Here is a 55861-nt window from a genome sequence, read left to right as displayed (position 1 = left end):
CAGCACCGCGGTGAGGTTGGACGTGCCGCCGTTGGTGAGCCACATCTTTGCGCCGTCGACGACGAACTCGTCGCCGTCCTGCACGGCCTTCGTCTTGATGGCCGCGACGTCGGAGCCCAGGTCGGGCTCGGACATCGAGAACGAGCCGCGCACCTCGCCCGTGGCCATCCGCGGCAGGTAGTGCTGCTTCTGCTCCGGCGTGCCGTGCTGCGTGATCATGTACGCCACGATGAAGTGCGTGTTGATCACACCCGAGACGCTCATCCAGCCACGCGCGATCTGCTCCACGACCAGCGCGTACGTCAGCAGCGACTCGCCGAGCCCTCCGAACTCCTCCGGGATGGTGAGCCCGAACAGGCCCATCTCCTTCATCCCGTCGACGATGTCATGCGGGTAGGCGTCCGCGTGTTCCAGCGCGGTGGCGTGCGGGAGGATCTCCTTGTCCACGAACGTGCGGACCGTCGCCAGGATCTCCTGCTGGATCTCAGTGAGACCGGCGGTCTGGGCGAGCTTGGCCATGGGTCCTCCCGACGCTGGGCGAGTTACCGGTCAGTATCACCCGGCGGCTCGGCTGCACGCTGTGAACGTCCGCACACGGGGTGCGCGATCCGCGTCACTGCTCCGGCGGGTTCCAGCGGTCCGTGCGCTGCATGCCGGCTGCCCGCCCCTTACCCGCGATGACCAGCGCCATCTTGCGGCTGGCCTCGTCGATCATCTCGTCGCCGATCATCGCCGCACCGCGCTTGCCGCCCGCCTCGGAGGTGTACCACTCGTACGCGTCGAGGATGTTCTCGGCGTGGTCGTAGTCCTCCTGCCGCGGTGAGAACGTCTCGTTCGCCGCGTCGATCTGGCCGGGGTGCAGCACCCACTTGCCGTCGAAGCCCAGCGCCGCCGAGCGCCCGGCCACCCTGCGGAACCCGTCGACGTCCTTGATCTGCAGGTACGGCCCGTCGATCGCCTGCTTGTCGTGGGCGCGAGCCGCCATCAGGATGCTCATCAGGATGTGGTGGTAGGCGTCACCCACGTCGTAGCCGGACGGCTGCTCCCCCACCACCAGCGACTTCATGTTGATCGACGCCATGAAGTCGGCCGGGCCGAAGATGATCGTCTCGACCCGCGGCGAGGCCGTGGCGATCGCGTTGACGTTGGTGAGCCCCAGCGCGTTCTCGATCTGCGCCTCGATGCCGATCTTCCCGACCTCGTAGCCCATCGCCTTCTCGATCTGCGTGATCAGCAGGTCGAGCGCCACGACCTGCTCGGCCGTCTGCACCTTGGGCAGCATGATCGCGTCGACGTTCGCGCCCGCACCCTCGACCACCTCGGTGACGTCGCGGTAGGTCCACTCCGTGGTCCAGTCGTTCACCCGGACCACGCGGATCTTCTCGCCCCAGCCGCCCTCGTTCAGCGCTTCGACGATCGTCTTGCGCGCCCCGGGCTTGGCCAGCGGCGCGCAGGCGTCCTCCAGGTCGAGGAACACCTGGTCGGCGTTCAGCGTGCGGGCCTTGTCGATGAACTTCTGGCTCGACCCCGGCACGGCGAGGCAGGATCGGCGGGCGCGGAGCTGGGTCGTGGTCACTTCGGCGACTCTCCTCGTCGAGTGTGGCGTCGAGTGGGCGTCGGATTGCGCCGATGCTGACACGCCCGACGTCGCACGCAAGCCCCAGGTGACTGGTCTCTCAGGTGATCTCCGGTCGGACGAACGGCACCCTCGCCCGACAGGTGCGCACGAACGGGCCGTTCGTCCAACCTGGAGCGACGGGCCGCGGAGCCTAGGCTTCCGGCCATGGGCATCGACCGGGTCTTCGTCGCGCGCCTGGTCGGCCTCACCGTGTTCGGGCCCGACGGGGAGCGGATCGGCAAGGTCCGCGACCTCGTCGCGACGCTGCGCGTCGACACGCACCCGCCGCGGGTGCTCGGCGTCGTGGTGGATCTCGCCACCCGGCGCCGCATCTTCGTGCCCATGTTGCGGGTCACCGCGATCGACCCGGGCGCCGTCACCCTCGCCACGGGCTCGGTCAGCCTGCGCGGCTTCGCGCAGCGCCCGAACGAGGCGCTGCTGGTCGGCCAGATGCTCGACGCGCGCGTCCGGCTCGTCGAGGGCGGCGAGGAGGCCGTGGTCGTCGACGCCGCGATCGAGCCGACCCGCTCCCGGGACTGGGTGGTCGCGCGCCTCGCCGTGCGCGTCCGCCGCCACCGGCTCGGCAGGCGCGAGCCGGTGCAGGTGCTGCCGTGGCGCGCCGTCACGGGGCTCTCGCTGACCGACCGCCAGGGCACCGAGGGCCTGCTCGCGGTGTTCGAGTCGATGCGCCCCGCCGACGTCGCGGCCGCGCTGTCGGAGCTGCCGGAGAAGCGCCAGCACGAGGTGGTCGACGGGCTCGACGACGAGCGGCTCGCCGACGTCTTCGAGGAGCTGTCCGAGTCCGACCAACGCGCGTTGCTCGCGCACCTGTCCCCCGAGCGCGCGGCGGACGTCCTCGAGGCCATGTCGCCGGACGACGCGGCCGACCTGCTGCACGAGCTACCCGACGCCGAGTCCGACGCGCTGCTCGCGCTGATGCAGCCCGAGGAGTCGGAGCCGGTGCGGCGCCTGATGAGCTACTCGCCACACACCGCGGGCGGCCTCATGACCCCCGAGCCGATCATCCTGCGGCCGGACGCCACCGTCGCCGAGGCGCTCGCCCGCATCCGCAACCCGGACATCCCGCCCGCGCTGGCGAGCATGGTGTTCGTCTGCCGGCCGCCCACCGAGACCCCGACGGGGCGCTACCTCGGGTGCGCACACGCCCAGCGGCTGCTGCGGGCGGCGCCGTTCGAGCTGGTGGCCGGCGTCGTCGACGCCGAGCTGGCGCGACTGTCGCCGGACGCCACGCTCGGCGAGGTCACCCGCTACTTCGCCGCGTACAACCTGGTGGCCGGCCCCGTCGTGGACGCGGAGGACCACCTCATCGGTGCGGTCACGGTGGACGACGTGCTCGACCACCTGCTCCCCCCGGACTGGCGCGACCGCCTGACGGAGCCCGATCCGGTCGAGGCCGACAGATGAGGCCGACCAGGAGCGTCACACACCAACATCGGCGCTCGCACACCAACTGCAGTTCGTGTGCGAGCACCGGGGTTGGTGCGCGACGGCACCACAGCGGAAGCCGGGCGGCGACGGCCTGGGCCTGCCGCCCGGGCGGAGCGGAGGCGATGAGCAATGCCTGAGATCACCACGAACCGTCGGCTGGACCAGCCGCTCCTCGGGCGTGCCCGGTTCGAGATCGACCCCGACTGGTTCGCCCGGCTCTCGGAACGGATCGCCAGGTTCCTGGGCACCGGGCGGTTCCTCGCCGTGCAGACCGTGGTGGTCGCGGTGTGGATCGCGCTGAACCTCGTGGCGTGGTCGGGCCGCTGGGACCCCTACCCGTTCATCCTGCTCAACCTGGCCTTCTCCACCCAGGCCGCCTATGCGGCGCCGCTGATCCTGCTCGCCCAGAACCGGCAGGACGACCGCGACCGGGTGTCGCTCGAGGAGGACCGGGCCCGCGCGGAGCGCACCAAGGCCGACACCGAGTACCTCGCCCGGGAGCTCGCCGCGCTGCGCATCGCGCTCGGCGAGGTCGCCACCCGGGACTACCTGCGCGGGGAGCTCGACAAGCTCTGCGACCGGCTCGGCGGCGACCAGACGCCGGTGGCCACCGACCGGGTGAAGACCGCGGGTGTCAGTCGCCGGCGAGGCGGCGGCTGATCCGTTCCAGCACCCGCAGGTCGGCCTCGTCGAGCCGGTTGACGAAGTGGTGTGCGACGCCGCGCAGGTGGGTGCGCGACGCGGTGCGCAGCCGGTCGAGCCCGGCGTCGGTGAGGCGGGCGGCGACCCCGCGCCCGTCGTTCTCGACGGGGCAGCGGGCCACCAGCCCACCCTTCTCCAGCCGGTCGACCAGCCGGGTGACGCCCGAACGGGACAGCAGCACGGCGTCGGCGAGCTCGGTCATCCGCAGCCGCCGGTCGGGCGCCTCGGCCAGCTGCACGAGCACGTCGTAGGAGGCGAGCGGGAGGTCCTGTTCGGCGAGGAGCTCGACCTCCAGCGCCCGCGTGATGGACGCGTGGGCCCGCAGGAACGCGCGCCATGCCGCCAGCTGGTCACGGGTGGGGCTCGACCGCGGTCCGCCGTTCCTCTGGCTGTGCGTTCTGGCCGCGGGGTCCGTCACGGCCAATGATGCTACGGAGCCGGACCGACGAGGGCACGGACGTACAGTGGACGAAAGGGGCGCGGATTCCGCGCCCAGCAGCGTCGCGCCGTCGATGGAAGGTCCAGCGGAACCCCTGATGTCCACCACCGAGAGCACCAGCACCCTCGAGCAGGCCGTGCGGGCCGCGCTCGCCACCGTCGACGACCCCGAGATCCACAAGCCGATCACCGACCTGGGCATGGTGAAGGGCGTCGACATCACGCCGGAGGGCCGGACGTGCGTCGGCGTGTACCTCACGGTCGCCGGTTGCCCGATGCGCGAGACGATCACCTCCCGGGTCACCGAGGCCGTCTCGAAGGTCTCGGGCGTCACCGCGGTCGAGGTCCAGCTCGACGTCATGAGCGACGAGCAGCGCCACGAGCTGCGCCGAAGCCTCCGGGGCGACTCGGCCGACCCGGTCATCCCGTTCGCCCAGCCGGGCTCGCTCACCCGCGTCTACTGCGTGGCCTCGGGCAAGGGTGGGGTCGGCAAGTCGTCGGTCACCGTCAACCTCGCCGCGGCGATGGCGGCCAAGGGCCTGAAGGTCGGCGTGGTGGATGCCGACATCTACGGCCACTCGGTGCCGCGCATGCTCGGCACGGCCGACCGGCCCACCAAGGTCGACGACATGATCATGCCGCCGCAGGCGCACGGCGTGAAGGTCATCTCGATCGGCATGTTCACGCCGGGCAACGACGCCGTCGTCTGGCGCGGACCGATGCTGCACCGGGCGCTGCAGCAGTTCCTCGCCGACGTCTTCTGGGGCGACCTCGACGTCCTGCTGCTCGACCTGCCCCCCGGCACCGGTGACATCGCGATCTCCACCGCGCAGCTCGTGCCGAACGCCGAGCTGCTGGTCGTCACCACCCCCCAGACGGCCGCCGCCGAGGTCGCCGAACGGGCCGGCTCGATCGCCCTCCAGACGCGCCAGCGCCTCGCCGGCGTCGTGGAGAACATGTCCTGGATGGAGCTTCCCGACGGCACCCGCATGGAGGTGTTCGGTGCCGGCGGCGGGCAGACGGTGTCCGACTCCCTCACCAGGGCGGTCGGCGCGCCCGTGCCGCTGCTCGGCCAGGTGCCGCTGGAGCCCCGGCTGCGCGAGTGCGGCGACGCCGGCACCCCGATCGTCCTGTCGGAGCCGGAGAGCCCGGCGGCCACGGCCCTGCGCGCCGTGGCCGAGAAGCTCACGGTGCGCTCCCGCGGGCTCGCGGGGATGAGCCTGAACATCTCCCCGGTGCGCAAGTAGCGGCCCAGGCGCTATGCCGCGACGCGGTAGGTGCTGCCGCTGCTGCCGGGGAGCCATGCGTCCGGCAGCGCGGCGGCGAGCGCGTGCTGCGCGCGCCAGCCGGTGCAGTGGGCCGGCACAACCATCGTCGGGGCCAGCTCGGTGAGCGCCGAGACGGTCGGCGGGATCACGGGCTCGAACGCCGGGCCGGACAGGTGCAGCCCACCCAGCAGCGCGCACAACCGGTCGACACCGGTCAGCCGCTGGGCGTGGCGCACGATGTTGATCGCGCCGGCGTGCCCGCAGCCGGTGAGCACGACGAGCCCGCGGCCCCGGACATGGACGACGAGCGCCTGGTCGTCCTGCACGAGCGGGTCGTGCTCCCACCCGGAGCCGGTCCAGGCCTGGTGCGGCGGCGGCATCCCGCGCTCGAACTCGGTGGTGCGGTCGACCTCACCGGTGATCAGCACGCTGCCGTCCACCAGCAGCGACGGCTCGCGCCGCTCGATCACCTCGAACCCCTCGCCCTCCAGAGCGCGCTTGGAGAGCGTCGGGAGCTCGAACACCTCGCGCCTCGGCAGGGCGAGCCGCCTGCGCGTCCAGGCCACCGGGTGCAGCACCATCGGCATGGCCCGGTGGCGCCGGTCGGCCAACCCCGCCAGGCCGCCTGCGTGGTCGAAGTGCCCGTGGCTGAGCACGACGCCCTGTACGTCGGACAGGTCGACGCCCAGCCGGTCGGCGTTGACGACCATGCCGTCGGGCGTGAGGCCGGTGTCGAACAGCAACGTGGTCGTGCTCGCGCCCCGGCGGACGGTGACGAGCGCGGCGAACCCGTGCTCGGCGCGCAGCCCGGCGTCGGTGCTCCCGCCCTCGAACTGCGCCGCGGTGACCCGCGCGTTCCCGAAGTCTGCCCGGCTGACGCGGTCGTCGCCGGTGAGCAGCCCGTCGAAGACGTTGTCGACGAGCGTGGTGACCCGCACCTCGTCGACGGGTTCCAGCGCGATCGGGTCGACCGCGGCCCCTTCCGCGCTCCGCGGAACGCTCGCGAAGGCCTCCGCCCCACCGCCACCGTCGCACATGCGGATGACGCTAGCCCGTGTCCCGCGGACACCGCCTGGCCGCACCCCTCGGCTCAGGAGCGGACGGCCTCGGCCCAGATCGCGACCGCCTCGTCCACCTGCTCGGCCGTGACGATCAGCGGCGGGATCATCCGCACCACGTTGCCGTGCGGGCCGCAGGTGAGCAGGAGCAGGCCCTTCTCCGCCGCAGCCGCGTGGGCCCGGGTGGCCGCCGCGGCGTCGGGCGCGCCGTCGGCCGTGCAGAACTCGTTGCCCACCATCAGGCCGATCCCGCGGACGTCGGCGATCGCCGGGTGGTCGGCGGCCACCTTCTGCAGGCCGTCGCGCAGGCGCAGGCCCTGCTCAGCTGCGTTGGCGACGAGTCCCTCCCCATCGATGACGTCGAGGGTGGCGAGCGCGGCCGCGCAGGCCACCGCGTTGCCGCCGTAGGTGCCGCCCTGCGACCCCGGCCACGCCTTGGTCATCAGCTCCTCACTGGCTGCGATGCCCGACAGCGGGAACCCGCTCGCGAGGCCCTTCGCCGTGATCAGGATGTCCGGGGTGGCGCCGTCGGCGTGCTGGTGGCCCCAGAACTTCCCGGTGCGCCCGAACCCGGTCTGCACCTCGTCGGCGATCAGCAGGATGCCGTGGGCGTCGGCCCGCTCGCGGAGCCCGGCGAGGAACGCGGGCGGGGTGGGCACGTACCCGCCCTCGCCCAGCACCGGCTCGATGACGAACGCGGCGACGTCGGCGGCGGGTGCCGCCGTGACGAGCAGCCGGTCCAGCTCACGCAGGCAGAACGCGACGGTCTCGTCCTCGCTCCAGCCGTAGCGGAACGCGTACGGGAACGGTGCGAACGCGACGCCGCCCATCAGCGGCCCGATGCCGGCCCGGATCTTCGCGCCGGACGTGGTGAGCGCCGCGGCGCCCATCGTGCGGCCGTGGAAGCCGCCGTCGAACGCGACGACCAGCGGACGGCCGGTGGCCTGGCGGGCGAGCCGCACCGACGCCTCGACGGCCTCGCTCCCGGAGTTCATGAAGAACACGCTGTCCAGGCCCGTGGGCAGCACGTCGCCCAGCCGCTCGGCCAGCCGCAGCAGTGGCTGGTGCATGACGGTCGTGTACTGGCCGTGGATGAGCGTGGCCACCTGCTCCTGGGCGGCCGCGACGACCCGGGGGTGGCAGTGCCCGGTGCTCGTGACACCGATCCCGGCGGTGAAGTCGAGGTAGCGGCGACCGTCGAGGTCGTACACGTGCACACCCTCGCCGCGGGCGACCTGCACGGGCGTCGCCTGCTTGAGCGCCGGGGACAAACGGGCCATGCCAACTCCTTGAGCGTTGTCTGATTGTCGACAATCCTGCTCGATGGAAGCATGCGGGGCGGGTCCGGGGCAAGGGCTGGGAACGCGCTACTCGAGCCACTCCGTCACGACCTCGTCGTTCGCGTGGATGTTCGTCATCACCAGGCGGTCGGTACCGGTGTTCACGAACTTGTGCGGGGTCCACGGCGGCACCACGACGACCTGGCCGGCCCGGGCGGTCAACCGCTCGCCCGCGACCGTGAACTCAGCCTCGCCGCCGTGCATCACGAAGGTCTCGTCGTACGGGTGCTGGTGCAGGCGCGGGCCGGCGCCGGGGCGGTCGGTGTCGACGAGGATCACGGAGACGCCCGCCCCGTGGTCGCGGCCGGAGAACTGGCCGGTCATGGCCCCGTCGACGAGGAAACTGAGCACGGTCGGAGCGGTCATACCCACAGATCGTGCCCTCCCGGATCGCCCGCGGCGAGCCTCAGGCGGGCACGGCGGGTGCGGGTGACGTGCCGGGGACGAGGATCCGCTCCACCGCGTCGGCCATGTGCGCCTCGAGCACGGCGGCCATCCGCTCGGCGTCGCCGTCGCGCACCGCGTCACGCAGCTCGCGGTGCTCGGCGATCAGCGCGGCGGCAGGTGGGAGGGTCTCCTGCAGTGCGGCGAGGCACATCCGGGTCTCGACGAGCAACGTCTCGGCCATCCGGCGCAACCGCGGGCTGCCCGACGCGGCCACGAACTCCGCGTGGAACGCGTGGTCGGCGTCGGCGAGCGCGACGGGGTCGTCGGCGGCGGCCTCCATCCGGGCCAGCGCGGCGGTCAGGCGCTCGGCCGCGGCCGACCGGTCGCCCGCGAGCAGCAGCAGGCCGGCCGCGCGCTCGATCGCGGTACGGGCGGTGTAGACGTCGCGCACGTCGGCCGCACCCAGCTCGCGCACGAACAGCCCGCGGTGGCGCTCGCTGCGCAACAACCCCTCGGCCACGAGGTGTTGCATGGCCTCCCGCAGCGGGCCACGGCTCACCCCGAGGGCGCTGGCGAGCTCGACCTCGCCGAGCTGGGTGCCGGGCGGGAACGTGCCTCGCATGATCGCCGTGCGGATCCGGTCGGCGACGATCGCGGCCGTGGATCGTCGCTCGACCGGCTCCATCTCGCTGAGGTCCACGTGATCTCCTCGATCAACCGGCGAACAGCGCGCCGAAGCCGGCACGCGGGGTGTCCGCGCCCGCGAGGCGCAGCCCCTGCCAGATGCTCACCTGGTTGGCCGTGAGCACCGGCTTGCCGACGCGGGCGTCCAGCTCGTCGAGCAGGCCGATCGTGTGCAGCGCGGTGTCGGGCAGCAGCACCGCCTGCGCGTCGGCGTGGTCGGCCGCCGCAGCGAACTCCAGCACGGCGTCGGCCGGCAGGGTGCCGACCTCGGCGGCGGTGATGATCCCCTTCGCCGAGAGCGACAGCACCTCGATCCCGGCGGTGCCGAGGAAGGCGACGAACCGCTCGGCGACGTCGTCGGGGTACGTCGCACCCACCGCGACCCGGGTGACGCCCAGCCGCGCGCAGGCGTCGACGAACGCGAACGACGTGCTCGACGCCGGCACGCCCGCCACCGCGCCCAGCGCCTCGACCTGGGCCGTTGCGCCGTCCCAGCCGAAGACGAAGCTCCCGCTCGTGCAGGCCCAGACCACGGAGTCCAGCGAGGGGCCGAGTGTGCGGACGCCGTCGGCCAGCACGTCGTCGCCGCCGATGTCGAGCAGCGCGTCGACGCGGTGCGCGTCCTCGCGCATGAGGGTGTGCACCAGCGGCAGCCGCGGGCCGCCGAGCAGCGATTCGGCGAGCGGGTAGTCGTCCTCCGCGGAGTAGCCGGGGTAGAGGATTCCGACGGTGGGGGTGGTCATGCGGCTCCCGGGGCGAGGCGGTCGTGACTGGCGAGCAGGCTCCCCCCGCCGACCGCATCGCGGCCCATGGCGCGGAGAGCGGCCCACATGGTGACCTGGTTGGCGGTGAGCACCGGCTTGCCGAGCGCCTGCTCGAGCGGCTCGATGAGGTCGTAGGTGGGGACGTTCGTGCAGCTGATGAACAGGGCTTCTGCGGCGGGGTTGTCGGCGGCGCGGACGATCTCCACGACCTCCGAGTACGTGACCCGCCAGATGTTGCCGAGCAGGCCGAGGCCCTCGCTCGACACCGTGCTGACACCGTGTTCGGCGAGGTAGGCGACCAGGCGGCGGGTGACCGGTTCGACGTACGGCGTGGCGATCGCCAGCCGCGAGACGCCGAGCACGCGCAGCGCGGCGATCAACGCGCCCGACGTGGTGCACGCGACCGGGGCGCCCGCGTCCTCCATCGTGCGGCGCAGCACCTCCTCGCCGGTGGCGCCCTCCACGAAGCTCCCCGACGTGCACGCGTAGATGACCACGCCGGGTTGGGGGGTGAGCACGTCCCGGGTGGCACGGCGGACGGCGCGGCGGTCGCCGCAGGCCACCGCCATCTCGACGGTGACCGGCGTGGTGAAGAACGGCAGCCGCGTGAGGTAGAGCGACACGTCCTCGGGCGCCCATCGCCACAGCTCGCGGTCGAGGGCGAAGTCGAACGGGGCGACGACCCCGATCCCCTGCTGGTGGTCCGGTTCGGTGAGACCGACCGAGAGCTCGGTGGGCACGGCAGCTAACCGAGCCGCTCGTACACCAGGCGCTCGCCGACGCTGCCGGATCGCCAGACGTCGTGGCAGGCCTCGGCCATGACGTCGAGGCCCTCCGTGATCGAGGCGTAGACGTTGCCCGGCACCCAGCCGACGTCCCCGTTGATCAGCAGGTTGTTGCGGCCGTAGAAGATCGCGAGGTCGATCCCACCCGCGTCCGCGTCGATCCCCTGGTCGGCCTTGAAGGCGGTGTCGAGCATGCCGCCCCCGAAGTCGAACAGCACGACGTCCCCGGGGATCGGCGTGACCGTGGGGTTCTCGCGGCCGATCTCCGCGAAGCGGGGCACGATCGTGTACACCTCGTTGCGGGCGTACTTGGCGTGCTGCGCGTCGCCTTCCAGGGGGCCGCGCTCGAGGGCACGCCACACCGCCGCGGTGGTGCGCGGTGCCTCCTTCTCCAGCAGCTCAGCCACACAGGACACGCCGCGGCGGGCGAGGCTGATGCGGAGGAACTTCGACATGAGGCCGCTCCCGGCGTCAGAGGGGTTACCGCGGCGCCGCGGATTGTTGACAATAGTACGAGGGCTTCCTAGCGTGTCAATCCTCGCCCCCTGTTCGGGAAGGTCCCTCCGAATTGCCCGTTTCCGCTGGTCAGCGGCCCGTCCCGACGATCGCGGTGCTGCACGGTGACGATCGACCGCCCGGCCTCGCACTCGACGGCATGCGGTTCGCGTCCGATGCCTCCTCGCTCGCCGAGGCGCTGCCCGGCGCCGAGGTGCTGCTCGTCTGGGACTTCCTCTCCGACGCCGTGCGCGACGCATGGCCCGCCGCCGACTCCCTGCGCTGGGTGCACACCGCGAGCGCGGGCGTCGACCGGCTCACCTTCCCGGGGCTGCTCGAGTCCGACGTCACGCTGACCAACTCCCGCGGCGTGTTCGACCGGCCCATGGCCGAGTACGTGCTCGGGCTGGTGCTCGCGATGGCCAAGGACCTCCCCGGCACGGTCGCCGCCCAAGCGCGCCGCGAGTGGCACCATCGCGAGACCGAGCCGATCGCCGGGCGCCGCGCCGTCGTCGTGGGCGGGGGCCCGATCGGGCGCGCGATCGCGGGGCTCCTGGGCGCCGTCGGGATGGCCGTGCAACTGGTCGGGCGCCGCGACTTCGACGGCCTGCCCGCACTGCTGCCCGGCGCCGACTGGCTCGTCCTCGCCGCGCCGCTCACCGACGCCACCCGCGGAATGCTCGACGCCACCGCGCTCGCCCGGCTCCGCCCGTCGGCCCGGGTGATCAACGTGGGCCGGGGAGCGCTCGTCGTCGAGCCCGATCTCGTCGACGCGCTGCGCGACGGGCGGATCGCGGGCGCGGCCCTGGACGTCTTCGCCCACGAACCCCTTCCCGCCGACTCGCCGCTGTGGACCCAGCCCGGCGTGATCGTCTCGCCGCACATGTCCGGTGACCTGATCGGCTGGCGGCAGGCATTGGTGGAGGTGTTCAGCGACAACCTCGCCCGCTACCGGGCGGGCGAGGAACTGCACAACGTCGTGGACAAGACGTTGGGCTACGTGACGACCGGAGGTGGGGCGTGACCGCCGACCTGGCTGCCGCAGAACTGACGGCGACCCAACTGCTCGCGGGCTACCGCACCGGCGAGCTGTCGCCCATCGAGGCCACGGAGGCGGCGCTGCAGCGGATCCGCCGCCACGACCCCGAGGTCAACGCGTTCTGCCTGGTGGACGCGGACGCTGCGCTCGGCGCCGCCAAGGAGTCCGAGGAACGCTGGCGGCGGGGTGAGCCGGCCGGGGTGCTGGACGGCGTGCCCATGTCCATCAAGGACATCCTGCTCACCCGCGGCTGGCCCACCCTCCGCGGCTCGCGCACCGTGGACCCGAGCGGGTCGTGGGACGTCGACGGCCCGCACGTCGCGCGCGTGCGCGAGCAGGGCGCCGTGCTGCTCGGCAAGACCACCACGCCGGAGCTGGGCTGGAAGGGGGTCACGGACAACCCGCTCACCGGCGTCACGCGCAACCCGTGGGACCCCACGCGCACGGCAGGCGGCTCGTCCGGCGGCAGCGCGGCGGCCGTGCTCCTCGGGATGGGGCCGCTGAGCCTCGGTACCGACGGCGGCGGTTCCGTGCGCATCCCGGCGGCCTTCACCGGCACCACCGCGCTCAAGCCCACCTACGGGCGCGTGCCGCACTACCCGCCCAGCCCGTTCGGCCCGCTCGCCCACGTCGGCCCGATGACGCGTACCGCCGCCGACGCCGCGCTGCTGCTCGACGTGCTGTCCGGCGCCGATCCCCGCGACCCGTGGGCGCTCGCCCCCACCGCCGGCGCGGTCGCCGCGCTCGGCACCGGTGTGGCCGGGCTGCGGATCGCGGTCAGCCCCACGCTCGGCTACGTCGACGTGCACCCCGACGTCGCCGCTGCGTTCGCGGCGGCGGTGCGGGTGTTCGGCGAGCTCGGCGCCCACATCGAGGAGGCGGACCCGGGCTTCACCGACCCGATCGAGGCGTTCGAGACGCTGTGGTTCAGCGGCGCGGCGAAGTCGATCGAGCACCTCGGGCCAGAGCAGCGCGCGCTGATGGACCCGGGGCTCGTCGCCGTCAGCGAGCAGGGCGCGCGGGCGTCCGCGCTGGACTACCTCACGGCGATGGCCGTGCGCAACGATCTCGGCACCCGAATGGGCGAGTTCCACACCCGCTTCGACCTGCTGCTCACCCCGACACTGCCGATCCCGGCCTTCGAGGCCGGGGTCGAGGTGCCCAGCGGCTGGCCGCACGAGCGGTGGACGACGTGGACGCCGTTCACCTACCCGTTCAACATGACCCAGCAGCCCGCCGTGAGCGTGCCGTGCGGGTTCGCGGCCGCGCGGAGCGACGGCGCACGCCTGCCGGTGGGGCTGCAGATCGTCGGCCCGCGCCACGCCGACAACGCGGTGCTGGCCGCGGCCCACGCGTTCCAGCAGGCGACGGACTGGCACACCCGCCGCCCCGCCAGGGCCTGAGTGGGCCGGCGCAGGTTACGTGGCGTCCGGGTCGACCGGGGGGATCTCGTTCCTCGCCAGCCGCTCCGGCGCGGGCGGCGCCGCCGGTGGGTTCGGCTTGGGGGCGTAGCCGTTCGGCTTGGGCGGGTCGTCGTCGAAGAGGGTGCGCGTGACGGCCGTGCGCGGGTTGAAGCTGCGCAGGCCGCGCAGCTCCTCGAGCGGCTTGCGCAGCTCGTCGAACTCCGGGCCGAGCTCGCCGCGCAGCTGCTCGCGGGCTCCGGTGGCGTACTCGCGGACCTGCCTGATGGCCTTGCCGGCCCATGCCGCCGCCGACGGCAGCCGCTCGGGGCCGAGGATGAACAAGCCGGCCACGATCAACACGAGGATCTCGCCCCAGCCGACGCTGTCGAACACGGTGCCAGCCTACGTCGAAGCGGCGGCTAATCCGAGCCCAGTACGACCGACACCGTGAGCGGACGGCCCTCGCGGATCAGCTGGACCTCCACGGTGTCACCGGGGTTGTGCTCCCGGTAGGCGACGACGAGCTCGTCGGCACCCGCGATCGGCCTCCCGGCCAGGCGGGTGATCACGTCGCCCTCGAGGATGCCCGCCGCCTCCGCGGCCCCACCCTGCTGGACGTTCTGCACCTGGGCGCCGTCGGTGGTGCCGTCGCTGACGGAGCGGGCGTTGACGCCGATCTCGGCGTGGGTGACGGTGCCGGTGCGGATCAGCTCCTCCGCGATGCCGCGGGCGTCGTCGATGGGGATGGCGAAGCCGAGGCCGATCGAGCCGCCCTCGCCCATCCCGATGCTGCGGATCGCGGTGTTGATCCCGACCACGGCGCCCGTGGAGTCGACGAGCGGGCCGCCGGAGTTGCCCGGATTGATCGCCGCGTCGGTCTGGATCGCGTCGATCACCGCGTTGGTGTCGGTGCCGGACCCGTCGAGGCGCACCGGGCGGTCGACCGCGCTGACGATGCCCTCGGTGACGGTGCCGACCAGGCCCAGCGGTGAGCCGATGGCGATCACCCCGTCGCCGACGACGAGCCCTGCCGATGACCCGAACGTGGCGACCACCGGGTTGGCGACCTCCACCTTCACGACGGCGAGGTCGGTCTTCGGGTCGCGGCCCACGATCTGCGCCGCGGCGCGCGTGCCGTCGTGGAAGATCGCCTCGATCTGGGCGCCGGTGACCTCGGCAGCGGGCGCCACCACGTGGTTGTTCGTGAGCACGTAGCCGGACGGGTCGATGACCACGCCGGAACCGGTGCCGCCCTCGTCGCCCACCCGGACCTCGAACGAGACGACGGCGGGCACGGTGCGAGCCGCGATGTCGGCGACCGAGCCGGGCGGCCGTTCCCGGCCCGGCACCGTCTGGGTGATCGTGGGGTCCGGATCGGTGAGGCCCGCGGCGCCCTCCGCCGTGAAGCGGCCGACCATGCCCCCGGCAGCCCCGACGAGCAGCGCGACCACGGCGAGCAGCGCGAGCGCGCGCGGCTCGACCCGGCGCCCGAAGAGCACTTCGCGCAGGCTGAGCCGGGCGCCTTCGCCGCGCACGGGCTCGCTGGTGCGTCCCGCGGAGCCCGCGGGCGGGCCCAGCGCGGCGGGGCTCTCCGGGTCGCGCCACGGGTCGCGCTCCGCGCCCTCGTTCCAGAACGCATCCTCCGGCGCCGCGCCGGTGCCGGAGCCGTTCTCCTGCGGGCGCTGCAGCGACGGGGCCGACGGGTCGGGGCGGCCGAACGCGCTGGCGAGAGCGGCAGGCGGCGGGGCGACGAGCGTGGTGGACTGCGCAGCGCCGCCGGGCTTGGCGGCGCCGTTGCGCTGGGCGGCGAACCCACCCTCGACACCACCTGGCCGGCCGAAGACCGCGGCGGCAGCGGGATCGACGGTGGGCCGCTCCAGTGGCCGCGGCCCCAGGCGCGGCGGCTCGGCGTCGGACTGCTGTGGGAGCTCGACCGTGCGGTCCTCGCCAGGGCCCTCGGTGCCGTCTCCTCGCTCCGCCGAGCTCGGCTCGGCGGGGGTGTTGGGATCGCTCATCCCTCGGCGGACTCCTGGGCTCTGCGGACCGGACCCCCTCAGCCTGCCTCAGCGGCGGTGAAGTTCGGGTAACTCAGCGGGGCTGGTGGCCGTCGACCGGCGGGACCGAGGTGGGCGCTGCCGACGGCGGCACGCTGGTGGCCGCCGCGGGCTGCGGGGCGGGGGCGAGCCGCAGGCGCGCGTCGACCGGGGTGGCCGCGCCGCCGAGGATCGGACGGCCGGGCATCTCCGGCTCTCCCGGGACCGGTGCGGCCGAGCCGGACACGGCCGCGGGCGCGGCGAAGGCGATGGCGCCGGCGGCGAGGCCGGACACGGCGACACCGGTGCCGAGCCACATCCTGCGGTGCGTGCGGTCCTGCGGCGCGCGCGCGTCGGCGTCGGCGCGCGTGCCTCCCCGACGGGGGCGCTCGGGACGCAGCACCGAGACGAACTGGCCGTCGGGCGTGACCGCGAGCCCGGCGGGCGGCGCCGGGAGGTCGGTGTGCTGGGGGATCGAGCGCAGGCTCGACAGCAGGGAGGACGGCAGGCTGGGACAGTCCGCCGTGCGCAGCGCGGAACGGGCCTGCCCCTGGGCGACGACCTGGGCGGCGCATTCCGGGCACTGCGCGAGGTGCTGGGTGGCCCGCAGGTGCGGGCCGGCGGCGAGCTCGTCGTCGACGTACGCGACGATGGCGTCGGACGACAGGTGATCGTGGCCCCAGTCCGGGGTGGTCACCGAGATGCGCCAACGCCCTGAACTCACCCGTGTACCTCCTCGAGCTCCGCCCCGCGGACCTCCGCTGCCCGGCGACGCTCCAGCGCGCTGCGCAGGGCGGCCCGGCCGCGGTGGATCCTGCTCCTCACCGTACCCAGCTTCACGCCGAGCGTCGCGCCGATCTCCTCGTAGGACAGACCCTCGACGTCGCACAGCACGACCGCGGCCCGGAACTCCGGCGGCAGCTCGTCGAGCGCGGCCTGCAGCTGGGGGTCGAGGTGGGTGTCGGAGAACACCTGCTCGGGCTGCGGCCCGCTGCCGGGGAGCCGGTCGGTGTCCTCGGGGAGCGCCTCCATGCGGATGCGGGAGCGCCTGCGCACCATGTCCAGGAACAGGTTCGTGGTGATGCGGTGCAGCCAGCCCTCGAACGTGCCGGGCTTGTAGGAGGCGAGGGAGCGGAACACCCGGACGAACGTCTCCTGGGTGAGGTCCTCGGCGTCGTGCGGGTTGCCGGTGAGCCGGTAGGCGAGGCGGTACACGCGGTCCGCGTGTTCGCGCACCACGTCGTCCCAGCTCGGTGGGGTCCAGCCGGCCTCCTCACCGGGCAGCAACGTGCTGCTCGGCAGTGTGGCTGAGCCTTCGCTCATCGTCGGGTCGCACCTCCTGCGGCGGGTCGTGCCTCTGGCCAACGGAGCGCCGGACCTCTGTGTTCCCGATGCTCCCACGGCCGACGACCCCGACCGCCTGACACATACGGTGCCCGATGCCCGTGAAACAGTGGTGAGAACCGGCTGAGAGGAGCCTGATAGAACGGGCCAAGTAGCCTTCCGCCTCATGTGGGTGCCGGACGTCGCCACCGATCTGTGGGCGCTGCGCGACCACGTCGGATCCTACCTCGCCGAGGACGACGTGCTCGCTTCCGCACGGGCGGGCGCCGAACGCTCCGGCTGTGTCCCCGTCGAGCCGGATGCGGGCGCCGGCCTGCGGTTCCTCGCCGCCACGATCGGGGCGCGCGCCGTGGTGGAGATCGGCACCGGAACCGGCGTCAGCGGGCTGTGGCTGCTGCGCGGCATGGCGCCCGACGGCACCCTCACCTCGATCGACATCGACCCCGAGCTCCAGCGCGCCGCCCGCGGCGTGTTCCTCGCCGCAGGCTACGGACCGGCCAACCTGCGTCTCATCAACGGGATGGCCCTCGAGGTGCTGCCCCGCCTCACCGACGCGGTCTACGACATGGTGTTCGTCGACGCCGGCCCGGCCGACTACCCGCGCTACCTCGAGGAGGCCGTGCGCCTCCTGCGCGACGGCGGGATCGTGGTCTTCGCCGGTGCGCTCGGCGCGGGCGTGGTGGACCCGGACGCGTCGGACCCGAGCACGGCGGGCCTGCGCGAGGTGAGCCGGATGGTCCGCGAGGACGACCGCCTGGTGCCGGTCCTGCTCCCGCTGGGCGACGGCCTGCTGGCCGCGCTGAAGGCGGGTTCAGCCCGCCCGGCTCCATGATCAGCGAAAGCGTGACCTGAGCCGCACCCAGAGCGGTGTTGCCGGATCGGGGTCGCAGCAGCGCAGCCGATCGTCACCCCGTGATCGCCCGGCCGCAGCGGCGGTTCGGCAAGCCCCAGGTCGCTCAGAGCGCCGTGGCGCCCTTCCCCAGCACCACCACGCCACCCTGGCTGACCGTGTAGCGCGCGCGGTCGAGGCCCAGGTCGACGCCGACCAGCGCGCCGTCGGGGATCACCACGTTCTTGTCGAGGATCGCGCCGCGGACGATCGCGCCGCGGCCCACCCTGGTGCCGGGCAGCACCACGGAGTCGGACACCTCGGCCCCGGCTTCGACGCGCACGTTCGGGCTGATCACCGATCGGCGCACGATGGCGCCGGAGATGATCGTGCCGGCGCCGACGATCGAGTCCTGGGCGATGCCGCCCTCCACGAACTTGGCGGGCGGCAGCGGGGCCATCGCGGTGCGGATGGGCCAGCGCTGGTTGTACAGGTTGAAGATCGGGTGCACGGACACGAGATCCGTGTGGGCCTCGTAGTACGCGTCGATCGTGCCGACGTCGCGCCAGTAGCCCGCGTCGCGGTCGGTGGCGCCGGGCACGACGTTGTCGGCGAAGTCGTACACGGCCGCGTCGCCCTGCGCGACGAGCCGCGGGATGATGTCGCCGCCCATGTCGTGGTCGGAGTCGCCGTCCTCGGCGTCGGCCCGCAACGCCTCGAGCAGCACCTCGGTGGTGAAGACGTAGTTGCCCATCGAGGCGAAGGTGACGTCCGGGTCGTCGGGCACCGACGGCGGGTCGGACGGCTTCTCCAGGAAGTCGATGATCCTGCCGCCCGGCTCGGAGTTGATCACACCGAACGCCTTGGCCTCGGTGCGCGGCACCCGGATGCCGGCCACGGTGACGCCCGCGCCGCTCTCGATGTGCCGGGCGATCATCTGGCCCGGGTCCATCCGGTAGACGTGGTCGGCGCCGAACACGGCGATGTAGTCGGGCCCCTCGTCGTAGACGAGGTTGAGGCTCTGGAAGATCGCGTCCGCGCTGCCGGTGTACCAGCGCCTGCCGAGCCGCTGCTGGGCCGGGACCGTGGTGATGTACTGCCCCAACACGTTGGACAGCCGCCATGTGGTGGAGATGTGCCGGTCCAGCGAGTGGGACTTGTACTGCGTGAGCACGCAGATGCGGTGCATCCCGGCGTTGACCAGGTTGGACAGCACGAAGTCGACGAGGCGGTAGTTCCCGCCGAACGGCACGGCCGGCTTCGCGCGGTCGGCCGTGAGCGGCCAGAGCCGCTTGCCCTCACCGCCTGCGAGCACCACCCCGAGGACGTTCGCCCCCAGCGCCAGCGGTGATGCGGGCGACATCCGCGCCCCTGTCATGGCGTCGCCCCGATCCGGGCCGGACCTACCGGCAGCGTCGTCACGAACCGAACACTAGTGCCCCAAAACCGTGCCGGGCCAGGGGAACGCCGGGTTACGCCTGGATCCGCACCCCCCGCGGGGCGGCGGCCGATGCCTTACCGTTCGCGCGTGCGCATCGGCCTGCTCACCCGCGAGTATCCCCCGGACGTCTACGGCGGGGCCGGTGTGCACGTCGAACACCTGGCGCCCGCGCTGCGCGAGCTCGTGGACGTCGACGTGCACTGCTTCGGCGAGCCGCGGTCGGCGCCCGACACCTACGCCCACCAGCCGCCGATGTCGCTCGACCACGCGAACCCGGCGCTGCAGACGCTCGGCGCGGACCTGTCGATGGTGGCCGCGCTCGGCGGCGTCGACATCGCCCACTCCCACACCTGGTACGCCAACATGGCGGGCCACCTCGCGAAGGTCCTGCACGGGGTGCCGCACGTCGTCACCGCGCACTCGCTCGAACCGCGCAGGCCGTGGAAGGCCGAGCAGCTCGGCGGCGGGTACCGGCTGTCGTCGTGGGTGGAGCGCACCGCGTACGAGGCGGCCGACGCCGTGATCGCGGTGAGCGCGGGCATGCGGCAGGACGTCCTGGAGTGCTACCCCGCCCTGGACGCCGACCGCGTCCACGTCGTGCACAACGGGATCGACACCGCCTTCTACCACCCGGATCCCGCCCGCGACGCCGCGCAGGCCGCTGGCGTCGACCCGGACCGGCCGAGCGTGGTGTTCGTCGGCCGGATCACCCGGCAGAAGGGGCTCTCGCACCTGATCGCGGCCGCCCACCACATCGACCACCACGCGCAGATCGTCCTGTGCGCCGGTGCACCGGACACGCCGGAGATCGCCGCTGAGACCGAGGCCGCCGTCGCCGAGCTCGACGCCGCCCGGTCCGGGGTGGTGTGGGTGCGCGGCATGCTGCCCACCACGGCCGTGCGCCAGATCCTGTCCGCCGCCACCGTGTTCGTCTGCCCGTCGGTCTACGAGCCGCTCGGCATCGTCAACCTCGAGGCGATGGCCTGCGGCACCGCCGTGGTGGCCTCCGACGTGGGCGGGATCCCGGAGGTCGTCGCCGACGGCGAGACCGGCCTCCTCGCCCACTTCGACGAGCACGAGGTGGACGCCTTCCGCTCCGCTCTCGCCGCCGCCGTGAACGCGCTGCTCGCCGACCCCGGGCGCGCCGCCGCCATGGGTGCGGCCGGCCGGGAGCGGGCGGAGCGGGAGTTCAGCTGGCGGCGGGCGGCCGCCCGGACCGTGGAGATCTACCGGGCGCTGGCAGCGGCTTGAGCCCTGGCCTTGACGCGCGCCCGGTGGGCGGCCACCGCGGAGCGGTTCGCGCAGGCGGACGAGCAGTAGCGGCGTGCTGCGTTGCGGGAGGTGTCGGCGAACACCTTGGCGCAGCCGTCGGCCGCGCAGCGGCCGTGACGGCTGACGCCGTACTCGGACACGAGCATGGCCAGCGCGAACGCGGTGGTGGCCCGGATGCGGTCGACGAGGCCGGCCTCCGGCGGCGTGTAGTGCAGGTGCCAGCCCTCGCCGGCGTGGTTCGTGACGTGCGGCTCGATCCGCACGTCCACGAGCAGGGCGTTGACCGCGGCGGCGGCGTCGGCGTCGCTCGTGGCGTCGAAGACGGTGCGCAGCCTGCGGCTCCACGCCCGCAGCGCGGGCTCGATGCTGTCCGGGGCGTCGAGCGCGCGGTACGAGTGCGCGACCAACACCCCTCGAAGCTGGTCGGGCACCCGGCCCTCCGGGTCCTCGATCACCGCGTTCACCAGGTCGACCGCGGCGCCGAGGGCGTCGCTGCGGTAACCGATGAAGTCCATTGGGCTATTACTACCACAGGCTCGCCGTGTAAGCTCCCAAACAGCGACGGTTATTACGGAGGGAGGGCGCGGGCATGCTGTGCACGCGGTGCGGGTGGCCCAGTGACGAGGCCAGGGTGCTGTCCACGCACCACACCTCACAGGGATGGGTGCGGTACCGCCGCTGCGTGTGCGGGAACGTGGCGATCGAGCTCGTGACGCTCGGCCCGGCGGCCGGAACGCAGGTCGAGCCGCTGCGCGAGCCTGCGGAGAGCGCTCTCTAGCTCGATCGGCCGGCGCGGGTCTCCGGAACTGCGAACGGCACCGACGGAGGGCGGGTGCCCTCCGCCGGTGCCGTTCGCCGGAACCGGGAGCCCCGGATGCGGGGCGCGTGCGCTCAGCCGGAGGCGGCCTTGAGAGCGTCGCCGAGGTCGCTGGCTTCCTCCGCCGACATCTCGACGACCAGGCGGCCGCCACCCTCGAGGGGGACGCGCATCACGATGCCCCGACCCTCCTTGGTCACCTCCAGGGGACCATCACCGGTCCGGGGCTTCATCGCCGCCATCTCCTGCCTCCTCCGTCGTCGTTAGTGGCCAGAGCCGTTGGCATCGCGGGGTTCGTTGCCGCTGCGCGGGCGTAGCGCGCGGCGAGGATGCTGGGAACATCTTTCCTCATCCGACGGATGGGGGTGCAACCGGAGCGATCAACCAGCAGGGTCGATCACGTTCCGCAATCACGGCGTTGCTGCCCGCCAGCAGTCGGCGACGTGATCGTCCACCAGCCCCGCGGCCTGCATCAGCGCGTAGCAGGTGGTGGGCCCGACGAACCGCATCCCCTGCCGCTTGAGCGCGCGGGCCATCGCCACCGACTCCGGGCTGGTGGCCGGGACGTCGGCGAGCGTGGCGGGCCGCGTGCGCGTGGCAGGGTCGGGAGCGAACGACCAGAGCAGCTCGTCAAGCGGCTGCTCGAGCGCGAGCACCCGGCCCGCGTTGTGGATCGTGGCCTCGATCTTCGCCCGGTTGCGGACGATCCCGGCGTCGCCGAGCAGCCGCTCCACGTCGGAGTGGTCGAAGGCGGCCACCGCGGCCGGGTCGAACCCGGCGAACGCGGCGCGGAACGCCGGGCGCTTGCGCAGGATGACCAGCCAGGACAGCCCGGACTGGAAGGCTTCGAGGCTCAGGCGCTCGAACATCGCCGTGACGCCGCGCAGCGGGCGTCCCCACTCCTCGTCGTGGTACGCGACGTACTCGGGCGCGGAGCCGGCCCAGCCGCAGCGGGCTCGACCATCGGTGATGGGGTTAGGCACCGGATCGGTATACCGCCTCGCACCGACGCTCCAGCCGGCGCAGTGAGATCACGAGCCCGGCCCGGACGGCAGGCCGCAGCAGCGGCCAGCCGAGCGCCCCCAGCGGGCCGAGCGGGAGGTCGAGCAGCTCCGACCACACGAACCGGGCGCGCTGCGGGCCGAGCGGCAGCACCTCGAACACGCCCTCGCCGCGTACCAGCCGCCCGACGTGCCGCACCACGCAGCGGCGCGGCGGCGTCCACTCGACGATCTCCATGCGGTCGGTCACGACGAGCGGGCCGACGCCGGTGACCGCCTCCAGGGTGGCCCCGAGCCGCCTCCCGTCGCCTCCGCTCGTCGGCCGGACCCGGGTGCCGAGCATCCACTCCCCCTGACCCGCCCAGTCGGTGACCCGCTGCCAGACCACCTCGGCGGGCGCCGCGACCTCCACCGGCACCGTGATCTCGACGCGCGTCATCGCTCGCCTTCTGCCGGCACCCCGGCACCGCCGGTGGTCGACGCGAGCGCCGACTCCAGCTCCGCCACCCTGGCGAGCAGCCCGTCGCGCTGCGCGCCCGTCCGGTCCAGCTGGTCGGCGAGCCGGGCGAGCACCCAGTCCACCTCGTCCATCCGATAGCCGCGCAGGGCCTGCTGGAAGCGCAGCTCGCGCACGTCGTCGCCGTCGACCTCGCCCGCAGGCAGACGGGTCGGCGTGGCGCCCGGCGGCAGTGGCGCCAGCTCCTCACCCCGCCCGAACACGAGGGCGGCGAGCCCGAACAGCGCGGCCCCGACCGCCACGACGACCAGGAGGTAGATCAGCGCGGTCCCCACCTCGCCGATCCCATCACGTACGGCCGGTCAGCGCACGGATCGGGGGTCGATCAGGGCCGTCCAGCGTGGTGGCCGACGGCAGCCACTCCCCGTCCACCTGCACGAACTGCGTGAGCGCTACCCCCGAATCGGGCACGTCGCAGCGGGCGAGCGCCGCCGAGAGGATCTGCCGGGCCATCACCCCCAGCTGCAGCAGCGACCGGTTGCGGTGCTTGCGCACGCCGAGGTTCACCTGGGCGAGCCCGTCGAGGCCGAGCCGGGTGTGCGTGTCGAGCAACAGCCCGATCTCCACCCCGTACCCCGGCGCGAACGGGACGGACTCCAGCAGGTCCCGGGTGCCGGCGTACTCACCGCCGAGCGGCTGCACGATCCCGGAGAGCTGGGGCCGCAACGCGGCGAGCAGCGGCCGCACGAGCAACTCGGTGACCCGGCCGCCCCCGGAGTCGGCCTCCGCGGTCTCCAGGCGCAGCGGACGCCGGTAGAAGCCCTTCACCAGTGCCACGCCGGGTTCGGTGAGCAGCGGGCCGAGCAGCGCCGGCACGAAGCCGGGATCGAAGTCGACCAGGTCGGAGTCGAGGTAGCAGACGACGTCGCCCGTCGTGGCCGCCAGCGAGCGCCACAGCACCTCGCCCTTGCCCGGCCGGGGCGGGAGCTCGGGCAGGACGTCGGTGCGCAGCACGACCCGCGCACCGGCGGTGGCGGCGACCTCGACCGTGCGGTCGGTCGATCCGGAGTCGACGACCACGAGCTCGTCGACCAGCGGGGCGGGCCCGCGGGCCAGCGGCAGGATCGCGGCGACGATCACACCGACCGTGGCCTCCTCGTCCAGTGCCGGCAACACCACCGCCACCCGACGGCCCGACTTGGCGGCCACCAGCTCCTCGACGCTCCAGCGGGGGTCCTGCCACGTCCGCCGGGCGAACCAGTCCTCGATCACCGGGTCCACGGGCTTCTCCTCCCGGGCGGTCGGGGACGGGGCGGGACCGCCGTCCGGCCCCTCGGGTACCCGGACGCGCGTGCGAGCCGCGGGTCAGGGGTCCACGGGCTTGGCGCACGCGTCGAGGGCCTCGGAGACGTCGGTGGCGACCACGAGCCGCGCGATCGCCTCCGGGCGCACGAACCCCCGCTCGCCCAGCCCACGCACCCAGTCCAGCAGCCCCGCGTAGTGCCCGTCCGCGTCGAGCAGCACCACCGGCTTGCTGTGCATGCGCAGGTAGCCCGCGGTCCACACCTCGAACAGCTCCTCGCAGGTGCCCACCCCGCCGGGCAGGGCGAGGAACGCGTCGGCGTGGGCCTCCATGAGCGCCTTGCGCTCGCGCATCGTCTCGACGACGAGCAGCTCGTCGGACTCGTGGTCGGCCCACTCCAGGTCGACGAGCGCCTGCGGGATCACCCCGGTGGTGCGCGCACCGCCCGCCCGGGCCGCCCGGCCCACCATCCCCATCATCGCCGCGCGACCGCCGCCGGATACGAGCTGCCACCCGCGCGCCGCGATCTCGGTGCCCACGTCGGTCGCGAGCCGCAGGTAGCTCTCGGGCAGCCCCTCGATGGAACCGCAGTACACGCAGACCGCCAGCGGTCGGCTCAATGTGCCTCCTCCCAGGCCCGCCAGGCCTCCTGCACGATCTTCACCGCGTCGTCGACGTCGTCGGTGAGGTGCAGCAGCGCGAGGTCCTTCTCGCCGATCTTGCCGGCGCCGAGCACGGTGTTCGCGATCCAGTCGTAGAGCCCGCCCCAGTAGTCCCGGCCCAGCAGCACCACCGGAAACTTGGTGACCTTCTTCGTCTGCACCAGGGTGAGCGCCTCGAACAGCTCGTCGAGCGTGCCGAAGCCGCCGGGCAGGCAGACGAACGCCTGCGAGTACTTCACGAACATGGTCTTGCGGGCGAAGAAGTAGCGGAAGTTGATGCCCAGGTCGACCCAGTCGTTGAGGCCCTGCTCGAACGGCAGCTCGATTCCCAGGCCCACGGAGAGCCCACCCGCGTCGGAGCATCCCATGTTGGCGGCCTCCATCGCGCCGGGGCCGCCGCCGGTGATCACCGCGAACCCGGCCTCGGCCAGCGCGGTGCCCAGCGCCCGGCCCTGCGCGTACTCCACGTGGTCGCGCCGCGTACGCGCCGAGCCGAACACGGTGACGGCGCGGGGCAGCTCCGCGAGCATCCCGAAGCCCTCGACGAACTCGGCCTGGATGCGCATCACCCGCCACGGGTCGGTGTGCACCCAGTCGCTCGGGCCGCGCGAGTCGAGCAGCCGCTGGTCGGTGGTGGTGGGTTCGTTGCGCCGCTCGCGGCGCAGCACCACCGGGCCGCGCTGCTTCTCCTCGGGGCGTCGAACCCCGTCCGTGCTCATGGCGGTCAGGGTAATGAGGCCTCGTGTCAGGCAAGGAAACGGCGGAGGACGTCCACCGCCTCGGTGATCAGGCGCGGGTCGACGTGCTCGTCCCGGGTGTGGGCGAGGTTCGGGTCGCCCGGGCCGTAGTTCAACGCCGGGATGCCGAGTGCGGCGAACCGCGCCACGTCGGTCCAGCCCAGCTTGGCGGTGGGTTCGGCGCCGGTCGCGGCGAGGAACTCCTGCGCCGCGGGCTCGCCGAGACCGGGCAGCGCACCCGGCGAGAGGTCGGTCAGCGTGACCTCGAAACCGTCGAACACCTCGCGCACGTGCTTCTCGGCCGCCGCCGCGTCCCGGTCGGGCGCGAACCGGAAGTTGACGGTGACCACGCACTCGTCGGGCACCACGTTGCCGGCCACCCCGCCCGCGATCCGCACGGCCTGCAGGCCCTCCCGGTAACGGCAGCCGTCGATCTCGACTTCCCGCGCCGCGTAGGTGGCGAGCCGGCGCAGCACCGCCTCGGCCTTGTGCACGGCGTTGTCCCCCAGCCACGAGCGCGCGGAGTGGGCCCGCCGCCCGCGGACCGCGACGTCCACGCGCAGCGTGCCCTGGCAGCCTGCCTCGACCGCGCCGTTCGTCGGCTCGCCGAGGATCGCGAGGTCGGCGGCGAGCCAGTCGCGGTGCTCGCGCTCGATCCGGCCGAGCCCGTTGCGCACCGCCTCCACCTCCTCGCAGTCGTAGAAGACGAACGTGAGGTCGTGGCGCGGGTCGTCCAACGCGGCCGCCAGGTGGGCGAACACCGCGTCGCCCGCCTTCATGTCCGAGCTGCCGCACCCGTGGAGCAGGCCCCCGTCGCGGCGGCTCGGGACGTTGCCCGCGATCGGCACGGTGTCGATGTGCCCGGCGAGCAGCACCCGCTTGTCCCGGCCCAGCTCGGTGCGGGCCAGCACCGCGTGGCCGGACCGCTGCACCCGCAGGTGCGGGGCCTGCGCGCGCAGGGCGGCCTCGAGCGCGGAGGCGAGCTCGCCCTCCTCCCCCGAGACGCTGGGCACGTCGACGAGCGCGGCGCAGAGGTCGACGGGGTCGGCGAGGAGGTCGAGGTGCGGCACGACCCCGACGCTACTGGCACAGCACACATCGGATGGGGACGGCACAACACGCCGGGCGTGTGTGCCGCCCTGACCCGGTGTGTGCGGCGCCCCGGGGCCCCTCACCGGGCGCGCGTGCAGCCTCGTTAGCGTGGGGTCGTGAGCAGCGCACTTCGCATCGCGGGGGCCTCCGGCACCGGGCTGGCCACCATCGCCGCCGATGGCACCGTCCTGGACACCTGGTACCCCGCCCCGGCTCTCGGACCCGACGCACCGGACGTCACGGCGGACCTGGAGCCGCTGGTGTCCACCGACGAGGCCCGCGGCGTGCGCACCACCGTCGTGCGCACCGCGATCGCGTCCCTCGCCGACCCGCCCGCCGACGCCCAGGACGCCTACCTGCGCCTGCACCTGCTGAGCCACCGCCTGGTCGCCCCGCGCGAGGCGAACCTGAACGGCATCTTCGGCGTGCTCGCCAACGTCGTGTGGACCAGCCAGGGGCCCTGCCCCGTGCCGGGCTTCGAGCTCACCCGCGCCCGGCTGCGCACCCGCGGCCCGCTGGCCGTGTACGGCGTCGACAAGTTCCCCCGGATGGTCGACTACGTGCTGCCCGAGGGCGTCCGCATCGCCGACGCGGACCGCGTCCGGCTCGGCGCCCACCTGGCCGCCGGCACCACGGTGATGCACGAGGGCTTCGTGAACTACAACGCCGGCACGCTCGGCGCGTCGATGGTCGAGGGGCGCATCTCCGCGGGCGTCGTCGTCGGGGACGGGTCCGACGTCGGCGGCGGCGCGTCGATCATGGGGACGCTCTCCGGCGGCGGCAAGGAGGTGATCACCGTGGGCGAGCGGTGCCTGATCGGCGCCAACGCCGGCATCGGGATATCCCTCGGCGACGACTGCGTGGTGGAGGCGGGCCTCTACGTCACCGCGGGCACCAAGGTGACGTTGCCGGACGGGAACACGACGCCGGCCCGCGTCCTCTCCGGCCGCAACGGCCTGCTGCTGCGCCGCAACTCGGTCACGGGGGCGGTGGAGGCCCTTCCCCGCGCGGGAGGGGGCATCGCGCTGAACGAGGCGCTGCACGCGAACTGAGGGGTGCCAGCAAAGTGGCTTTGCTGACGCCTGGCGTCATGAAAGTGGCTTTCCTGACGCCCGGGGGGCGTCAGGACTTCAGGCGCTCCACAGCCGCCTCGATCCGCTCGTCCGTGGCCGTGAGCGCCACCCGGACGTGCTGGGCACCCGCCGGGCCGTAGAAGTCGCCCGGCGCCACCAGGATCCCGGCCCCGGCGAGCCGCCGGACCGTCACCCGGCAGGGCTCGCTCGCGGTGGCCCAGAGGTAGAGGCCGGCCTCGGAGTGGTCGATCCGGTAGCCGGCCGCCTCCATCGCGGCGCGCAGCCGGGCCCGGCGGCGGGCGTAGACGCGGGACTGCTCGGCGACGTGCGCGTCGTCGGAGGCGGCCGCCTCCATCGCCGCCTGCACCGGGCGGGGCACCATCATCCCGGCGTGCTTGCGCACCTCCAGGAGATCGGCGACGAGCCGCGGGTCGCCCGTGACGAACCCGGCGCGGTAGCCGGCGAGGCTGGAGGACTTCGACATCGAGTGGACGGCGAGCAGGCCGTCGTGGGAACCGCCGCAGACGTCCGGGTGCAGCACCGAGCGGGCACCGTCGGACAGCGGGAGGTAGCACTCGTCCGACGCGATGATCGCGCCGCGCTCACGGGCCCAGTCGACGACCTTGCGCAGGTGCTCGACCGGCAACACCCGCCCGGTCGGGTTCGACGGCGAGTTCAGCCACACCAGCGCCACGCGGCGCGGGCCGAGCGCGGTGGTGGAGTCGGAGCGGACGAACTGCGCGCCGGCGAGCCGCACCCCGACCTCGTAGGTGGGGTAGGCCAGCTCGGGGATCACCACAGTGTGCTCGGCGCCGAGCCCGAGGAGCGTGGGCAGCCAGGCGACGAGCTCCTTCGACCCGATGGTCGGCAGCACCGGGACCGGGTCGACCCTGACGCCGTACCGCCGGGCCAGCGAGGCGGCGATCGCCTCCCGCAGCGACGACGGCCCGTGCGTCGTCGGGTAGCCGGGGACGTCGGCCGCCGGGCCGGCGAGCGCCGCCCGCACCACGGCCGGGACCGGATCGACGGGGGTGCCGACCGAGAGGTCCACGATCCCGCCGGGATGCGCCGCGGCGAGCGCCTTGTCCTCGGCGAGGCTGTCCCAGGGGAAGTCGGGGAGCGCGGTTCTCACTCGTCGTGCTGCTGGGGCGGCAGGCTCAGGGCCGGCTCGACGTCCCGGTTGACCTTGCCGACCTTCGACGCGCCACCGGGCGAGCCCAGCTCGTCGAAGAAGTCGACGTTGGCCTTGGTGTAGGCGGCCCACTGCTCGGGCACGTCGTCCTCGTAGTAGATCGCCTCGACGGGGCAGACCGGCTCGCACGCGCCGCAGTCGACGCACTCGTCCGGGTGGATGTAGAGCATCCGGCCGCCCTCGTAGATGCAGTCCACCGGACATTCCTCGATGCACGCCTTGTCGAGCAGGTCGACGCAGGGCTCGGCGATCACATACGTCACGGGTGGTCCTCCACGCGGGCGAGCAGGTACGTCGCACAGTATGTCTCGCGCTCCACCCGTCCCGGGAGCCGGGGCGGGTGTGAATCCCGTCGTAGGCGGGCGGACGATGGTGTCGTGGAGATCCCCGACGAGCTGGTCGGCGCCAGGGTGGCGCTGCGGCACCGCGTCGGCACCCGCGACGGGCGGCCGCTCCTCACCGACGCCGTCGGTGAGCTCGCCGCCGACGGCGCGGGTGTCGTGGTCGTGCGGACGCGGCGCGGGCCGGTCCGCGTCGAACGCTCTGCCGTCGTCGCGGTGCGGGCCGTGCCGCCCGCGCCACCGCGCCGCGCCCCGCTCGCCGCGGTCGTCCGGCTGGAAGGGCTGTGCGCCGACGCCTGGCCTGCCCAGGTGGAACGGCCCCTCGGGCAGTGGCGACTGCGCGCCGCGAGCGGTTACACGGGACGGGCCAATGCGGCGCTCGCGATCGGCGACCCGGGCCTGCCGATCGCCGCCGCCCTGCACGAGGTGTGCCGCTTCGCCCGCGAACACGACGCCCCGGCCCGGGTCCAGGTGCCCGTCGGCTCGCCGTGGGACCGGGCCGTGGCCGCCGAGGGCTGGGTGCTGAACGCCGCACACGCGAAGGGTGCGGAGGTGTCTGTGCTGGTGGCGCCGGTTGCGGACGCCGATCTCCCACCGCGCCTGCGCATCGAGCTGCCGCCCCGCCCGTCCGCCGAGTGGTGGCGGCTCGCCGTCGGCGGCCCACCCACGCCGGCCCAGGATCGGGTCCTCGCCGGCGCCCCCGACACCGCCTTCGGCCTGCTGCGCGACGAGGACGGGGCCGTGCTCGGACAGGTGCGGGCCGCGCTGGTGGCCGACCACGTGCACATCTCGACGCTCGAGGTCGTGCCCGCCGCCCGCCGCCGCGGCCACGCCACCACCCTGCTCGCCGCCGCCGGGGCCTGGGGACGCGAGCGCGGCGCCCGGTGGGCGGTGCTGCAGGTGGCCCTGCAGAACGGCGGGGCCCGGGCGCTCTACGACCGCCTCGGCTACGTCGAGCACCACCGCTACCGCTACCTGGTGCCTCCCACCTGACGTGCCCACGCACCCCACCTGCGCCGGCGCCCCCGTCTCCGCCGACGCACACCGTCGACGGGGCGTGGGCCGACCCGCACAATGCGCGGCGCCACCGGAGGCCCGGTGGGCCCACCCTGGTCGAAGGCAGGCGCTGACGCCCCCCTTCTCGGCCCACGCGACCCGTCGACGGGGCGCGAGCGCCTCACAACCGGTGCGCCGGCCGAAACGCCACGCGTCACCGACCGGGAACTGCGAGGCGTTTCTCCGCCTCCCGCGCCGCCCTCTTCAGGCCTGACCATTCGCCGAGGTACTTCCCGACCGCCCCGACCACGGGGAGCATGCCGAGGCCCTCGTGCAGGAAGTTGCCGTGCGGGCGCTTGTCGAGCTCGTCCTCGACGGCGAGGAGCACGCGGCCCAGCCGCCACACCGCCCGCGCCACCCGGCCGAGGGTGGGGGCGGTCGCCGGCTTCGCCAGGTCGCCGGTGAGCTCGGCCGCCCGGGCGTCGGCGGCCGCGTCCTCGGAGCCGGTGGCGGCCGACACGGCGAGCTCCCGCCGGAAGAGGACCGAGCCGAGCAGGTTGACCAGCTCGTCCTCGTCCCGGACACCGTGCTCGCCCGCGATGGCCACCAGCAGCAGGCCCTGCCCGGCGGCACCGACGGCCTTCGAGACGGGCAGCCGGTTGGCGAGCGCCCCGCCCAGCCCGGGCACGGCGGCGATCAGCGTGGTGAACCGGCCGACCCGGCGCACCCACCAGCGCGTACGGGCCGGCACGTCCATCGCCGCCCACCTGGCCGTGCCGGGCACCTCGACGGCGGCGAGCGCGTCCAGCACCTTGTCCCGCAACCCGTGTTCCTCGCCGGGTGCCTCCTCGTGCGATGCGGCCCGGGAGCGGAGGCCGAACGGGTCGGACTCGCGCAGCCCGTCGAGCACGGGGCGGGTGGCCCGGACGAACGGGCGGAGGATCGCGACGATCACCCGGTCCGGGATGGCCTCAGCCACCCGACCGCTCCTGGTATGCCCGCTCCATCACCGCGCGCAGCCCCCACAGGCCCGCGCCGATCCCGCCGACCGCCAGGGCGAGGGACTGCCAGTTGGCCAGCAGCATGGAGTCGCCGCCCGGCCCGAACAGCCCCAGCACGGCGACGGCCACCACCCATGCCGTGAGCGGCGCACCCGCGACGGCGGGCCGCGGGTCGATCTCTCCGGCCTGGCGCACCAGCCACGGCAGCACCAGCACCGACAGCACGACGCCCATCGGCACGGGGATGCCGTTCGTGTAGAGCGGGGTGAACATCAGCCCGAACGCCCCGAGCAGCAGGCCGTCGACGACGAGGAGCACGAGCAGCACGAGGTCCGGCACGAGCGGCCGCTGCTCGTCCGGGGCCAGGACGTTCTCGGCGGTGTCGTCCGCGGTCTTCTCAGGCATCCCCGGTCTCCCCGAACAGGTCCTCCGACGGCGCGCCGTCGCCGAGCGGTACGTACTCCTCGACGTCGAGGAGCGGCTGTGCGACGAGGTTGCTCACCGCGAACGCCGTGACCTCGCCGTCCGGCCACACCGCCACCTGGGTGGCGTGCGCGCGCATCGCCGCGATCCTCGCCTCCCGCTGCGCCGCGACGTCGACCCGCACGCGGATCGCGTCGTCCGGCACGCTGGGCAGCTCGTCCGGCTCGGGCATCCGGAACGGCAGGCCGTCGCGGCCGGCCAGCTTCGCGAGCCCGGCGTCGAGCGTGGACCGGCCGACCACCGTGCAGAACATCCGGGCGGGTACCCGCCGCACGGCTGCGGCAGTGATCGCGTGGGCCCGCACGTGGTCGGGGTGCCCGTAGCCGCCGTCGGCGCCGTAGCTGACGACGACCTGCGGGCGGACCTCCTCCAGCACGGCCACGAGCTGCTCGACCTGCTCGTCGAACGCCTCCGGCCGGGCGAGGGCCCGCGGGTGCAGCCGCTGCGGCATGGCCGCCCGCACGCCGTGCCCGGCCAGTGCCATCCCCGAGTCGCGCCAACGGCCGATCCCGCCCAGGTAGCGGTGGTCGGTGACGCCCAGCGCCGCGCACGCGGCGGCGAGCTCGCCCGCGCGGTAGCCGCCGAGCTGGTCCCCCCGCTCGGGCGCGAGCTCGGCGAGCTCCGCGGGGATCACCTCGCCCTGCTCCCCGAGCGTGCAGGTGACGAGCGTGACGGCCGTGTCGGGCTCGGCCGCGTAGCGCGCGATCGTGCCGCCCGTCGAGAGCGTCTCGTCGTCGGGATGGGCGTGCACGAGCAGCAGCCTCCGCCGGGCAGGGGGTGGCATCACGATCGCACTCTACGTGCGCGCGGCGTGGGCCGGCGGGCCGCCGCCGAACGTGACGAACCGTGGGTGCGCAACCCATTTGTGACCTGACGGTGGTCAACAGACACGATTCGGACAGCTACTGTCCGGCTCCAACATCACCCGGAACTACGGCGGGCGCCCCACCTGCGTACGCCGTTCGGCGGATATGGGGGGCCATGCGCGCACGACGAGCAGCTGCCTGGGCGGCGGCACCGCTGTCCATCGTCCTGATCACCACCGCCTGCGGTGGCGGGGGTGAGCCGGGGGGCGGCTCCGCGGGCGCGAGCGGCGTCACGATCAGCGTGAACGGCACCGAGCCGGAGAACCCGCTCGTGCCCGGGAACACGAACGAGACCGGCGGCGGGAAGATCATCGACGCGCTGTTCAGCCCGCTGGTCGAGTACGACCCCACGACCGCGCAGCCCGCCAACATGGTGGCCGAGTCGATCGAGACCACGGACTCGCAGGTCTACACGATCAGGCTGAAGGACGGCTGGACGTTCCACGACGGCACCCCCGTCACCGCGCAGAGCTTCGTCCGGGCCTGGAACTACACCGCGTACTCCCCCAACGGGCAGCAGAACGGCTCCTTCTTCTCCCACATCCAGGGCTTCGACCAGGTGCACACCGAGGACCCGGACGGCACCGCGGGCCCGCAGACGGCGCCGCAGCCCGCCGCGCCGGAGATGTCGGGCCTGCGGGTGGTGGACGACCGGACCTTCGAGGTCACGCTGTCCGCGCCGTTCGCGGTGTTCCCGACGATGCTGGGCTACCGCGCGTTCGCGCCGCTCCCGGACCTGTTCTTCACCGACAAGGCCGCGTTCGAGGCCCACCCGATCGGCAACGGGCCGTTCCGCTTCGTCTCCCGGCAGCCGGGCGCGAACATCATGGTCGAGCGCTACGAGCAGTGGCCCGGCGCGCCGAAGCCGAGCGTCAGCGGGATCGAGTTCCGCTTCTACGAGTCCGCCGAGGCGGCCTACGCCGACGTGGTGGCGAACAACCTCGACTTCATCGAGGTCATCCCGCCGTCCGGCCTCGCGGGCAACCTCTACCGGACCGACCTCGCCGACCGCAGCGTGTCGCGGACCTACCTCGGCGTCCAGCGCCTCGGCTTCCCGCTCTACGACCCGCGGTACCAGAACCCGGAGCTGCGGAAGGCCATCTCGATGGCCATCGACCGGGAAGCGGTCAACCAGCAGATCTTCGGCGGCACCCGGCCTCCCGCGGACGGTCTCGTCGCGCCCGACGTGCCCGGCCGGGTGGCGGGCCAGTGCGGTGACCTGTGCACGTACCAGCCGGATCGCGCGCGGAAGATGTTCGAGGCCACCGGGTTCCAGGGCCCGATCGAGCTGACCTCGAACGCCGACTCCGGCAACGCCGAGTGGATCCAGGCCACCTGCGTGAGCATCAGCAACGCCCTCGGCGTGCAGTGCACGTTCGTGCCGGTGCCCACGTTCGGCGAGATCCGCTCGGCGATCAACGCCAGGCAGATGAAGCAGATCTACCGCAGCAGCTGGGTGGCCGACTACCCGTCGATCGAGAACTTCCTGAACCCGCTGTACCGCACGGGCGGGTCGACCAACGACGGCGAGTACACCAACCCCGCGGTCGACGCGCTGCTCGCCCGCGCTGACGCCGCCCCGTCGGCGGAGGAGGGCAACGCCCTCTACCAGGAGGCCGAGCGCCTGATCATCCAGGACATGCCGGCGATCCCGGTGTACTTCCAGTCGTTCCAGGCCGGCTGGTCGGAGCGGCTGCAGAACGTCACGGTGACCCCGTTCCGCGAGCTCGACCTGGAGAGCGTCACCGTCTCGGAGCAGTAGCCGAGTGTCGCGCTACATCCTCCGCCGGCTCCTCCAGCTCGTCCCGGTGTTCGTCGGCACGACGTTCCTGATCTACCTGCTCGTCTGGGCCCTGCCGGGCGACCCGTTCGCCGGCAAGTGCGGCGAGCGGGCCTGCCCGGACGCCTACGTCACGCGCATGCGGGAGGAGTTCCACCTCGACGAGAACGTGGTGGTCCAGTACCTCCGCTACCTCGGCAACCTGCTGCAGGGGGACTTCGGGCAGACGTTCTCGGGCACGTCGGTCGGCGAGCTGATCGCGGCCGCCTACCCGGTCACGCTGCGGCTGGCCATCGTCGCGCTGCTGATCGAGGCCGCCATCGGGGTGCTCGCCGGGGTCCTCACCGGCCTGCGCTCCGGCGGCTTCCTCGACAACCTCGTGCTGGTCTCGACGCTCTTCCTGATCTCGATCCCGGTGTTCGTCACCGGGTACGTGCTGCAGACCGTGCTCGGCCTGCGGCTCGGGATCATCTCGCCGACGGTCTCGGCCGATGCCGGGTTCGGCGAGCTGCTCGTGCCCGGTTTCGTGCTGGCCAGCCTGTCGATGGCGTACGTGGCCCGGCTCACCCGCACCTCCATCGCGGAGAACCGGCGGTCCGACTACGTCCGGACCGCGGTCGCGAAGGGCCTCGAGCCGCGCCGGGTGGTCGGCGTGCACCTCCTGCGCAACTCGTTGATCCCGGTCGTCACGTTCCTCGGCGTCGACCTGGGATCGCTCATGAGCGGCGCGATCGTGACGGAGGGCATCTTCAACATCCGCGGCATCGGCGGTCTGATCTTCCGCTCCATCGCACTGCGCGAGGGCGCCACCGTCACCGGGGTGGTCGTCCTGCTCGTGATCGTCTACCTGCTGATGAACCTGCTGGTGGACGTGGTCTACGCCGTTCTCGACCCGAGGATCCGCTATGTCTGACCCCAGCGTGCTGGGCACCGCGGTGGCGGAGCCCGGCTCGTCGGGCGCCGGCGGCGGCGCCCCCGACCGGGCGCGCAGCCTCGCCTCCGACGCCTGGCACGACCTGCGCAGGCGCCCGCTCTTCCTGATCTCGGTGACGCTGATCGCGTTCCTGCTGGTGCTCGCGGCATTCCCGCAGCTGTTCACGTCCGTCGACCCGAGCGCGGGTGACCTCGCCCGCAGCCGGCAACCGCCGTCGGCGCAGGCGTGGTTCGGCTACGACCTGCTCGGCCGGGACGTGTACGCCCGGACGATCCACGGCACCCGGGTGTCGATCGTCGTCGGGGTGCTCGCCACGGCGTTCACCGTGCTCCTCGGCGGCACGCTCGGCATGATCGCCGGCTACCACGGGGGCTGGGTCGACACGCTGGTGTCCCGGCTCACGGACGTCGTCTTCGGCCTGCCGTTCGTGCTCGGCGCGATCGTGATCCTCTCGTCCTTCCGCGAGGCCGTCGGCGGGGGCGCCGTCGGGATCACCGCGCTCGTGGTGCTGACGATGGCCGCCCTGTCGTGGCCGGTCTCGATGCGGATCACGCGTTCGGCCGCCATCGCCGCCCGCGACCAGGACTACGTCCGCGCCGCCCGCGCGCTCGGCGCAGGCCCGGCGCGCGTGATCTGGCGGCACATGCTGCCCAACTGCCTCGCCCCCGTGCTGGTCTACGCCACGATCGCGCTCGGCGCCTTCATCGGCGTCGAGGCCACGCTGTCGTTCCTCGGCATCGGCCTGCGCGACCCCGTCGTCTCGTGGGGCGTGATGATCAGCGAGGCGCGCGACTACATCCGCGTCGCTCCACACCTGCTCCTGTTCCCGGCCGCGTTCCTCGCCGTCACGGTGCTCGCCTTCGTGATGCTGGGCGACGCGGTGCGCGACGCGTTCGACCCCAAGGGGCGCTGATGTCCGACCCGTTGCTCGAGGTGGAGGGCCTGCGCGTCGAGTTCCGCACCCGCGACGGCGTGGCGCACGTGCTCAACGGCGTCGACTACCACGTGGACGCCGGGGAGACGCTCGCCGTGCTCGGCGAATCCGGCTCCGGCAAGAGCGTCACGGCCAACACGGTCATGGGGATCCTGGAGAGCCCGCCTGGCGTCGTCACGGGTGGCGCGGTGCGCTACCGCGGCGAGGAGCTGCTCACCGCCACCCCGGCCCGGCGCAGGGAACTGCGCGGCGAGCACATCGCGATGATCTTCCAGGACGCGCTGTCGGCGCTGAACCCCGTGTTCACGGTCGGGTTCCAGATCGGCGAGCAGCTGCGGACCAGGCGCGGGACGAGCCGGCGGGACGCCGAGAAGCGCGCCGTCGAGCTGCTGGACATGGTCGGCATCCCGGGTGCGCGGCAGCGGGTGCGCGACCACCCGCACCAGTTCTCCGGGGGCATGCGGCAGCGCGTCATGATCGCGATGTCGCTCGCGCTCGACCCCGACGTCCTCATCGCCGACGAGCCGACCACCGCCCTCGACGTCACCGTGCAGGCCCAGATCATGGACCTGCTCGCCGAGATCCAGGCCGAGCGGCACATGGGCCTGATCCTGATCACGCACGACCTGGGCGTGGTCGCGGAGGTGGCCGACCGGATCGCCGTGATGTACGCGGGCCGGATCGTCGAGAGCGCGGACGTGCACTCCCTCTACGCCAACCCGTGCCACCCCTACACCCGGTCGCTGCTGGAGTCGATCCCGCGCGTCGACACGAAGGGCACCACCCTGAAGGCCATCCGCGGGCTGCCGCCGAGCCTCACCCGGATCCCGCCCGGCTGCCCGTTCCACCCGCGCTGCCCGATGGCCGTCGAGCGCTGCGCGGACGAGCTGCCGCCGCTCGCGGTGCTGCCGTCCGGCCGGTCGTCGGCGTGCCTGTTCGCCGAGGAGCTGGTGGCTCGATGAACGAGCGACAGCGAGCGAACCACCAGCACGGCGCTCCGATCCTGGAGGTCGAGGACCTCGTCAAGCACTTCCCGGTGCAGGTCGGCATCGTCGTCAAGCGCACGGTGGGGCACGTGCGGGCCGTCGACGGCGTGTCGTTCGCGCTGCACGGGGGCGAGACGCTCGGCGTGGTCGGCGAGTCCGGCTGCGGCAAGTCGACACTGGCGCAGGTGCTGATGCGGCTGGAGCCGCCCACCTCGGGCCGGGTCCGGTTCCACGGGGAGGACGTCTTCGCCAAGCGGGGCCGGGAGCTGCAGGCGCTGCGCCGGTCGGTCCAGATCGTGCTGCAGGACCCGTACACGTCGCTGAACCCCCGCATGACCGTGGGCGACATCGTCGGCGAGCCGTTCGACATCCACGCGGGTGTCGCACCCAAGGGCGAGCGTCGCCGGAAGGTGCAGGAGCTGCTCGAGGTCGTCGGGTTGAACCCCGAGCACATCAACCGCTACCCGCACCAGTTCTCCGGCGGGCAGCGCCAGCGGATCGGGATCGCCCGTGCGCTCGCGCTCCGACCGGAGGTCATCATCTGCGACGAGCCCGTGTCGGCGCTCGACGTGTCGATACAGGCGCAGGTGATGAACCTGCTGGACGAGCTGCAGCGCGAGTTCGGCCTCTCCTACCTCTTCATCGCCCACGACCTGTCCGTGGTGCGCCACCTGTCCGACCGGGTCGCCGTCATGTACCTCGGCAAGATCGTGGAGATCGGCACGGAGGAGGAGATCTACGGCCGCCCGGCACACCCGTACACGCAGGCGCTGCTGTCGGCCGTGCCGGTGCCCGACCCGGCCGTGCGCGCCGCTCGCGCCCGCATCCGGCTCACCGGCGACGTCCCGAGCCCGGTGAACCCACCGAGTGGCTGCCGGTTCCGCACGAGGTGCTGGAAGGCGACGGAGATCTGCGAGGCCGAGGAGCCTGCGCTGGTGGTCCGCGGAGGGGCCCACCACGCGAGCGCCTGCCACCACGCGGAGGAGCAGCACCTGCTGCCCTCCTGACCCGCCGTACGAACGGCACTCTCGTCCCGCTCTATCGGACGGATGTGCCACTCGTACGGCTGGAACGCTCTGTGCCGGCCCACTTCTCGTGCTGGTGGCGGAACTGCTCCAGTTCACCGTCCAGGCCTTCGGCCGCCGCCGGGAAGCGCGCCGAGACGTCGGTCGTCTCCGCGGGGTCCGCGTCGAGGTCGAAGAGCGCGCGGTCCAGGACGGCGGGCGGGGTCATTCCCTCGTGGGGGTGGTGAACGCGCTTGAACCGACCTCGGCGGACCGCCCACTGGCCGTCGTGCGCCCAGAAGATCGCCCGGTCGTCGGCCTTGGCGCTCGGCCGCTCGAGGGCGGCCAGCAGCGAGCGGCCGTCGACGTCGTCGAGTTCCGGCGGCCCGCCGTCGACGGCGTCGAGGATCGTGGGAAGCAGGTCCATCATGACGCCCACGCCCGGGACGTCGACCCCGGCGGCCAGCCTGCGCGGCCACGACACCAGCGACGGCACCCGGATCCCGCCCTCGAACAAGGACCCCTTCGTCCCGCGGAGCCCGCCGGTGGAGCCGCCGTCGTAGGAGACCTCCTCGCCGTCGAGCCAGTTCCGGCTCTCCGCCGACGGCCCGTTGTCCGAGGAGAAGAAGACGAACGTGTCCTCGCGCAGGCCGCACTCGTCGAGGGTGTCGAGGATCCGGCCGATCGCGTCGTCCATCGCGGCGACCATCGCCGCGGTGATCCGGCGACCGTCGGGCAGCTGCGTGAACCGGTCCACGTACTCGGCCGGGGCGTGCATCGGGTAGTGCGGCGCGTTGAAGGGGACGTAGCAGAAGAACGGCCGGGGGTCGTCCCGCGCGACGAACTCCGAGGCGCGTTCCCCGAGCACGGTGGTCAGGTAGTCGCCGTTGTGCCACACCTCCTGGTCGCCGTCCCAGAGGTCGTGGACGGGGTTGTGCGCACCCCAGTAGTAGATGTGGGAGTAGTAGTCCACGCAGCCGGCGCGGAAACCGAAGCTCTCGTCGAACCCGTACCTCAGCGGGCTGAACTCGTGGTCCACCCCGAGGTGCCACTTCCCGAACACCCCGGTCCGGTAGCCCCGGCGGCGCAGCGCCGTCGCCAGCGTCTCCTGACGGGGCAGGCCGCGCGTCCTGCGGTCTCCGCCCAGGATCGTCTCGACACCGGCACGGGCGGGGTAGCGCCCCGTCAGCAACGACGCCCGGGACGGCGAGCAGACCGGCGAGTTGGAGTACCACTGCGGGAGCCGGGCGCCGGACGCGCACAGGCGGTCGAGGTGCGGGGTGGCCACGTCGTCGGCCCCGAAGCACCCGACGTCGCCCCAGCCGAGGTCGTCCGCGTAGAGGACGAGGACGTTCGGTCTCATCGCCGCTCGATCGCGGCCGGGCGCGCCTGGGCGGCGCGGATCCGCGCCAGGTCGAGCTTGTGCGTACGGTCGAACCGGACGATGCCGTTCTGCTCCTGGAACACGTCCGTCAGCTGCGTGTAGCAGTACCCGAACATGTCCGGGTCGTCGAGCAGCACCGCGACCAGCCCCTCGAAGCGGGCGTAGAACTCCTCGAGGTCGCGCACCCGGTCCCCGTACCCCCAGGACCCGCTCGCCGACTGCGGGCGCCCTGCCTCGTCGGGGTTCCACCAGATCCCGCCGAACTCGCTGACGAAGAAGGGCTGCCCGCGGTAGGCGATCGACCACGACTCGCCGGTGCCGTCGGACCGGTTCACGTACGGGTCGCCCTGGGCGAGGCGCGCGTGGTTCGCCGCGAACACCTGCGGGTCCTGCTCGTAGTCGTGGCTGTCGAAGACGTCGGACTCCGCGACCCGGTGTGCGTAGCCCGACGTGTCCAGGACCGGGCGCGACGTGTCGGACGCCTTGGTGGCGAGGAACATCCCGCGCATCACGTCGTCCAGGGCGGTGATGCGGTCGCCGTAGGCCTGCCAGGTCTCGTTCATCGGGCACCAGCCGACGATCGAGGGGTGGGAGTGGTCGCGCTCCAGCACCTCGAGCCACTCCTGGACGTACGACGCGTCGGGCTGCTGGTTCGTGGTCTCGCCCTGCTCGGTGTTGCACCCCCAGTCGCCGAACTCGCCCCACACGAGGTAGCCCATGCGGTCCGCGTGGTGCAGGAACCGCTCCTCGAAGACCTTCTGGTGCAGGCGCGCACCGTTGAAGCCCGCCGCGAGGGCGAGCTCGATGTCGCGGACGAGGTCGGCGTCGCTCGGCGCGGTCATCAGCCCGTCCGGGTACCAGCCCTGGTCGAGAACCAGCCGCTGGAAGACGACCTCACCGTTGAGCCTGATCTCCTTGCCGGTGATCGCGACGCTCCGCAGGCCCGCGTACGACACGACCTCGTCGACCGGGTGCCCGTCCCCGTCCCGCAGCTCGAAGCGCAGGTCGTAGAGGAAGGGATCGGTCGGCGACCAGTGGCGGACCCGCTCCTGCGGCAGCGCGAGGCTCATCCGGGGCGCCAGGTCGAGGTCGGCGCGGACCTCCCCGGTGACGACCTCGCCCGCGTCGTCCGACACCGTCACGCGGACGGCGCCGCCGCGGAGGTTCGCCGAGAGCGGAACCTCCACGTCGAGCGACCGGCCTGCGACGTTGGGGGTGATGCGGGGGCGCCGGATCGCGGTCGGCGGTACGGGCTCCATCCACACCGTCTGCCAGATCCCGGTCGTCCGCCGGTACTTCGCCGCCCGCGGGGCGTAGTCGCGGGACTGCTTGCCGCGCGCCTGCATCGCGTCCGGCTCGTCCCGGGCCCGCACCACCAGCGGCACCTCGTCACCCGGCCGGGCGACGTCGGTGATGTCGAACGTGAAGCCGGAGAAACCTCCCCGGTGCCGGCCGACCTCGACGCCGTCCACCCAGACCGTGGTGTCGTGGTCGACCGCACCGAAGTGCAGCAGCACCCGGCTGCCGCGCCACTCCGGCGGGACGGTGACCGTGCGCCGGTACCAGACGGCGCGCATGAAGTCCTGTTCGTCGATCCCGGACAGCGCGCTCTCGGGCGCGAACGGCACCAGGATCTCCGCGGCCAACGGCCGGTCCCGCAGGCCGCGGTCGAGCCCGCTGTCCCCGCGGTCGATCTCGAAGCCCCAGCGGCCGTTCAGGTTCAGCCACCGGTCGCGGCGGAACTGCGGCCGCGGGTACTCCGGGCGGGGCTGCTGCGTCTCGTCGACGGGCACGCGTTGGTTCCTCTCAGGGTCGGGGGTCACGGAACCGCAGGGTCAGCAGCTCGAAGGGACGCAGCTCCAGATCGGCCCCTGCGCCGGGCTGCACCCGGCGGACGGCGTCGCCCGCCACCGGGCGCTCGAGCAGGTCGGTGGCCACGGCCCCGCTCCAGCCGAACGACGTCCGCACGCTCGCGCGGGAGCGGTTGCCGTGTGCCTCGTAGAGGCGCACGACGAGGTCGCCGGATCGGTCCTCGGCGAGCTTGACGCTCTCGACGACGACGGCCGGGTCGGTGACCTCGAGCAGCGGCTCGGCCGGCCGGCCCCGGGTGACTCGCGGCGGCAGCTGCCGGGCGTACCCGTCGGCGATCGCCTCCGGGATCCCGCCGGGCCGGAGGCTGACGGTGAACGAGTGGCGGCCCTGGTCCGCGGACGGGTCGGGGTAGCGCGGGGCCCGCAGGAGCGACAGGCGCGCCGTCGTCAGCGGCCGGCCGTCGGGGGCCTGGCCGCTCCGGACGTCGTGGCCGTAGACCACGTTGTTGGCGATGGCCACGCCGTACCCGGGCTCGCCGACGTGGATCCAGCGATGGGCGACGGTCTCGAACCGCGCCGTGTCCCAGGAGGTGTTCTGGTGGATCGGGCGGTGGAGGTGCCCGAACTGGATCTCCGAGGTCGCCCGGTCGGCCCGCACGTCGAGCGGGAACGCGAGCTTGAGCAGCTTCTGCGACTCGTGCCAGTCGATCTCGAAGCCGTACTCGACGCGCCCGTCCACCAGCCGGATGGTGGCCTCGATCGTCGTGCCCCCCAGCACGTGGCGGACCACGACGGAGTCGTCGACGACGTCGACCGACACCGGCTCCACGAGGTCGCGCCCGCTGCGCTTGTCCTCGTCGTCGATGTCCCACGCGTCCCACTCCCGCGGGGTGTCGCGGAAGAGCTGCAGGACGCCGCCGGCGAGTCCCGCGGGCAGCAGCTCGCGGTCCGCGGCGCGGTCGACGACGGAGACGAGCGTGCCGCGCCGGTCGACCTGGATGCGCAGCCGGTCGTCCGCGAGCACGATCCGGTCGCCGTCGGGGCGCGGGCGCGCGACGGCGGGCTCGCTCACCGGACCGATGCCCAGGCCGGTTACGCCGTCATGGGTGTACGGCCCGGCGTTGGCGGCGACCGGGCTGTCGCCGCCAGCGCCGAGCACGGCGAGGGAGGTGTCGATCAGCGTGGTCAGGTCCGCGGCCACCCGCTGGTAGTTGCGCTCCGCCTCCGCGTGCACCCAGGCGATCGAGGTCCCGGGCAGGATGTCGTGGAACTGCTGCAGGAGCACGACCTGCCAGGCCCGCTCGAGCGCGTCGTACGGGTACGGGGTGCCGTGCCGGACGGCCGCGGTGGCCGCCCACAGCTCGGCCTCGCGGAGCAGGGCCTCGCTGCGCCGGTTACCGTGCTTGCCGCGGTGCTGCGAGGTCAGCGTGCCGCGGTGCAGCTCGAGGTACATCTCGCCCACCCACACCGGCGGGGCGGGCAGTTCCGCCTCGGCCGCGGCGAAGAAGTCCTGCGGGTTGCCCAGCCGGACGCGCGGGGACCCGTCGAGGTCCTCCTTGCGCTCGGCGGCCGCGAGCATCTCCCGGGTGGGCCCACCGCCGCCGTCACCCCACCCGAACAGGCCGAGCACGTGCCGGGCCGCGCCCTTCTGCCGGAACACGCGCTCCGTGCGCGCCAGGTCCTGGGCGCCGAGATCGGAGTTGTAGGTCTCCGCCGGCGGGAAGTGGGTGAACACGCGCGACCCGTCGATGCCCTCCCAGAGGAAGCTCGAGTGCGGCATCGCGTTCGTCGTGTTCCAGGACGGCTTCTGGGTGAGGAAGTAGCGGGCGCCCGCCGCCCGCACGATCTGCGGGAGCGCGGCGGTGTAGCCGAACGAGTCGGGCAGCCACGCCTCCTCGCTGTCGACCCCGAACTCCTCGAGGAAGAACCGCTTCCCGAGCACGAACTGCCGTGCGAGCGCCTCGCCACCTGGCATGTTGGTGTCGGACTCGACCCACATCCCGCCCACCGGTCGGATGCGGCCCGCGACCACGGCCTTGCGGACGCGCTCGAAGAGCTCCGGCCGGCTCTCCCTGAGCCAGGCGTACTGCTGGGCCGAGGACGCGGCGAACACGAACCCGGGGTGGCGTTCGACGAGGTCGAGCACGTTGGCGAAGGTCCGCGCGACCTTCCGCACGGTCTCGCGGACCGGCCAGAGCCAGGCGCAGTCGATGTGGGCGTGCCCGACGGCGGACACGATCAACGAGCTCTCGGCGGCCCCACTGCGCAGGACCGGGGCCAGCACCTCGCGCCCCCGCGCCGCGGTGCCGGGGACGTCGTCGGGGTCCATGACGTCGACCATGCGCTCGAGCGCGTGCACGATCTCGGCGCGCCGGGCACCGTGTGCGGGCAGCACGTCGACGAGACCGTCGAGGGTCACGACGTCCTGCAGCAGCTCCCACACCGTCAGGTCGCGGCGCGCCACCGACAGCTCGGTGAGGCGGTACTGGAACGCGTCACCCGCCGTCGCCCGGTCCCCCAGCACCGTCGGCTCGTACTCGTACGGCGTCTGGATGACGGGGTTCGCCGCCGCCTCGATCAGCAGGCGGAACGGGCCCGGCCCGGGGAGCGGGACCCACGCGTTGAGCGGCTCGATCGCCTTGACGATCGTGCCGTCCGGCCGGTAGGCCGTGGCCTCCGCCTGGAACCCGGCCTGGTCGCCGGTGAACCCGAGGTCGACGACGAGCTCGGTCTCGGCCGGATCCCAGTCGGCGGGGACCTCGCCGCGCACGTCGAACCAGACAGTGTCCCACGGCCGTCCCCACGCGCGACCGAGCGCGAACGGCTCGAACCGCTGCGCCGCCGCGTGCGCGAACGGCACGGGCTCCCCGCCGACCGCCCACGCCGCGACCTCGACCGGGCGGGAGTCCCGGTAGACCGCGGGCCTGACGCGGAACCTGGTGAAGCGTCGTACCCGCAGCATCGCGAGCTGGACCGCGTCGAGCTGCGAGCGGCCGTGCGGATTGGAGTCGTCAACCACAGTCGTGTGTCGTCCCTCGGAAGTGGAGGAGCTGCAGCCCGTCGGGTCAGCCCTTGAGGGCGCCGCCGAGGCTCGAACGGAGGAGGTAGCGGCGGAGCAGGACGTAGACGATCGTCGGAGGGACCATGTAGATGAGGGCGCTCGCCGCGAGCACCCCCCAGTCCACCTGGTTGAACGCGCTGAAGGCGCGGAACAGGCCGATCGACAACGGGTAGAGCTGTGGCGACTGGAGGAGCACCAGCGGAGTCAGGAAGTCGCCCCACACCGCCATGAAGGTGAGCATCGCAGCAGCCCCGAGCCCCGGCCCGACCAGCGGGAGGACGATCGTGCGGATCGCCCCGAGCCGGGTGCTCCCGTCCATCCAGGCCGCTTCCTCGAGCTCGAACGGGATGGCGTCGATCGTGCCCTTCAACAGCCAGAGGGTCACCGGCAGCGCGGTGGCGGCCTCCACCAGGATCAGGCCCAGGTAGCCGTCGTCGAGATGGATCTTCACCATCAGCAGGTAGAGCGCCACGAACGTCGCCGGCGCCGGGATCACCCGGATGAGCAGGATCGAGAACATGAAGAGCCTGCGGCCGCGGAAGCGGAAGCGCGACAGCGCGTAGGCGCCGAGGAGGCCGACCGCGAGGTTGAGGGCCGTGGCTGCGATCGCGATGACGAGGCTGTTGAACAGCAACCGCGGGGTCCCGGCCTCGGTGAAGAAGCGCACGAAGTTGGTGAGGGTGAACGCCGGGGTCCGGACGGTCGGGCCGGCGTCGGCGTCGACGGCGCTCAGCACCACCCATGCGAACGGCACCACGCAGAACAGCGCGACCAGCGCGATGAGGACGTACTGGAGCGTGCGCTGCACGACCGTCAGCGCAGGCAGCTGCCCCCGGGCACGGACGTACTGGCGTGGTGGTGCGACGCGCTCCGCTGTGGCGGTCACACGTCCACCTTCGCGAGCCGGACGTAGGTGAGCCCGAGCACGAGGAGGACGACGAGCAGGATGACCGACGCCGCGCTGCCGAGCCCGATCTGCGAGTACTGGAACGCCCGCTCGAAGATGTAGATCGAGGTCAGCTGCGTCGCGGCGCCCGGCCCGCCCTGCGTGAGGAAGTAGACCAGTCCGAACACGCCGACCGTGGTGATCGTGGTCAGCAGCAGGTAGAGGAACACCGGCCCGCGGATGAGGGGCAGCGTGACGTAGCGGAAGACCTGCACGGCGCTCGCCCCGTCGATCCGGGACGCCTCGACGAGCTCGTCGGGGACGTCCTCCAATGCGGCCTGGAACATGATCATCGCGAACGCGATGCCGCGCCAGATGTTGACGACGACGATGCAGAGCATGGGGGCTTCCTGCAGCGCCGCCACCGGGCCGGCGCCGAACAGGCCGATCAGCCGGTTCAGCGTGCCGTCGTCGCGCGGGGAGAGCACGCTGGCCCAGGTCAGCGACGCCACGACCTCGGGCACCACCATCGGGAGCAGCACCGCGGCACCGAACAGGCCCTTGCCGCGCAGCCACTTGCGGCCCAGCAGGAGGGCGGCGAGCATCCCGAGCACGGTCTGGCCGATGATCGCCGACCAGAGCACGAAGTTTCCCGTGTGCCCCAGCGACTCCAGGAAGTCGTCGGAGCCGAGCAGGTAGGAGTAGTTGTCGAGGCCGACGTACTGCGGGTTCCTGGCCGCGAACCCGGTGAGCTGGGTGTTGGTGAAGCTGAGGTAGAGCCCGTAACCGGTCGGTGCGACGACGAAGACGCCGATGAGCAGCACCGACGGCCCCAGCAACAGCGCCAGGTTGCCGCCCTGCCGAACCCGGGCCGCGCCGGGAGAGGTCATTTCGCCACCAGGCCGGGGCCGAGCAGGTCGGCGGCGTCGCTCGCGAACGACGACGCCGCCCCGGCACCGTCGGCCTTGCCGATGAGGATCTGCTCGGTCGCGTTCTGTGCTGCCTGGGACACCTGGTCGGCGCCGTCACCTTCCGGCGCGTCCACGCTCGTCTTGAGCTTCTCCTCGGCGTCGAGCAAGGTCGGCTCGTCCTTGTACGGCTCGAGGTCGGAGATCCCGGAACGCGGCGCCGCCGCACCGATCGCGACGAGCTGGCGGGCGAGGGCACTGCCCGAGCTCAGCCACTGGGCGAGCTCGACCGCGGCGTCGGCGTGCTCCGTCTCCGCGTTCACGCCGTACGCGAAACCGCCCCCGCTCACCGAGTACGGCTCGGTGCCCGGCACCAGCGCCGGGTAGTCCCACGTCGCGACCTTGTTCTGCACGTCCTCGATGGGTGCGGCGCCCTCGGGACCCCAGTCGTAGCGCCAGCCCCACGTGCCCTGAGCGACCACCGGCAGCGAACCCTCCGGGAACTTGACGTACTTCGTCGGTTCCCACGGGTTCGGGTTGAGCAGGTCCTGGACCGGCAGCAGGCCGGCCTGCGTGAGCTCGTGGTAGAGGTCGAACGTGGCCGACAGGCCCTCGCTCGAGAGCGTCCACGTCCCGGTGTTCGGGTCGTAGAACGTGCTGCCGGTGCCGGCGACGATGGGCAGGAACCCCTCTGACCAGGTTCCGCCACCCCATGCGGTACCGGCCGGGAGCAGCATCGAGGGTTGTCCCGTCTTCGCGGTGATCGCCTTCAGCCGCCCGATCAGGTCGTCCCACGTCCTGGGCTGCGACGTGTCGACGCCGAGGCCTTCGAGCACGTCCTTGCGGTAGAAGATGCTCTGCACTCCCGCCTCGTGCGGCAGGGAGTAGGTGTGGCCGTCGGTCTGCTGGGCCTGCGCCTTGACCTGCGGGTAGTACTCCGCCCAGCCCGGCCAGTCCGCCAGGTGGTCGTCCAGCGCCAGCAGGTAGCCCGCACCCGCGAGCCCTGTCACGTGGCTGCCGCCCATGTCGATGACATCCGGCGCCGTGCCGGAGTGGAGCTGCTGGGTGATCTTCGTCTGGAACTGGGAGTCGGTGAGCACGTCGGTGACCAGCTCGACCTCGACATCTTCGCCCTTCGCCGCCATCGCGGCTTCGAACTCGGGGATGAGCTCCTGGACGGCGTCGGCACGGGCCTGCTGGTACTCGAGGAGCGTGATCGTCACCGGTCCCCCGGCGTCACCTCCCGAACACGCGGCGAGCCCACTGACCACGAGTGCGGACGCCGCCATGGCGATCACAGCACGATTGCGCATCCAGTTTATCCATCCGATGGGAGAAAAAGTGGCGCCAGCGTAGACAGGAGCTCGCCGCAAGTGCAAGCATGACGGCGGACATCGGCCGATGACGAGCGGGTTCGGCGTAGGAAACCGGGTCGGCCCGCATCAACCCGCTGGCTCCTGTTCCTCGATCTGTTGGGATAAGTCGTCGTGCACCGAGGCAGCAACCAGCTCCGGCTCGCGGACTTCAACCAGGCCGTGGTCCTGGACGTGGTCCGCCGCTCACCCGGGGTCAGCCGGGCCGAGCTGCAGCGCAGATCGGGGCTGAGCTCGCAGACGATCTCGAACATCACCCGCCGTCTGATCGACGATCGCCTGATCTCCGAGAGCACCCCGGAGGGCGGCGCGCGGGGACGGCCGAGCATCCCCCTCGCCGTCAACGGCGACGGCGCGTTCTCGATCGGGGTGCACATCGACCCGGCGCGCCTCACGATCGTGCTGCTCGACCTCGCGGGCGAGGTGCGGCGCCAGCAGCAGCTGCGCACCCCGCAGGCGACGCACCCGACCGAGGTGACGTCGCTCATCGCGGACCGCGTGGCCGCGCTCATGGCGGAGGCGGGTGTGGATCGCGACCGCGTGCTCGGGCTCGGCATCGCCGCTCCGGGCCCGCTCGACGTCCGGGCGGGCGTCGTGCTCGACCCGCCGCAGCTGCCCAACTGGCGGGGCGTCCAGCTCCGGGCGGACCTGCACGACGCGACGGGGCTGCCCGTCCTCCTCGACAAGGACGTGACCGCGGCCGCCACCGCGGAGCTGCGATCGCTGAACGACACCTCGACCGACTTCGTGTTCCTCTACCTGGGGTCCGGTGTCGGGGCGTCCGTGGTGGTCGAGAACCAGGTGCTGCGCGGCACGACGAACAACATCGGCGAGATCGGCGACATCATCGTCGACCCCGACGCGGAGCAGCTCGAGGGCTTCGGTCGGCGGGGCGGCCTCGCCGCGGCGTGCGTGCCCGAGGCGCTCGTCATCCAGGCCGCACGGCTGGGTCTGCTCCCGTTGCCGAACCTCGACGACTACCTCGCGATCGACGACTCCTGCACGGAGCTGTGCCGGCTCGCATCGGGGGGCAACGGCGGCGCCACACGCATCCTGCGGCGCGCGGCGGCGCGGGTAGCCGTGGGCCTCGGGGTGCTGGTGAACCTGTTGGACGTGCCGCGGGTCGTGATCGGCGGACCGCTCTGGAACCGCCTGTCCGACACCTTCCTCCCCGTGCTCCCGGAGCTCGTCTCGGCCGAGCTCGTGGCGACGAGGGACGACGTCGTCGTGGCCGGATCCGCGGTCGGCGAGCACGTGGCGGCGCAAGGCGCGGGCGAGCTGGTCCTGGACCACTTCCTGGCCCCGCGGCCGTCGGCCCTGATGGTGGGGTAGCCGCCCCTACAGGAGTGACCTGCGCTCCGCGTAGTGGCACGCCGCGGGGTGGCCGTGGCCCCGGTCGACCAGCTCCGGGGGCTGCTCGATGCACGCACTGCGTTCGGACTCGCTGAGCTCGTTCGCGAACTTGGGGCAGCGGGTGCGGAAGCGGCAGCCGCTGGGCGGGTCGGCCGGGCTGGGCACGTCGCCGACCACGGTGATCCGCTCGCGGGCGCGCTCCTTGCGCGGGTCGGGCAGCGGGATCGCGGAGATCAGCGCCTGGGTGTAGGGGTGGGCGGGGCCCGCGAACAGCTCCTCGGAGGTGCCCGTCTCGACGATCGTGCCCAGGTACATCACCGCGATGCGGTCGGCGATGTGGCGCACCACGGACAGGTCGTGCGAGACGAACAGGTAGGACAGGCCCAGCTCGGACTGCAGCTCGTCGAGCAGGTTCAGCACGCCCGCCTGGATGGAGACGTCGAGCGCGGACACCGGCTCGTCGAGCACCAGCACCTTGGGCCGCAGCGCGAGCGCCCGCGCCACGCCGATGCGCTGGCGCTGGCCGCCGGAGAACTCGTGCGGGAACCGGTTGCCGTGCTCGGGTTTGAGGCCCACCGTGCGCAGGAGGTCGCGCACGACGGCGCGGCCCTCGTCCCCGTAGCGGCCGTGGATGCGCAGCGGCTCGGCGATGATCTCGTTGACCGGCATCCGCGGGTCGAGCGATGCGTACGGGTCCTGGAACACGATCTGCAGGTCGCGGCGCAGGGTGCGCATGTCGGAGCGGGAGAGCGACGTGAGCTCGCGGCCCTGGTAGTGCACCTCCCCGGACGTCGCGGGCTGCAGGTTCAGCAGCACGCGCGCGGTGGTGCTCTTGCCGCAGCCGGATTCGCCGACGAGGCCGAGGGTCTCCTGCTCGGCGAGGTCGAACGAGACGCCGCAGACCGCGTGCACCTCCCCGACCTGGCGGCGCAGCAGCCCGCGGGAACGCACCGGGAAGTGCTTGACGAGGTTGCGCACGCTCAGCACGGGCGGCGCGGCGACGGGGGCGGTCATGAGGCGTTGTCCTGCGTGTCCGTCGTCGAGTCGAGGGCGGCGGTCTCGCGCACGAACTCGGCGAGCGCCGCCGTGTCGGTGACCCTCGTGCCGAACAGCTGCTCCGGCCCGACCCCCACCAGCTCGTCGGAGAAGTGGCACGCCGCCGTGTGGTCCGGGTCGGTGGTCGGTTCGAGCGCGGGCTCGTCCTCGTCGCAGATCTCCCGGGCCAGCGGGCAGCGCGGGGTGAACGGGCACCCGGGCGGCATGTTGACCAGCGACGGCGGGGCGCCGGGGATCGGGGTGAGCCGCTCGGACGGCCGGTCGATCCGCGGCAGGCTGCCCAGCAGCCCGAGCGAGTACGGCATGCGCGGGGTGTAGAACACGTCCTCGGCGCTGCCGCTCTCGACGAGCTTGCCCGCGTACATCACGAGGACGCGGTCGGCCCGCCCGGCGATCACACCGAGGTCGTGGGTGATCAGCACCATGGCGGCGCCGGTCTCCTCACGGGCGGTGTCGAGCGCGTCGAGGATCTGCGCCTGCACCGTGACGTCGAGGGCGGTGGTCGGCTCGTCGGCGATGATCACGTCCGGGTCGTTGGCCATCGCGATCGCGATGACGACGCGCTGCCGCATCCCGCCCGAGAGCTCGTGCGGGTAGCTGCCCAGCCGGGCCTTCGCGTTGGGGATGCGCACGATCTCCAGCAGCTCGGCGGCCCGCTTCAGCGCGGCGTCCTTGCTGACGTCGTGGTGGGCGCGCACCGCCTCCGCGATCTGGTACCCGATGGTGTAGACCGGGTTCAACGACGTCATCGGGTCCTGGAAGATCATCGCGATCCGCCGCCCGCGGATCTTGGCCAGCTCGGGGTCCGGGGCGCCGAGCAGCTCCTTGCCGCCGAACCGCACCGAGCCCGCGACCCGCGCCGAACCCGGCAGCAGGCCCATCACGGCCATCGAGGTGACCGACTTCCCCGAACCCGACTCGCCGACGATGCCGAGCACCTCACCCCGGCGCAGCCGGTAGCTCACGCCGCGGACGGCCCGCACGAGTCCGTCGTCGGTGGGGAACCCGACGGTGAGGCCGTCGACCTCCAGCACCACGTCGTGGGACGCGCGGGCCGTCTCGCCCGCGGTCTGGGCGACCGCGAGCAGGTCCTCCCCACTGCCGTCCGTCATGCGCGCACCTTCGTCTGCTGCGGGTCGAGCGCGTCCCGCAGGCCGTCGCCGATGAAGTTGATGGTCAGGGCGATCAGGATGATGAACAGCCCGGGGAAGTAGAACAGCCACGGCCGGGTGGTGAGCGCCGTCTGCGCCTCGCTGACGAGGATGCCGAGCGAGGTGTCCGGCGGGCGCACACCGAAGCCGAGGTAGGACAGCGACGTCTCCAGCAGGATCGCCAGCGCCACGAGGATCGTGGCGTTGACGATGATCGCCCCGAGCGCGTTGGGCACCAGGTGCCGGAAGATGATCCGGACATCGCTCGCGCCGAGCGCCTTCGCCGCCTCGATGAACTCCTTCTCCCGCAGCGAGAGCACCACGCCGCGGGCCACCCGGGAGACGTACGCCCAGTACAGGCCGGCGATGACCACCGAGATCAGCCACCACGAGCCGCCGAAGTTGTGCGCGAGCATGGCCGCGACGGCCAGCAGCGGCAGCGTGAGGACGAGGTCGGAGATCCGCATGAGGATCGTGTCGGTGACCCCGCCGAAGTACCCGGCCACCGCGCCCCACACCGTGCCGACGACCGTGGAGAAGAACGCGACGAGCACGGCGATCTGCAGCGAGATCTGGGTGCCGCGCAGCACCTGCGCGAACTGGTCCTTGCCCGCGGCGTCGGTGCCGAACGGGTGGGCGAGCGACGGCGCGTCGGACTTGTCCGGCGTGAACTGGCCGAAGTCGTACTTCCACAGCGCGCCGCCGATGTAGGCGAGCAGGATCAGCAGCACGAGCACGACGAGGCTGCCGACGGCCAGCCGGTGCTGCAGGAACCGGCGCAGCACGAGCTGGAACTGGCTGCGCTCGGCGACGGTGAACTCGCGGTCGGGCGTCGTCCCGGTGCGGGGTTCGGCCGACGGCGCCGTCACGGGCGTCTCAGGCATAACGGATCCTGGGGTCGAGGACGGCGTAGAGCAGGTCGGCGAGCAGGTTGAACACGATCACCACCGTCGCGGTGACCAGCAGCCACGCCATCACGACGTACACGTCGTCGTTGTGGATGGCGGTGAGCAGCAGATCGCCCATCCCCCGCCATTGGAACACGGTCTCGGTGAGCACGGCGCCGCTGATGATGGAGGCCAGGTCGAGTGCGGTGACCGTGGTGAGCGGGATCAACGCGTTGCGCAGCGCGTGCTTGATCATGACGCGCTGCCGCGACAGGCCCTTCGCCCTGGCGAGCCGCACGTAGTCGCTGTTCATCACCTCGAGCATCGAGGCGCGCTGGTAGCGGCTCCACGCGGCGTAGGAGATCAGCGCCAGCGAGATGGTGGGCAGGACCATGTGCCCCGCGATGTCGGCCACCTGTGCCCCGAACCCCTCTGGGAGCGGCACCGACGAGTCGCCGATCGTGTAGATGACCTGCTTGTCGACGGCGTTGTTGAAGTCGATCCCCGCCTGCTTGAGCAGGATCGCGAGCCAGAACGCCGGCATCGCGAGGAACAGGAAGCCGAGGAACGTGGCGGTGTAGTCGGTCTTCGAGTACTGCTTCACCGCGCTGATCACGCCGACGACGACGGCGAGCACGAGCGCCAGGACCATCGCGATCGCGATCAGGCGGATCGTGACGACGAAGCGCCCGGCCACCTCGCTGCCGATGTCGAGGTTCGACTGGACCGACGGGCCGAAGTCACCGTGGAAGAGGCCGCTGAGCCACATCCAGTACCGCTCGAGGACCGGGTGGTCCAGGCGCAGCCGCTCGGCCTCGAGCGCGATCGTCTCCGGCGGGGGCGGCGGGTTGCGGTTCAGCAGCGGCGACAGCGGGTTGCCCGACAGCGACGCGAGCATGAAGACGATGAACGACGAGATCAGCAGGATCGGGAGCGACACCGCGATCCGCCGCACGGCGAAGGCGAGCATGGGCGATCTTCCGGGTGGTGGGTACGGCGGGTCGTCGGCAGGCTACGCCGCTCCCGGGGCGGCCGCCGCGGAAGCCGCGGCCGCCCCGGAGCGGGGATCTCAGCCTGCCGCGCGCAGCCCCCACTCCTCGACGTTGTACGTGGGACCGTCGAGCGAGGAGTTGTTCCGGACGTTCGCGACGTCGTCCTTCGCCGCGATGATCGTCGGCTTCTGGTACAGCGGCAGCACGTAGGAGTCCTCCGCGAGGATCCGGCCTGCCTCGTTGAGCTTGTCGCGGGCCGGGCCCAGATCGGTGGACGTGGCCGCCTCGTGCATGAGCCGGTCGACCTCGGGGTTGCTGTAGTGCCCGTAGTTGCTCTCCGACGAGCTGTTCCAGGTCTGCTCGGCGTTGCTGAACGACGCGGGCGTCTGCACCCAGGCGAAGACGATCAGGTCGTAGTCGCCGCTGCTGGTGGTGCCGCCGAGGTCGTCGGTGGGCACGATCTCCAGGTTGATGCCGAGCGGCCGGACCTGGGACTGGATCAGCTCGACCGTGGTCTGCCGGATCGCGTTGCCGACCGTGTAGCGGATCCGCAGCGGCGGCACCGCGCGGCCGTCCGGCCTGGTCAGCTGCTGGCCCTCGGCGATGTTCGTGTAGCCGGCGTCGGTGAGGATCTGGCGCGCGCGCTCGACGTCACCGCTGCCCTGTTCCGGCGGCAGGTAGTCCTCGTAGCCGTCGATGCCCGGCACGAACATGTGGCTCTTGAGCGGCGTGACGTCCTCGTTGAACTGGCCGACGGTCGAGTCGATGATCGCCTGCACGTTGGTGGCCGCGAAGATCGCGTCGCGCAACGGCTCGTCGGCGAGGAACTCGTTCTTCAGGTTCAGGTCGAGGTGCTCCCAGGTGAGCCCGAGGCCCTGGTACTGGGACACGCCGGGGATGTTCTGCACCTGCTGCACGAGGTCGACCTGCGGCTGCGGGTAGATGACCTGCACCTCGTCGTTCTGCAGGGCGATCGGCTCCTGCGACGCCTCCGTGATCACCCGGATGACCAGCTGCTGGAGCGGCGGCTTCGCCGCGCCGTACCACTTGGGGTTCGGCACGAGCGTCAGCGCGACGTTGTCCTGCCAGTTGTCCACCTGGTAGGGCCCGCCGCTGTAGGTCGGCGCGGTGGCGCCGAACCAGTCCCACGCCGCCTTGAGGCCCTCGGGCGTGTTCAGGTCACCCTGCTGGGCACCGACGTGCGCCGGGTAGAGCGGGGTGCCGGACGCGAAGAGGTTCTTCCAGTCGGCGTACGGCGTGCCGAACACCATCGTGACGGTCTTGCCGCCGTCGGAGCCGGTGATCGACTGGACCTGGTTGTAGCCCGCGTTCTGGGCGGCGGCGCACCCCGGGCAGTCCTTGCCGTTCATCGTCTTCCACTGGAAGACGAAGTCGTCGGCCGTGATCGGCGTGCCGTCGCTCCAGACGGCCTCCGGCTTGATCTTGTAGACGATCGTCTGGGGGCTGGTGCTGGTCTGCTCGGCCGAGACGAAGACGTTCTCGTTGAGCACCTGCTTCAGGTCCGGCGTGGTCGTGAAGGTCCACGGCAGGAGCGTCTTGATCGCCATAGCGGGCTCGAAGACGTTGCCCTCGGAGGAGTTGATGTTCCAGTTCGAGATGTTCTTCTCGATCGCGAACGTCAACGTGCCGCCCTTCTGCAGCTGCGCGGCCGGCACGGCGTTGCAGGTGTTGGGGTCGGCGCTGCAGTCCTGGTAGACCCCGCCCTCCGAGGCGTCACCACCATCGCCGCCGCCCCCGCCGCAGGCCGCGAGCACCAGTGTGGCCGCCGCCGCGATGGCGGCGAGCGATGCCGCCCTCGATCTCCTCATCGGACTTCCTGACCTCTCTCTGCTGGACCGACCCCGGTCGGGCGTCGTCACACCGGCTCGGCGGAACCCGGCCCATGTGAGGAACCGGCGCACCGACCCAGGGCACGGTAGGAAGCGCTTTCGCGCCCGTCATCCGCCGCCACTCGATCGTGACCAAAGGGTGACCGGAACCGAACGGAGCGACAACATCCCATTACCTGCCGGTAACTTACTCTTGGGTCACTCCGCAGGCACCCGCCACGTCGGGGCGCCGGTCAGCGGCCCGGACGCGAGCGGGCCCGGCCCGATGCCGGTCACCGCGTCGGCGGCGGGGGTGCTCACCACGAGGTTCACGGGCTGGAACAGCGGGAGGAACGGCAGCTGCGCCCAGAGCACCTGCTCCACGGCCCCCGCCGTCTCCGGGCGGGGTGTGGCGGACAGGAGCTCGTCCAGCGCCGGGCGCAGCGCGGGGAAGCAGAACCCCGTGGGCGGGCGCGGCGGATCGGGCACCAGCGCGGTGGGCGCCGGGCAGCCGTAGTCGGAGGCGAGCTCGGTGCCCGGGTCGCCGCCGACCGTGCGCGGCAGGACCATGAGGTCGACCTGCACCCCGCCGGGCGCGGGCGGCAGTGCGGGGGTGGTGGTGGCCGGGGTGGCCGACGTCGTGGCGGGCGGCGTCGGCGCCGGCGCCGGCTGGGTCGGGGTGGCAGCCGGGCCCCCGGACTGGGCCGTCGGCGACGGGGTGGGGCTCGGGCTCGGCGGGACCGCAGGCACCGCGGCCTGCCCGAACAGCTCCACGGCGGACGGGCCCACCAGCGTGACGTCGATGCCAGCCGCATCGAGCTGCTGCGCGACGACCCGGGCCACGTCGACGTCCTCCGCGCGGTCGTTCGCGGCCCCGATCACGAGCGACACCGGGCCGCCCGCCACGGCCCACCGGCCGGTCGTGAGGTCGCGGCTCCAGCCCGCGCTGGCGAGCAGCTGGGCCGCGGCGGCCGGGTCGTGGCGCACCGGCGTGTCCGGTGGCTCGGTCGACGCATAGCCGGGCTGCGACGGCGCGAGCCCGAACGCGTCGGCCGCGAGCGCCTCGGGGGCCACCGCGGCGCGGATCGCGTCCCGGTCCAGCAGCATCGCGATCCCGCGGCGGGTACGGGCGTCGGCCAGCGGCCCACCGTCGGCGCGCATC

The 55861-nt window shown here is 72.7% G+C and carries 57 protein-coding genes (2 of these 57 only partly in view); 16 read left to right on the top strand and 41 right to left on the bottom strand.

Features of this window, described 5'->3' with window-relative positions:
- Both ABEA81_RS19395 and ABEA81_RS19390 read right to left on the bottom strand, forming a co-directional pair.
- Window positions 1–519: the 5' portion of an acyl-CoA dehydrogenase family protein gene (locus tag ABEA81_RS19395; RefSeq protein ID WP_345606601.1), read on the bottom strand. Its footprint begins 675 nt before the window's first position; 519 of the gene's 1194 nt are visible here — the first part of the coding sequence; the start codon lies at window positions 517–519; its stop codon lies beyond the left edge, outside the window.
- Between the two features lie 94 nt (window positions 520–613).
- Entirely contained in the window at window positions 614–1576 is a 963-nt protein-coding gene (locus ABEA81_RS19390; RefSeq protein WP_345606600.1) for an HpcH/HpaI aldolase/citrate lyase family protein, read from the bottom strand.
- Between the two features lie 207 nt (window positions 1577–1783).
- On the opposite strand from ABEA81_RS19390, the gene ABEA81_RS19385 reads away from it, so the two are divergent.
- Both ABEA81_RS19385 and ABEA81_RS19380 read left to right on the top strand, forming a co-directional pair.
- On the top strand, window positions 1784–3043 hold the full coding sequence (locus ABEA81_RS19385; protein WP_345606599.1) for a magnesium transporter MgtE N-terminal domain-containing protein: 1260 nt from the start codon (window positions 1784–1786) through the stop codon (window positions 3041–3043).
- Window positions 3044–3196: 153 nt separating this feature from the next.
- Complete coding sequence (locus tag ABEA81_RS19380; RefSeq protein ID WP_345606598.1) at window positions 3197–3727, top strand: DUF1003 domain-containing protein; 531 nt, start codon at window positions 3197–3199, stop codon at window positions 3725–3727.
- Here the strand turns inward: ABEA81_RS19380 and ABEA81_RS19375 are convergent.
- Window positions 3702–4187: a MarR family winged helix-turn-helix transcriptional regulator gene (locus tag ABEA81_RS19375; protein ID WP_345606597.1), complete on the bottom strand. Its 486-nt coding sequence runs from the start codon at window positions 4185–4187 to the stop codon at window positions 3702–3704. The genes ABEA81_RS19380 and ABEA81_RS19375 overlap by 26 nt on opposite strands.
- Before the next feature lie 118 nt (window positions 4188–4305).
- Between ABEA81_RS19375 and ABEA81_RS19370 the strand changes: the two genes are divergently transcribed.
- Window positions 4306–5454, top strand: coding sequence for an Mrp/NBP35 family ATP-binding protein (locus ABEA81_RS19370; RefSeq protein WP_345606596.1), 1149 nt, complete (start codon window positions 4306–4308; stop codon window positions 5452–5454).
- An 11-nt stretch (window positions 5455–5465) separates the two neighbouring features.
- Here ABEA81_RS19370 and ABEA81_RS19365 read toward each other — a convergent pair whose 3' ends face one another.
- From ABEA81_RS19365 to ABEA81_RS19335, 7 genes are all read right to left on the bottom strand, one after another.
- The gene (locus ABEA81_RS19365; RefSeq protein WP_345606595.1) at window positions 5466–6512 is read right to left on the bottom strand and encodes an MBL fold metallo-hydrolase; all 1047 of its coding nucleotides are present in this window, start codon (window positions 6510–6512) and stop codon (window positions 5466–5468) included.
- 53 nt (window positions 6513–6565) lie between these two features.
- Complete coding sequence (locus ABEA81_RS19360) at window positions 6566–7813, bottom strand: aspartate aminotransferase family protein (protein WP_345606594.1); 1248 nt, start codon at window positions 7811–7813, stop codon at window positions 6566–6568.
- Window positions 7814–7900: 87 nt separating this feature from the next.
- Complete coding sequence (locus ABEA81_RS19355) at window positions 7901–8239, bottom strand: cupin domain-containing protein (protein ID WP_345606593.1); 339 nt, start codon at window positions 8237–8239, stop codon at window positions 7901–7903.
- Between the two features lie 40 nt (window positions 8240–8279).
- A complete protein-coding gene (locus tag ABEA81_RS19350) occupies window positions 8280–8945 on the bottom strand; it encodes a GntR family transcriptional regulator (RefSeq protein ID WP_345606656.1) in 666 nt (221 codons plus the stop codon).
- 28 nt (window positions 8946–8973) lie between these two features.
- Window positions 8974–9687 (bottom strand): maleate cis-trans isomerase family protein, encoded by a 714-nt coding sequence (locus tag ABEA81_RS19345; RefSeq protein WP_345606592.1) that lies wholly within the window; start codon window positions 9685–9687, stop codon window positions 8974–8976.
- The gene (locus tag ABEA81_RS19340; RefSeq protein ID WP_345606591.1) at window positions 9684–10448 is read right to left on the bottom strand and encodes a maleate cis-trans isomerase family protein; all 765 of its coding nucleotides are present in this window, start codon (window positions 10446–10448) and stop codon (window positions 9684–9686) included. Before ABEA81_RS19340 ends, ABEA81_RS19345 begins: the two co-directional genes overlap by 4 nt.
- Window positions 10449–10453: 5 nt before the next feature.
- On the bottom strand, window positions 10454–10948 hold the full coding sequence (locus tag ABEA81_RS19335) for a DUF3830 family protein (RefSeq protein ID WP_345606590.1): 495 nt from the start codon (window positions 10946–10948) through the stop codon (window positions 10454–10456).
- 200 nt (window positions 10949–11148) lie between these two features.
- Here ABEA81_RS19335 and ABEA81_RS19330 point away from each other — a divergent pair, with 200 nt between their 5' ends.
- Both ABEA81_RS19330 and ABEA81_RS19325 read left to right on the top strand, forming a co-directional pair.
- A complete protein-coding gene (locus ABEA81_RS19330) occupies window positions 11149–12012 on the top strand; it encodes a D-2-hydroxyacid dehydrogenase (RefSeq protein WP_345606655.1) in 864 nt (287 codons plus the stop codon).
- The gene (locus ABEA81_RS19325; RefSeq protein WP_345606589.1) at window positions 12009–13430 is read left to right on the top strand and encodes an amidase; all 1422 of its coding nucleotides are present in this window, start codon (window positions 12009–12011) and stop codon (window positions 13428–13430) included. The genes ABEA81_RS19330 and ABEA81_RS19325 overlap by 4 nt, the downstream gene beginning before the upstream one ends.
- Window positions 13431–13445: 15 nt before the next feature.
- Here the strand turns inward: ABEA81_RS19325 and tatB are convergent, their stop codons facing one another.
- The 4 genes from tatB to sigE form a co-directional block, all read right to left on the bottom strand.
- Window positions 13446–13823 (bottom strand): Sec-independent protein translocase protein TatB, encoded by a 378-nt coding sequence (gene tatB / locus ABEA81_RS19320; RefSeq protein WP_345606588.1) that lies wholly within the window; start codon window positions 13821–13823, stop codon window positions 13446–13448.
- A 26-nt stretch (window positions 13824–13849) separates the two neighbouring features.
- Window positions 13850–15445, bottom strand: a complete 1596-nt coding sequence (locus ABEA81_RS19315) for a S1C family serine protease (protein WP_345606587.1) — start codon at window positions 15443–15445, stop codon at window positions 13850–13852.
- A gap of 73 nt (window positions 15446–15518) precedes the next feature.
- Entirely contained in the window at window positions 15519–16187 is a 669-nt protein-coding gene (locus tag ABEA81_RS19310) for an anti-sigma factor family protein (protein WP_345606586.1), read from the bottom strand.
- Window positions 16184–16786, bottom strand: coding sequence for an RNA polymerase sigma factor SigE (gene sigE / locus ABEA81_RS19305; RefSeq protein WP_345606585.1), 603 nt, complete (start codon window positions 16784–16786; stop codon window positions 16184–16186). The genes ABEA81_RS19310 and sigE overlap by 4 nt, the downstream gene beginning before the upstream one ends.
- Window positions 16787–16973: 187 nt before the next feature.
- On the opposite strand from sigE, the gene ABEA81_RS19300 reads away from it, so the two are divergent.
- Complete coding sequence (locus ABEA81_RS19300; protein ID WP_345606584.1) at window positions 16974–17639, top strand: O-methyltransferase; 666 nt, start codon at window positions 16974–16976, stop codon at window positions 17637–17639.
- Window positions 17640–17763: 124 nt separating this feature from the next.
- Here the strand turns inward: ABEA81_RS19300 and glgC are convergent, their stop codons facing one another.
- Window positions 17764–18999, bottom strand: coding sequence for a glucose-1-phosphate adenylyltransferase (gene glgC, locus ABEA81_RS19295; protein WP_345606583.1), 1236 nt, complete (start codon window positions 18997–18999; stop codon window positions 17764–17766).
- 165 nt (window positions 19000–19164) lie between these two features.
- On the opposite strand from glgC, the gene glgA reads away from it, so the two are divergent.
- Entirely contained in the window at window positions 19165–20328 is a 1164-nt protein-coding gene (gene glgA / locus ABEA81_RS19290; protein WP_345606582.1) for a glycogen synthase, read from the top strand.
- Here glgA and ABEA81_RS19285 read toward each other — a convergent pair.
- Window positions 20304–20864 (bottom strand): CGNR zinc finger domain-containing protein, encoded by a 561-nt coding sequence (locus ABEA81_RS19285; protein WP_345606581.1) that lies wholly within the window; start codon window positions 20862–20864, stop codon window positions 20304–20306. The genes glgA and ABEA81_RS19285 overlap by 25 nt on opposite strands.
- Window positions 20865–20938: 74 nt before the next feature.
- Between ABEA81_RS19285 and ABEA81_RS19280 the strand changes: the two genes are divergently transcribed.
- On the top strand, window positions 20939–21127 hold the full coding sequence (locus ABEA81_RS19280; protein WP_345606580.1) for a hypothetical protein: 189 nt from the start codon (window positions 20939–20941) through the stop codon (window positions 21125–21127).
- A 113-nt stretch (window positions 21128–21240) separates the two neighbouring features.
- Here ABEA81_RS19280 and ABEA81_RS19275 read toward each other — a convergent pair whose 3' ends face one another.
- From ABEA81_RS19275 to dapE, 8 genes are all read right to left on the bottom strand, one after another.
- Window positions 21241–21408 (bottom strand): DUF3117 domain-containing protein, encoded by a 168-nt coding sequence (locus ABEA81_RS19275; protein ID WP_084211001.1) that lies wholly within the window; start codon window positions 21406–21408, stop codon window positions 21241–21243.
- A 168-nt stretch (window positions 21409–21576) separates the two neighbouring features.
- Window positions 21577–22149: a DNA-3-methyladenine glycosylase I gene (locus ABEA81_RS19270; protein WP_345606578.1), complete on the bottom strand. Its 573-nt coding sequence runs from the start codon at window positions 22147–22149 to the stop codon at window positions 21577–21579.
- Complete coding sequence (locus tag ABEA81_RS19265; protein WP_345606576.1) at window positions 22142–22606, bottom strand: SRPBCC family protein; 465 nt, start codon at window positions 22604–22606, stop codon at window positions 22142–22144. Before ABEA81_RS19265 ends, ABEA81_RS19270 begins: the two co-directional genes overlap by 8 nt.
- Window positions 22603–22959: a DivIVA domain-containing protein gene (locus ABEA81_RS19260; protein ID WP_345606575.1), complete on the bottom strand. Its 357-nt coding sequence runs from the start codon at window positions 22957–22959 to the stop codon at window positions 22603–22605. The genes ABEA81_RS19265 and ABEA81_RS19260 overlap by 4 nt, the downstream gene beginning before the upstream one ends.
- A gap of 13 nt (window positions 22960–22972) precedes the next feature.
- Complete coding sequence (locus ABEA81_RS19255) at window positions 22973–23896, bottom strand: glucosyl-3-phosphoglycerate synthase (protein WP_345606654.1); 924 nt, start codon at window positions 23894–23896, stop codon at window positions 22973–22975.
- 93 nt (window positions 23897–23989) lie between these two features.
- Complete coding sequence (locus tag ABEA81_RS19250; RefSeq protein ID WP_345606574.1) at window positions 23990–24547, bottom strand: LOG family protein; 558 nt, start codon at window positions 24545–24547, stop codon at window positions 23990–23992.
- On the bottom strand, window positions 24544–25308 hold the full coding sequence (locus ABEA81_RS19245) for an LOG family protein (protein WP_345606572.1): 765 nt from the start codon (window positions 25306–25308) through the stop codon (window positions 24544–24546). Before ABEA81_RS19245 ends, ABEA81_RS19250 begins: the two co-directional genes overlap by 4 nt.
- Before the next feature lie 26 nt (window positions 25309–25334).
- Window positions 25335–26396, bottom strand: coding sequence for a succinyl-diaminopimelate desuccinylase (dapE, locus tag ABEA81_RS19240; RefSeq protein ID WP_345606571.1), 1062 nt, complete (start codon window positions 26394–26396; stop codon window positions 25335–25337).
- A 138-nt stretch (window positions 26397–26534) separates the two neighbouring features.
- Between dapE and dapD the strand changes: the two genes are divergently transcribed.
- On the top strand, window positions 26535–27470 hold the full coding sequence (gene dapD, locus ABEA81_RS19235; RefSeq protein WP_345606570.1) for a 2,3,4,5-tetrahydropyridine-2,6-dicarboxylate N-succinyltransferase: 936 nt from the start codon (window positions 26535–26537) through the stop codon (window positions 27468–27470).
- A 70-nt stretch (window positions 27471–27540) separates the two neighbouring features.
- Here the strand turns inward: dapD and dapC are convergent, their stop codons facing one another.
- Together dapC and fdxA are read right to left on the bottom strand one after the other, a co-directional pair.
- A complete protein-coding gene (gene dapC, locus ABEA81_RS19230) occupies window positions 27541–28623 on the bottom strand; it encodes a succinyldiaminopimelate transaminase (RefSeq protein WP_345606569.1) in 1083 nt (360 codons plus the stop codon).
- Window positions 28620–28946, bottom strand: a complete 327-nt coding sequence (gene fdxA, locus ABEA81_RS19225; protein ID WP_345606568.1) for a ferredoxin — start codon at window positions 28944–28946, stop codon at window positions 28620–28622. Before fdxA ends, dapC begins: the two co-directional genes overlap by 4 nt.
- 114 nt (window positions 28947–29060) lie before the next feature.
- On the opposite strand from fdxA, the gene ABEA81_RS19220 reads away from it, so the two are divergent.
- Entirely contained in the window at window positions 29061–30017 is a 957-nt protein-coding gene (locus ABEA81_RS19220; protein WP_345606567.1) for a GNAT family N-acetyltransferase, read from the top strand.
- A 217-nt stretch (window positions 30018–30234) separates the two neighbouring features.
- On the opposite strand, the gene ABEA81_RS19215 is transcribed toward ABEA81_RS19220, so the two are convergent.
- From ABEA81_RS19215 to mshB, 3 genes are read right to left on the bottom strand one after another with little or no spacing between them, the layout of a single operon-like run.
- Window positions 30235–30999, bottom strand: coding sequence for a hypothetical protein (locus ABEA81_RS19215; RefSeq protein WP_345606566.1), 765 nt, complete (start codon window positions 30997–30999; stop codon window positions 30235–30237).
- On the bottom strand, window positions 30992–31426 hold the full coding sequence (locus tag ABEA81_RS19210) for a hypothetical protein (RefSeq protein ID WP_345606565.1): 435 nt from the start codon (window positions 31424–31426) through the stop codon (window positions 30992–30994). The genes ABEA81_RS19215 and ABEA81_RS19210 overlap by 8 nt, the downstream gene beginning before the upstream one ends.
- Complete coding sequence (mshB, locus tag ABEA81_RS19205) at window positions 31419–32288, bottom strand: N-acetyl-1-D-myo-inositol-2-amino-2-deoxy-alpha-D-glucopyranoside deacetylase (protein WP_345606653.1); 870 nt, start codon at window positions 32286–32288, stop codon at window positions 31419–31421. The genes ABEA81_RS19210 and mshB overlap by 8 nt, the downstream gene beginning before the upstream one ends.
- A gap of 197 nt (window positions 32289–32485) precedes the next feature.
- Between mshB and ABEA81_RS19200 the strand changes: the two genes are divergently transcribed.
- Genes ABEA81_RS19200 through ABEA81_RS19180 form a run of 5 tightly spaced genes read left to right on the top strand, consistent with a single transcriptional unit; the run spans window position 32486 to window position 38011 of the window.
- Entirely contained in the window at window positions 32486–34132 is a 1647-nt protein-coding gene (locus ABEA81_RS19200) for a peptide ABC transporter substrate-binding protein (RefSeq protein WP_345606564.1), read from the top strand.
- A gap of 4 nt (window positions 34133–34136) precedes the next feature.
- The gene (locus ABEA81_RS19195; protein ID WP_345606563.1) at window positions 34137–35063 is read left to right on the top strand and encodes an ABC transporter permease; all 927 of its coding nucleotides are present in this window, start codon (window positions 34137–34139) and stop codon (window positions 35061–35063) included.
- Window positions 35056–35997, top strand: a complete 942-nt coding sequence (locus ABEA81_RS19190) for an ABC transporter permease (RefSeq protein WP_345606562.1) — start codon at window positions 35056–35058, stop codon at window positions 35995–35997. Before ABEA81_RS19195 ends, ABEA81_RS19190 begins: the two co-directional genes overlap by 8 nt.
- Window positions 35997–36980, top strand: coding sequence for an ABC transporter ATP-binding protein (locus ABEA81_RS19185; RefSeq protein WP_345606561.1), 984 nt, complete (start codon window positions 35997–35999; stop codon window positions 36978–36980). Before ABEA81_RS19190 ends, ABEA81_RS19185 begins: the two co-directional genes overlap by 1 nt.
- Window positions 36977–38011 carry an ABC transporter ATP-binding protein gene (locus tag ABEA81_RS19180; protein WP_345606560.1) on the top strand — a complete coding sequence of 345 codons (1035 nt, stop codon included), beginning with the start codon at window positions 36977–36979 and terminating at the stop codon, window positions 38009–38011. The genes ABEA81_RS19185 and ABEA81_RS19180 overlap by 4 nt, the downstream gene beginning before the upstream one ends.
- A 31-nt stretch (window positions 38012–38042) precedes the next feature.
- Here the strand turns inward: ABEA81_RS19180 and ABEA81_RS19175 are convergent, their stop codons facing one another.
- From ABEA81_RS19175 to ABEA81_RS19150, 6 genes are read right to left on the bottom strand one after another with little or no spacing between them, the layout of a single operon-like run.
- Window positions 38043–39371: a sulfatase-like hydrolase/transferase gene (locus tag ABEA81_RS19175; RefSeq protein WP_345606559.1), complete on the bottom strand. Its 1329-nt coding sequence runs from the start codon at window positions 39369–39371 to the stop codon at window positions 38043–38045.
- On the bottom strand, window positions 39368–41185 hold the full coding sequence (locus ABEA81_RS19170; protein WP_345606558.1) for a glycoside hydrolase family 2 protein: 1818 nt from the start codon (window positions 41183–41185) through the stop codon (window positions 39368–39370). Before ABEA81_RS19170 ends, ABEA81_RS19175 begins: the two co-directional genes overlap by 4 nt.
- A gap of 13 nt (window positions 41186–41198) precedes the next feature.
- Window positions 41199–44222, bottom strand: coding sequence for an alpha-mannosidase (locus ABEA81_RS19165; RefSeq protein ID WP_345606557.1), 3024 nt, complete (start codon window positions 44220–44222; stop codon window positions 41199–41201).
- A 46-nt stretch (window positions 44223–44268) separates the two neighbouring features.
- Window positions 44269–45150 carry a carbohydrate ABC transporter permease gene (locus tag ABEA81_RS19160; protein ID WP_345606555.1) on the bottom strand — a complete coding sequence of 294 codons (882 nt, stop codon included), beginning with the start codon at window positions 45148–45150 and terminating at the stop codon, window positions 44269–44271.
- On the bottom strand, window positions 45147–46040 hold the full coding sequence (locus ABEA81_RS19155; RefSeq protein ID WP_345606554.1) for a carbohydrate ABC transporter permease: 894 nt from the start codon (window positions 46038–46040) through the stop codon (window positions 45147–45149). Before ABEA81_RS19155 ends, ABEA81_RS19160 begins: the two co-directional genes overlap by 4 nt.
- On the bottom strand, window positions 46037–47281 hold the full coding sequence (locus ABEA81_RS19150) for an extracellular solute-binding protein (protein WP_345606553.1): 1245 nt from the start codon (window positions 47279–47281) through the stop codon (window positions 46037–46039). Before ABEA81_RS19150 ends, ABEA81_RS19155 begins: the two co-directional genes overlap by 4 nt.
- Window positions 47282–47545: 264 nt before the next feature.
- Here ABEA81_RS19150 and ABEA81_RS19145 point away from each other — a divergent pair, with 264 nt between their 5' ends.
- Window positions 47546–48763 carry an ROK family transcriptional regulator gene (locus ABEA81_RS19145; RefSeq protein WP_345606552.1) on the top strand — a complete coding sequence of 406 codons (1218 nt, stop codon included), beginning with the start codon at window positions 47546–47548 and terminating at the stop codon, window positions 48761–48763.
- Between the two features lie 6 nt (window positions 48764–48769).
- On the opposite strand, the gene ABEA81_RS19140 is transcribed toward ABEA81_RS19145, so the two are convergent.
- From ABEA81_RS19140 to ABEA81_RS19115, 6 genes are all read right to left on the bottom strand, one after another.
- The gene (locus ABEA81_RS19140; RefSeq protein ID WP_345606551.1) at window positions 48770–49798 is read right to left on the bottom strand and encodes an ABC transporter ATP-binding protein; all 1029 of its coding nucleotides are present in this window, start codon (window positions 49796–49798) and stop codon (window positions 48770–48772) included.
- A complete protein-coding gene (locus ABEA81_RS19135) occupies window positions 49795–50952 on the bottom strand; it encodes an ABC transporter ATP-binding protein (RefSeq protein ID WP_345606550.1) in 1158 nt (385 codons plus the stop codon). Before ABEA81_RS19135 ends, ABEA81_RS19140 begins: the two co-directional genes overlap by 4 nt.
- The gene (locus ABEA81_RS19130; RefSeq protein ID WP_345606548.1) at window positions 50949–51875 is read right to left on the bottom strand and encodes an ABC transporter permease; all 927 of its coding nucleotides are present in this window, start codon (window positions 51873–51875) and stop codon (window positions 50949–50951) included. Before ABEA81_RS19130 ends, ABEA81_RS19135 begins: the two co-directional genes overlap by 4 nt.
- Window positions 51868–52848, bottom strand: coding sequence for an ABC transporter permease (locus ABEA81_RS19125; protein ID WP_345606546.1), 981 nt, complete (start codon window positions 52846–52848; stop codon window positions 51868–51870). The genes ABEA81_RS19130 and ABEA81_RS19125 overlap by 8 nt, the downstream gene beginning before the upstream one ends.
- 99 nt (window positions 52849–52947) lie before the next feature.
- Complete coding sequence (locus ABEA81_RS19120) at window positions 52948–54699, bottom strand: ABC transporter family substrate-binding protein (protein ID WP_345606545.1); 1752 nt, start codon at window positions 54697–54699, stop codon at window positions 52948–52950.
- 219 nt (window positions 54700–54918) lie between these two features.
- Window positions 54919–55861, bottom strand: the 3' portion of a protein-coding gene (locus tag ABEA81_RS19115; RefSeq protein WP_345606543.1) for an ABC transporter family substrate-binding protein. It continues 890 nt past the right edge of the window; the window shows 943 of its 1833 coding nt (coding positions 891–1833); its start codon lies off the right edge, out of view — the gene reads right to left on this strand; the stop codon is at window positions 54919–54921.

Origin of the sequence: Pseudonocardia adelaidensis, from assembly GCF_039543345.1 — a bacterium.
Taxonomy (GTDB): domain Bacteria; phylum Actinomycetota; class Actinomycetes; order Mycobacteriales; family Pseudonocardiaceae; genus Pseudonocardia; species Pseudonocardia adelaidensis.
The sequence above is the reverse complement of the archived record's forward strand: the minus strand, read 5'-3'. Positions and strand labels throughout refer to the sequence as shown.

Coding starts and splice junctions, on each gene's coding strand:
- ABEA81_RS19385 (WP_345606599.1), top strand. CDS start 1,784: ATGGGCATCGACCGGGTCTTCGTCGCGCGCCTGGTCGGCCTCACCGTG.
- ABEA81_RS19380 (WP_345606598.1), top strand. CDS start 3,197: ATGCCTGAGATCACCACGAACCGTCGGCTGGACCAGCCGCTCCTCGGG.
- ABEA81_RS19370 (WP_345606596.1), top strand. CDS start 4,306: ATGTCCACCACCGAGAGCACCAGCACCCTCGAGCAGGCCGTGCGGGCC.
- ABEA81_RS19365 (WP_345606595.1), bottom strand. CDS start 6,512: ATGTGCGACGGTGGCGGTGGGGCGGAGGCCTTCGCGAGCGTTCCGCGG.
- ABEA81_RS19360 (WP_345606594.1), bottom strand. CDS start 7,813: ATGGCCCGTTTGTCCCCGGCGCTCAAGCAGGCGACGCCCGTGCAGGTC.
- ABEA81_RS19355 (WP_345606593.1), bottom strand. CDS start 8,239: ATGACCGCTCCGACCGTGCTCAGTTTCCTCGTCGACGGGGCCATGACC.
- ABEA81_RS19350 (WP_345606656.1), bottom strand. CDS start 8,945: ATGGAGCCGGTCGAGCGACGATCCACGGCCGCGATCGTCGCCGACCGG.
- ABEA81_RS19345 (WP_345606592.1), bottom strand. CDS start 9,687: ATGACCACCCCCACCGTCGGAATCCTCTACCCCGGCTACTCCGCGGAG.
- ABEA81_RS19335 (WP_345606590.1), bottom strand. CDS start 10,948: ATGTCGAAGTTCCTCCGCATCAGCCTCGCCCGCCGCGGCGTGTCCTGT.
- ABEA81_RS19330 (WP_345606655.1), top strand. CDS start 11,149: ATGCGGTTCGCGTCCGATGCCTCCTCGCTCGCCGAGGCGCTGCCCGGC.
- ABEA81_RS19315 (WP_345606587.1), bottom strand. CDS start 15,445: ATGAGCGATCCCAACACCCCCGCCGAGCCGAGCTCGGCGGAGCGAGGA.
- sigE (WP_345606585.1), bottom strand. CDS start 16,786: ATGAGCGAAGGCTCAGCCACACTGCCGAGCAGCACGTTGCTGCCCGGT.
- ABEA81_RS19300 (WP_345606584.1), top strand. CDS start 16,974: ATGTGGGTGCCGGACGTCGCCACCGATCTGTGGGCGCTGCGCGACCAC.
- glgC (WP_345606583.1), bottom strand. CDS start 18,999: ATGTCGCCCGCATCACCGCTGGCGCTGGGGGCGAACGTCCTCGGGGTG.
- ABEA81_RS19285 (WP_345606581.1), bottom strand. CDS start 20,864: ATGGACTTCATCGGTTACCGCAGCGACGCCCTCGGCGCCGCGGTCGAC.
- ABEA81_RS19280 (WP_345606580.1), top strand. CDS start 20,939: ATGCTGTGCACGCGGTGCGGGTGGCCCAGTGACGAGGCCAGGGTGCTG.
- ABEA81_RS19275 (WP_084211001.1), bottom strand. CDS start 21,408: ATGGCGGCGATGAAGCCCCGGACCGGTGATGGTCCCCTGGAGGTGACC.
- ABEA81_RS19265 (WP_345606576.1), bottom strand. CDS start 22,606: ATGACGCGCGTCGAGATCACGGTGCCGGTGGAGGTCGCGGCGCCCGCC.
- ABEA81_RS19245 (WP_345606572.1), bottom strand. CDS start 25,308: ATGAGCACGGACGGGGTTCGACGCCCCGAGGAGAAGCAGCGCGGCCCG.
- ABEA81_RS19210 (WP_345606565.1), bottom strand. CDS start 31,426: ATGCCTGAGAAGACCGCGGACGACACCGCCGAGAACGTCCTGGCCCCG.
- mshB (WP_345606653.1), bottom strand. CDS start 32,288: ATGCCACCCCCTGCCCGGCGGAGGCTGCTGCTCGTGCACGCCCATCCC.
- ABEA81_RS19200 (WP_345606564.1), top strand. CDS start 32,486: ATGCGCGCACGACGAGCAGCTGCCTGGGCGGCGGCACCGCTGTCCATC.
- ABEA81_RS19190 (WP_345606562.1), top strand. CDS start 35,056: ATGTCTGACCCCAGCGTGCTGGGCACCGCGGTGGCGGAGCCCGGCTCG.
- ABEA81_RS19185 (WP_345606561.1), top strand. CDS start 35,997: ATGTCCGACCCGTTGCTCGAGGTGGAGGGCCTGCGCGTCGAGTTCCGC.
- ABEA81_RS19180 (WP_345606560.1), top strand. CDS start 36,977: ATGAACGAGCGACAGCGAGCGAACCACCAGCACGGCGCTCCGATCCTG.
- ABEA81_RS19175 (WP_345606559.1), bottom strand. CDS start 39,371: ATGAGACCGAACGTCCTCGTCCTCTACGCGGACGACCTCGGCTGGGGC.
- ABEA81_RS19155 (WP_345606554.1), bottom strand. CDS start 46,040: ATGACCTCTCCCGGCGCGGCCCGGGTTCGGCAGGGCGGCAACCTGGCG.
- ABEA81_RS19140 (WP_345606551.1), bottom strand. CDS start 49,798: ATGACCGCCCCCGTCGCCGCGCCGCCCGTGCTGAGCGTGCGCAACCTC.
- ABEA81_RS19135 (WP_345606550.1), bottom strand. CDS start 50,952: ATGACGGACGGCAGTGGGGAGGACCTGCTCGCGGTCGCCCAGACCGCG.
- ABEA81_RS19130 (WP_345606548.1), bottom strand. CDS start 51,875: ATGCCTGAGACGCCCGTGACGGCGCCGTCGGCCGAACCCCGCACCGGG.
- ABEA81_RS19125 (WP_345606546.1), bottom strand. CDS start 52,848: ATGCTCGCCTTCGCCGTGCGGCGGATCGCGGTGTCGCTCCCGATCCTG.
- ABEA81_RS19120 (WP_345606545.1), bottom strand. CDS start 54,699: ATGAGGAGATCGAGGGCGGCATCGCTCGCCGCCATCGCGGCGGCGGCC.